General features: G+C 64.5%; 56 protein-coding genes and 1 tRNA gene. 38 read left to right on the top strand and 19 right to left on the bottom strand.

Features of this window, described 5'->3' with window-relative positions:
* Positions 1-186: 186 nt before the first annotated feature.
* The 7 genes from WS49_RS21910 to WS49_RS21880 form a co-directional block, all read right to left on the bottom strand.
* Complete coding sequence (locus WS49_RS21910; protein WP_059533240.1) at positions 187-723, bottom strand: diacylglycerol kinase; 537 nt, start codon at positions 721-723, stop codon at positions 187-189.
* Entirely contained in the window at positions 720-1754 is a 1035-nt protein-coding gene (locus WS49_RS21905; protein WP_059533238.1) for a glycosyltransferase family 4 protein, read from the bottom strand. Before WS49_RS21905 ends, WS49_RS21910 begins: the two co-directional genes overlap by 4 nt.
* Before the next feature lie 30 nt (positions 1755-1784).
* Entirely contained in the window at positions 1785-2723 is a 939-nt protein-coding gene (locus tag WS49_RS21900; protein WP_059533236.1) for a UDP-2,3-diacylglucosamine diphosphatase, read from the bottom strand.
* 278 nt (positions 2724-3001) lie between these two features.
* On the bottom strand, positions 3002-3442 hold the full coding sequence (locus WS49_RS21895; RefSeq protein WP_373557202.1) for an RDD family protein: 441 nt from the start codon (positions 3440-3442) through the stop codon (positions 3002-3004).
* A gap of 78 nt (positions 3443-3520) precedes the next feature.
* Positions 3521-4282, bottom strand: coding sequence for a DUF3106 domain-containing protein (locus WS49_RS21890; protein WP_059533232.1), 762 nt, complete (start codon positions 4280-4282; stop codon positions 3521-3523).
* Positions 4283-4308: 26 nt separating this feature from the next.
* Entirely contained in the window at positions 4309-4734 is a 426-nt protein-coding gene (locus tag WS49_RS21885; protein ID WP_059533231.1) for a DUF3619 family protein, read from the bottom strand.
* Entirely contained in the window at positions 4731-5294 is a 564-nt protein-coding gene (locus tag WS49_RS21880) for an RNA polymerase sigma factor (RefSeq protein ID WP_059468121.1), read from the bottom strand. The genes WS49_RS21885 and WS49_RS21880 overlap by 4 nt, the downstream gene beginning before the upstream one ends.
* Positions 5295-5646: 352 nt before the next feature.
* On the opposite strand from WS49_RS21880, the gene WS49_RS21875 reads away from it, so the two are divergent.
* The 7 genes from WS49_RS21875 to WS49_RS21845 all read left to right on the top strand — a co-directional run bounded on the left by WS49_RS21875 (position 5647) and on the right by WS49_RS21845 (position 15534).
* A complete protein-coding gene (locus WS49_RS21875) occupies positions 5647-7410 on the top strand; it encodes an acetolactate synthase 3 catalytic subunit (RefSeq protein ID WP_059533230.1) in 1764 nt (587 codons plus the stop codon).
* 111 nt (positions 7411-7521) lie between these two features.
* Complete coding sequence (gene ilvN / locus WS49_RS21870; protein WP_034207977.1) at positions 7522-8013, top strand: acetolactate synthase small subunit; 492 nt, start codon at positions 7522-7524, stop codon at positions 8011-8013.
* A 95-nt stretch (positions 8014-8108) separates the two neighbouring features.
* Positions 8109-9125: a ketol-acid reductoisomerase gene (gene ilvC, locus WS49_RS21865; protein WP_059533228.1), complete on the top strand. Its 1017-nt coding sequence runs from the start codon at positions 8109-8111 to the stop codon at positions 9123-9125.
* Positions 9126-10304: 1179 nt separating this feature from the next.
* Entirely contained in the window at positions 10305-12017 is a 1713-nt protein-coding gene (gene ltrA, locus WS49_RS21860) for a group II intron reverse transcriptase/maturase (protein ID WP_059533293.1), read from the top strand.
* 116 nt (positions 12018-12133) lie between these two features.
* Positions 12134-12778, top strand: a complete 645-nt coding sequence (locus tag WS49_RS21855; protein WP_059468119.1) for a phosphatidylserine decarboxylase — start codon at positions 12134-12136, stop codon at positions 12776-12778.
* Positions 12779-12793: 15 nt separating this feature from the next.
* The gene (gene pssA / locus WS49_RS21850) at positions 12794-13666 is read left to right on the top strand and encodes a CDP-diacylglycerol--serine O-phosphatidyltransferase (protein WP_059533226.1); all 873 of its coding nucleotides are present in this window, start codon (positions 12794-12796) and stop codon (positions 13664-13666) included.
* A gap of 323 nt (positions 13667-13989) precedes the next feature.
* Positions 13990-15534 carry a 2-isopropylmalate synthase gene (locus WS49_RS21845; RefSeq protein ID WP_059533224.1) on the top strand — a complete coding sequence of 515 codons (1545 nt, stop codon included), beginning with the start codon at positions 13990-13992 and terminating at the stop codon, positions 15532-15534.
* A gap of 80 nt (positions 15535-15614) precedes the next feature.
* Here the strand turns inward: WS49_RS21845 and WS49_RS21840 are convergent, their stop codons facing one another.
* The 3 genes from WS49_RS21840 to WS49_RS21830 form a co-directional block, all read right to left on the bottom strand.
* A complete protein-coding gene (locus WS49_RS21840; protein WP_059533222.1) occupies positions 15615-17165 on the bottom strand; it encodes a SulP family inorganic anion transporter in 1551 nt (516 codons plus the stop codon).
* A gap of 36 nt (positions 17166-17201) precedes the next feature.
* On the bottom strand, positions 17202-17843 hold the full coding sequence (locus tag WS49_RS21835; protein ID WP_059533220.1) for a carbonic anhydrase: 642 nt from the start codon (positions 17841-17843) through the stop codon (positions 17202-17204).
* A 385-nt stretch (positions 17844-18228) separates the two neighbouring features.
* Positions 18229-18741, bottom strand: a complete 513-nt coding sequence (locus tag WS49_RS21830; protein WP_059533217.1) for a hypothetical protein — start codon at positions 18739-18741, stop codon at positions 18229-18231.
* Between the two features lie 190 nt (positions 18742-18931).
* On the opposite strand from WS49_RS21830, the gene WS49_RS21825 reads away from it, so the two are divergent.
* The 28 genes from WS49_RS21825 (at position 18932) to WS49_RS21690 (ending at position 45633) form a co-directional block, all read left to right on the top strand.
* Complete coding sequence (locus tag WS49_RS21825) at positions 18932-20191, top strand: branched-chain amino acid ABC transporter substrate-binding protein (RefSeq protein ID WP_059533291.1); 1260 nt, start codon at positions 18932-18934, stop codon at positions 20189-20191.
* Positions 20192-20310: 119 nt separating this feature from the next.
* A complete protein-coding gene (rpsO, locus tag WS49_RS21820; RefSeq protein ID WP_006398792.1) occupies positions 20311-20580 on the top strand; it encodes a 30S ribosomal protein S15 in 270 nt (89 codons plus the stop codon).
* Positions 20581-20870: 290 nt separating this feature from the next.
* Positions 20871-23018, top strand: a complete 2148-nt coding sequence (gene pnp, locus WS49_RS21815) for a polyribonucleotide nucleotidyltransferase (protein ID WP_059533215.1) — start codon at positions 20871-20873, stop codon at positions 23016-23018.
* A 140-nt stretch (positions 23019-23158) separates the two neighbouring features.
* Positions 23159-24178, top strand: a complete 1020-nt coding sequence (locus WS49_RS21810) for an NAD(P)H-quinone oxidoreductase (protein WP_059533213.1) — start codon at positions 23159-23161, stop codon at positions 24176-24178.
* A 141-nt stretch (positions 24179-24319) separates the two neighbouring features.
* Positions 24320-25075, top strand: coding sequence for a triose-phosphate isomerase (gene tpiA / locus WS49_RS21805; protein ID WP_059533211.1), 756 nt, complete (start codon positions 24320-24322; stop codon positions 25073-25075).
* Between the two features lie 72 nt (positions 25076-25147).
* Complete coding sequence (secG, locus tag WS49_RS21800; RefSeq protein WP_059533209.1) at positions 25148-25525, top strand: preprotein translocase subunit SecG; 378 nt, start codon at positions 25148-25150, stop codon at positions 25523-25525.
* Between the two features lie 111 nt (positions 25526-25636).
* A tRNA-Leu gene (locus WS49_RS21795) sits at positions 25637-25721 on the top strand.
* Positions 25722-25875: 154 nt separating this feature from the next.
* The gene (locus tag WS49_RS21790; protein ID WP_006398798.1) at positions 25876-26235 is read left to right on the top strand and encodes an NADH-quinone oxidoreductase subunit A; all 360 of its coding nucleotides are present in this window, start codon (positions 25876-25878) and stop codon (positions 26233-26235) included.
* Between the two features lie 62 nt (positions 26236-26297).
* Positions 26298-26777, top strand: coding sequence for a NuoB/complex I 20 kDa subunit family protein (locus WS49_RS21785; RefSeq protein WP_006398799.1), 480 nt, complete (start codon positions 26298-26300; stop codon positions 26775-26777).
* 21 nt (positions 26778-26798) lie between these two features.
* Positions 26799-27401 (top strand): NADH-quinone oxidoreductase subunit C, encoded by a 603-nt coding sequence (locus tag WS49_RS21780; protein ID WP_059533206.1) that lies wholly within the window; start codon positions 26799-26801, stop codon positions 27399-27401.
* Between the two features lie 9 nt (positions 27402-27410).
* Positions 27411-28664, top strand: coding sequence for an NADH-quinone oxidoreductase subunit D (locus tag WS49_RS21775; RefSeq protein WP_012364320.1), 1254 nt, complete (start codon positions 27411-27413; stop codon positions 28662-28664).
* Between the two features lie 168 nt (positions 28665-28832).
* Positions 28833-29318, top strand: a complete 486-nt coding sequence (nuoE, locus tag WS49_RS21770) for an NADH-quinone oxidoreductase subunit NuoE (protein WP_006478266.1) — start codon at positions 28833-28835, stop codon at positions 29316-29318.
* Positions 29315-30625, top strand: coding sequence for an NADH-quinone oxidoreductase subunit NuoF (nuoF, locus tag WS49_RS21765; protein WP_006756904.1), 1311 nt, complete (start codon positions 29315-29317; stop codon positions 30623-30625). Before nuoE ends, nuoF begins: the two co-directional genes overlap by 4 nt.
* Positions 30626-30709: 84 nt before the next feature.
* Positions 30710-33040: an NADH-quinone oxidoreductase subunit NuoG gene (nuoG, locus tag WS49_RS21760; RefSeq protein ID WP_059533204.1), complete on the top strand. Its 2331-nt coding sequence runs from the start codon at positions 30710-30712 to the stop codon at positions 33038-33040.
* Positions 33041-34108, top strand: coding sequence for an NADH-quinone oxidoreductase subunit NuoH (gene nuoH, locus WS49_RS21755; RefSeq protein ID WP_059533202.1), 1068 nt, complete (start codon positions 33041-33043; stop codon positions 34106-34108).
* Positions 34109-34123: 15 nt separating this feature from the next.
* On the top strand, positions 34124-34612 hold the full coding sequence (gene nuoI / locus WS49_RS21750; RefSeq protein ID WP_011885529.1) for an NADH-quinone oxidoreductase subunit NuoI: 489 nt from the start codon (positions 34124-34126) through the stop codon (positions 34610-34612).
* Positions 34613-34726: 114 nt separating this feature from the next.
* On the top strand, positions 34727-35377 hold the full coding sequence (locus tag WS49_RS21745) for an NADH-quinone oxidoreductase subunit J (protein WP_059533200.1): 651 nt from the start codon (positions 34727-34729) through the stop codon (positions 35375-35377).
* Positions 35378-35395: 18 nt separating this feature from the next.
* Positions 35396-35701, top strand: a complete 306-nt coding sequence (gene nuoK, locus WS49_RS21740) for an NADH-quinone oxidoreductase subunit NuoK (protein WP_004185739.1) — start codon at positions 35396-35398, stop codon at positions 35699-35701.
* A 17-nt stretch (positions 35702-35718) separates the two neighbouring features.
* Complete coding sequence (gene nuoL / locus WS49_RS21735) at positions 35719-37773, top strand: NADH-quinone oxidoreductase subunit L (protein WP_059533198.1); 2055 nt, start codon at positions 35719-35721, stop codon at positions 37771-37773.
* An 18-nt stretch (positions 37774-37791) separates the two neighbouring features.
* A complete protein-coding gene (locus tag WS49_RS21730; protein WP_059533196.1) occupies positions 37792-39282 on the top strand; it encodes an NADH-quinone oxidoreductase subunit M in 1491 nt (496 codons plus the stop codon).
* A 36-nt stretch (positions 39283-39318) separates the two neighbouring features.
* Positions 39319-40773 carry an NADH-quinone oxidoreductase subunit NuoN gene (gene nuoN, locus WS49_RS21725; protein WP_175910931.1) on the top strand — a complete coding sequence of 485 codons (1455 nt, stop codon included), beginning with the start codon at positions 39319-39321 and terminating at the stop codon, positions 40771-40773.
* Positions 40773-41069 (top strand): DUF2818 family protein, encoded by a 297-nt coding sequence (locus tag WS49_RS21720; RefSeq protein ID WP_059533192.1) that lies wholly within the window; start codon positions 40773-40775, stop codon positions 41067-41069. Before nuoN ends, WS49_RS21720 begins: the two co-directional genes overlap by 1 nt.
* A 41-nt stretch (positions 41070-41110) precedes the next feature.
* Entirely contained in the window at positions 41111-41701 is a 591-nt protein-coding gene (locus WS49_RS21715) for an NUDIX domain-containing protein (protein WP_059533190.1), read from the top strand.
* A gap of 136 nt (positions 41702-41837) precedes the next feature.
* Positions 41838-42260 carry a DUF1178 family protein gene (locus tag WS49_RS21710; RefSeq protein ID WP_006750470.1) on the top strand — a complete coding sequence of 141 codons (423 nt, stop codon included), beginning with the start codon at positions 41838-41840 and terminating at the stop codon, positions 42258-42260.
* A gap of 54 nt (positions 42261-42314) precedes the next feature.
* Positions 42315-43511 carry an acyl-CoA dehydrogenase family protein gene (locus WS49_RS21705; RefSeq protein ID WP_044844732.1) on the top strand — a complete coding sequence of 399 codons (1197 nt, stop codon included), beginning with the start codon at positions 42315-42317 and terminating at the stop codon, positions 43509-43511.
* A gap of 19 nt (positions 43512-43530) precedes the next feature.
* Positions 43531-44664 carry an acyl-CoA dehydrogenase family protein gene (locus WS49_RS21700; RefSeq protein WP_059533188.1) on the top strand — a complete coding sequence of 378 codons (1134 nt, stop codon included), beginning with the start codon at positions 43531-43533 and terminating at the stop codon, positions 44662-44664.
* 34 nt (positions 44665-44698) lie between these two features.
* Positions 44699-45160: a MaoC family dehydratase gene (locus tag WS49_RS21695; RefSeq protein ID WP_059533186.1), complete on the top strand. Its 462-nt coding sequence runs from the start codon at positions 44699-44701 to the stop codon at positions 45158-45160.
* Positions 45157-45633 carry a MaoC family dehydratase gene (locus tag WS49_RS21690; RefSeq protein ID WP_059533184.1) on the top strand — a complete coding sequence of 159 codons (477 nt, stop codon included), beginning with the start codon at positions 45157-45159 and terminating at the stop codon, positions 45631-45633. The genes WS49_RS21695 and WS49_RS21690 overlap by 4 nt, the downstream gene beginning before the upstream one ends.
* 51 nt (positions 45634-45684) lie before the next feature.
* On the opposite strand, the gene WS49_RS21685 is transcribed toward WS49_RS21690, so the two are convergent.
* Positions 45685-46377, bottom strand: a complete 693-nt coding sequence (locus WS49_RS21685; protein ID WP_059533290.1) for a glutathione binding-like protein — start codon at positions 46375-46377, stop codon at positions 45685-45687.
* A gap of 150 nt (positions 46378-46527) precedes the next feature.
* On the bottom strand, positions 46528-47319 hold the full coding sequence (locus WS49_RS21680; protein WP_059533182.1) for an oxepin-CoA hydrolase, alternative type: 792 nt from the start codon (positions 47317-47319) through the stop codon (positions 46528-46530).
* Between the two features lie 210 nt (positions 47320-47529).
* Here WS49_RS21680 and WS49_RS21675 point away from each other — a divergent pair, with 210 nt between their 5' ends.
* Positions 47530-48186 carry a glutathione S-transferase family protein gene (locus WS49_RS21675; protein ID WP_059533180.1) on the top strand — a complete coding sequence of 219 codons (657 nt, stop codon included), beginning with the start codon at positions 47530-47532 and terminating at the stop codon, positions 48184-48186.
* A 47-nt stretch (positions 48187-48233) separates the two neighbouring features.
* On the opposite strand, the gene WS49_RS21670 is transcribed toward WS49_RS21675, so the two are convergent.
* Together WS49_RS21670 and WS49_RS21665 are read right to left on the bottom strand one after the other, a co-directional pair.
* Complete coding sequence (locus tag WS49_RS21670) at positions 48234-49406, bottom strand: pyridoxal phosphate-dependent aminotransferase (RefSeq protein ID WP_059533177.1); 1173 nt, start codon at positions 49404-49406, stop codon at positions 48234-48236.
* Positions 49407-49439: 33 nt separating this feature from the next.
* Entirely contained in the window at positions 49440-49937 is a 498-nt protein-coding gene (locus tag WS49_RS21665; RefSeq protein WP_059533175.1) for a putative toxin-antitoxin system toxin component, PIN family, read from the bottom strand.
* A 57-nt stretch (positions 49938-49994) separates the two neighbouring features.
* Here WS49_RS21665 and yaaA point away from each other — a divergent pair, with 57 nt between their 5' ends.
* Positions 49995-50777: a peroxide stress protein YaaA gene (gene yaaA, locus WS49_RS21660; protein ID WP_059533173.1), complete on the top strand. Its 783-nt coding sequence runs from the start codon at positions 49995-49997 to the stop codon at positions 50775-50777.
* Positions 50778-50865: 88 nt separating this feature from the next.
* Entirely contained in the window at positions 50866-52020 is a 1155-nt protein-coding gene (locus WS49_RS21655; RefSeq protein ID WP_059533171.1) for a M14 family metallopeptidase, read from the top strand.
* 82 nt (positions 52021-52102) lie between these two features.
* On the opposite strand, the gene WS49_RS21650 is transcribed toward WS49_RS21655, so the two are convergent.
* The 5 genes from WS49_RS21650 to WS49_RS35880 all read right to left on the bottom strand — a co-directional run.
* On the bottom strand, positions 52103-52756 hold the full coding sequence (locus tag WS49_RS21650; RefSeq protein WP_059533169.1) for a BspC domain-containing protein: 654 nt from the start codon (positions 52754-52756) through the stop codon (positions 52103-52105).
* A 136-nt stretch (positions 52757-52892) separates the two neighbouring features.
* Complete coding sequence (locus WS49_RS21645; RefSeq protein ID WP_059533167.1) at positions 52893-53567, bottom strand: energy-coupling factor ABC transporter permease; 675 nt, start codon at positions 53565-53567, stop codon at positions 52893-52895.
* A 75-nt stretch (positions 53568-53642) separates the two neighbouring features.
* Positions 53643-54479, bottom strand: a complete 837-nt coding sequence (locus tag WS49_RS21640) for a response regulator transcription factor (RefSeq protein WP_059533165.1) — start codon at positions 54477-54479, stop codon at positions 53643-53645.
* Positions 54480-54688: 209 nt separating this feature from the next.
* On the bottom strand, positions 54689-55906 hold the full coding sequence (locus WS49_RS21635) for a DUF2863 family protein (protein WP_059533163.1): 1218 nt from the start codon (positions 55904-55906) through the stop codon (positions 54689-54691).
* Positions 55907-56062: 156 nt separating this feature from the next.
* A partial coding sequence (locus WS49_RS35880; protein WP_059533161.1) for a hypothetical protein occupies positions 56063-56244 on the bottom strand: 182 nt, incomplete at its 5' end.

Below are 56244 nucleotides of genomic sequence, written 5' to 3'. Positions count from 1 at the left end.
CGGCCCTGTGTGTGCCGGACTGGCGGGCGCTGCAATCGATGCTGCGAGATTCGTCCGGCGCGGGTTGCTGTTCTAAGTCTGGCGGACGATTATAAACCGCGCTTTCCTTACAACGGGCGCATTTCGTGATCGCGATGCGTTCGGCGCATGGTGCAGCGCCGCACGCAGGCGGTGCCGCAGGTGCCGTCAGAAGCCGAGCCAGCGTGCGATCACCGGGCCGAGCACGAAGCCCCATGTCGTCACGCACGCGAACAGCGCGACCGTGACCGCCGCGCTGCCGAGATCCTTCGCGCGCTTCGATAATTCGTGCCGCTCGAGCGAGATGCGATCGATCGCGGCCTCGACGCTTGAGTTCAGCAGCTCGACGATCAGCACGAGCAGCACCGACGCGATCAGCAGCGCGCGCGATGCGGCGGGGACCGGCGAGAACGCACCGATCGGCAGCATCAGCGCGGCGAGCGTGAGCTCCTGGCGAAACGCGCTCTCCTCGCGGATCGCGACGCGAAACCCGTTCAGCGAATGCTTGAGCGCGTACCACGCGCGCGTGATGCCGCGGTGGCGCTTGTACGGATTCGGCGGCAGCGGCGCGAGCCGATCGTCGGGGCCGAGCGGTTCGTGCGTGTGCACGTCCGCGTCGGCGTGCGGCTCTTCTTCGTCGAACGGACGATGCGGTTGCGCCGTCGCGGCAGGGGGCGGGGTCTTGTCGTTCAGGTCTCGTTTCAAACGGCGGCACCTTCGGCGGGCGAGTACGCAGTCTTCGGCAGCGGTTTCAGATGCGACGCGAACTGCTCGGACGCCGCGCGCCACGAGAAGCGCTCGGCCCATGCGCGGGCAGTCTCGCGTTCGATCTTGAGCGCCTCGAGGCAGGCTTCCTGCAGGTCTTCGTGCATCGCGCCGGCATCGCCCCCGCCGAGCACGTCGATCGGGCCCGTGACCGGGTACGCGGCGACCGGCGTGCCACACGCGAGGGCCTCCAGCAGCACGAGGCCGAACGTGTCGGTGCGACTCGGGAACACGAACACGTCGGCCGCAGCATACACCTTGGCGAGCTCGGCTTGCGACAGGACGCCGAGATAGTTCGCTTCCGGATAGCGCGATTTCAGTTCGGCGAGCGCGGGACCTTCGCCCGCGACCCACTTCGAGCCGGGCAGGTCGAGGCGCAGGAACGCCTCGACGTTCTTCTCGATCGCGACGCGGCCGACGTACAGGAAGATCGGCCGCGCGGTATTGAGCACCTTCGACTCCATCGGCCGGAAGATGTCGAGGTCGACGCCGCGCGTCCACAGCACGACGTTCGTGAAGCCGAACTTCTCGAGGTCCTGCTTCACGACCGGGGTCGGCGCCATCACCGCGAGCGACGGCCCGTGGAACCAGTGCAGGAACTTGTAGGTCGCCGACAGCGGAATGCCGAAGCGCGCCTGCACGTATTCCGGAAAGCGCGTGTGATACGCGGTCGTGTACGGCAGCTTGCGCGCGCGCGCATAGCGTCGCGCGGCGAGGCCGAGCGGGCCTTCGGTCGCGATGTGCAGCGCGTCGGGGGCGAACGCATCGATCCGGGCGCGCAGCTTGCGGTACGGCAGGATCGACAGGCGGATCTCGGGGTAGGTCGGGCAGGGCACCGTGCGGAATTCCAGCGGCGTCAGCATTTCGACCCGGTGGCCGAGCGCGGTGAGTTCGCGGGAGGTGCTCTTCAGCGTGCGCACGACGCCGTTGACCTGCGGCTCCCACGCGTCGGTGACGATCATGATCTTCATCGCGGCATGTGTCCTGTAAGTGGAGTTGTGTCAGGCGGTGGCCTTGGCCTTGCGCGACGGGGCTGCGGACGGCGCGGCGCGCATCGCCGTCCAGTAGATGATCTTCAGCTCGCCTTCCATCGTTTCGACGAGCGCGGACAGGCTCTCGACCCAGTCGCCGTCGTTGCAGTACAGCACGCCGTCGATGTCGCGGATCTCCGCCTTGTGGATGTGCCCGCACACGACGCCGTCGCAGCCGCGGCGGCGCGCCTCGTCGGTCATCACGGTCTCGAACTGCGAGATGAAGTTCACGGCGTTCTTCACCTGATGCTTCAGGTACTGCGACAGCGACCAGTACTGGAAGCCCAGCCGGCTGCGAATCCGGTTGAACCAGCGGTTCAGCACGAGGATCAGCGTGTAGAGCGTGTCGCCGAGATACGCGAGCCATTTCGCGTGCTGGATCACGCCGTCGAACAGGTCGCCGTGGACGATCCACAGGCGCTTGCCCGCGAGCGTCGTGTGAAATGCCTCGCCGCGCACCTGGATGTCGCCGAACGCGAGGTCGCAGAACTGCCGCGCGCCTTCGTCGTGGTTGCCCGGGATGTAGACCACCTGCGTGCCCTTGCGCGCCTTGCGCAGGACCTTCTGCACGACGTCGTTGTGCGCCTGCGGCCAGTACCAGCCCTTCTTCAGCTGCCAGCCGTCGATGATGTCGCCGACGAGGTACAGGTATTCCGAATCGTTGTGGCGCAGGAAGTCGAGCAGGTACGGCGCCTGGCAGCCGCTCGAGCCGAGATGGATGTCGGACAGCCAGATCGTGCGGTAGCGATGGGTGGACGGCTCGGGGTCGTCGTGCTGCCTGGCGTGCGCGGCCGTCGGCTCATGCGACGAAAGGGCATCGGTTGCGGCCGAGCCGGACAGGAAGGCGGTGACGGCGCGGGCGCCGAGCGGTTGACGGAACAGGGAGGTCGCGGACGTTTTCTGGCCCATGCATGACTCGCGCCGGTTGACATTACCGGCATTGCGCCATGCGGGCGTGACCATGCCGTGACAGTCACGAGACGTTCTTATTACTGTCGTTCCGGCGTGTTTAGCAGTGAATGCAGCGGCGTTGCGTAATCTGCCGAACCGACCGTCCCGCGGCGATCGGGCAAGCCGTGAGCGGTGGCCGTGATCGCGCCTTCGAGGGGTTTCGTCTGATGGATGCGCCGACGCGCGGAATGGGGCGCGGTCGCGCGGACCGCGCGGCGCGTCAGCGCGTCAGCGCGTCACCGCGGAATCGCGACGACGCGCGTGCGGGCGATGCGGTCGTGCGGGAACTGGCGATCGGGGTGCAGGCGGGCGGCGCCGGCCCATGCGACGAGCCACGCGGCCGCCAGCGCGAGCGTGACGGGCACCGACAGGCCGAGGAGCGGATGCAGCGCGAGCGGCGGCAGGAACCACAGCCACCCGAGCGCGTAGCGGACGAGCGCGTGGCCGGCGCTCAGCGGACGGCCGGTCGACGATTCGAGCCGCAGCCGCCAGGTCTTCATCGGCAGCGTCTGGCCACCATGGGTCCAGAACCAGACGAAGTACGCGCCGACGACGAGCGCGATCCACGCGGCGAGGAGATTGTGATGAACGAGGCCGTTGCGCTGCTGCGTCGCGAGGCTGAATGCGAGGCCGGCGAAGAACACGATGCCGAACAGCAGCACGGCTTCGTACAGCATCGCGGCGAGGCGTCGCCGCACGGACGGCGCGGCGACGACGGCCGGGGCCTGGGGTGCGGGGGCGCTCGCCACGTCGGGTCAGGAACCCTTGAACATCGACGGCGCGTCGGCCGGCGAGACGGGCGTGACCGTCGCAGGCGCGGGTGCGGTGCCCGGCGTGGATGATGCCGCGACGGGCGGCGTGCCGCCGCCGGACGTCGCGGGCGCCGATGCCGCCGCGGCGTTGCTCGCCGGATGCTCGTGCGAATTGACGAGGCGGCGCACATCGCGGTCGGCGACCGTCGGCGGCGCGCTGACGACGCTCGGCCGGCGACGGCGCTCGGTCGCGGCGAGGCGCTCCTTCTGTTCTTCGGGAAGTTGCTGGTAGGCCTTCCACGCACGCTCGCGCGCCTGCGCGGACAGCTCCTTCGCGCTCTGGTAATTCTCGCGCGCGACGCGGCGCTGCTCGGGTGTCATCCGCGCCCACTCGGACATCCTGTCCTGCAGGTGCTTCTGCTCATCGGGCGTCAATTTCGCGAAACGTGACGCGATCTTCAGCCATTTGCGCTTGCGTGCATCGCTGAAGCCGTCCCATTGATCGGCGAACGGCGCGAGCGCCGCGCGTTGCGCCGGTGTCAGGCGCGCCCACGACAGCGGGCCGTTGGCGGCCGGCAGCGGCAGGGGCAGCGGGGCGAGTTCGGTGGTCAGCCCGGCGGCGGCCGAAGTCGGCGCGGGCGCGCTGCTGGCCGCGGCGGAGACCGTCGCGGCGGGCGGGTTGAATCGGGAATAGGTGGCGACGTAGGAAACGGCGATCGCGATCACGCATCCGAAAAATACGGCCAGGCCGCGTTTCTGACTCACCCGTGCGATCCCCTCGTTATTCTCTGTTAGCGTGCGTGCGAAAGATACGCGTTGAACCCGTGATCGAGATACGCGTTGAGCGGCAGGTCGTCGCTGAGCATCGCCGCGTCGATGTCGGCGAGTTCGGCGGTGCGCTGCATGTCTTCCCAGTACGCGATGCCGACGAGCCCCGCGAGCAGCAGCGCGAGCGGCCAGGCGCGCAGCAGGCGGCGCGCGAACGACGTCTGCGGGCGACTCGCGGGCGGCGTGCCGTATGCGGCGGCGGCACCGGCGAAGGCGGGCACGAACACCGGCGCGGTCGCGGCTTCCGGCTTCTTGCGCGCGAGCGCGGCCCGGCGCGCGACGGCCAGACGATCGGCGGTCGCGGCAGGCAGCGCCGCGGCACGTTCGTCCAGCGCGCGGCGGACCTTCAGCGCGAATTCGTGTTCTCGATTTACGGGAGCGGAGCTCATAGCGTGATTCCTTTGGCCTTGAGCGCTTGCGCCAGGGTGTGGGTGGCTCGCGAGCAGTGCGTCTTGACGCTTCCTTCGGAGCACCCCATTGCGGCGGCAGTCTCGGCGACATCCATATCTTCCCAATAACGCATCAGGAACGCTTCCCGTTGACGCGTTGGAAGTTTCTGGATTTCTTCGTCGATCAGGGCCAGAACCTGCTCCCGCTCGAGGCGGTGCTCGGTGCTCTCGACGCCCGCATTGTCGTCCGCGGACTCGAGCGTTTCCAGCGGATCGAAGTCTTCGTCGTCCGTGTTGTTGAGCGACGAGAAGAGCGTCACCCAGGTATTGCGGACCTTCTGCCGGCGGAACCAGTCGTGGATCGCGTTCTGCAGGATCCGCTGGAACAGCAGCGGCAGCTCGGCCGCCGGCCGGTCGCCGTACTTCTCCGCCAGCTTGATCATCGCGTCCTGCACGATGTCGAGCGACGCATCGTCGTCGCGCACGGCGTACGCAGCCTGCTTGAACGCGCGCCTTTCGACGCCCGCCAGAAAGTCGGCGAGTTCCTTGTCTGATGCCATTCCGTAAAGGTATGCGCTGCGGACTGCGGCGTGTGAAAGGTCGAAAAATTTCGTAAAACCCGCGGATGCTAACAAATTTTCGCGCGACTTGGCACCGTTGACGGCTCGGTACGTTGCGCGCGAGCAGCGTCCGCGGGCCGCCGGGCGGGGCGCATGATGCGCTGCGGGATATTTTGCTTGACGACCCAATCATGACCCGCTATCGTCAGCGATTCGCAACATGAAGTGATGGTCTCATTTGAGGCTGGCCCAAGAAGCCCGCCCTTCAAACTGGACGCGCCGCTTGAACCCGAGCCACAAGCCCGGCAGAGAGCACCCGATCAATTTTTTGCCGAAAATTCGAAAGGTCAAAATGAACATGCCCAGCGCGGAATTCTCCACGTCGGAACCCCTTTCCCCTCCCGATAGCGACTCCATCGGCGCCACCGTGCTCATGAAGGCACTGGCCGACGAGAACGTCGAATTCATCTGGGGCTATCCCGGCGGCTCGGTACTCTACATCTACGACGAGCTCTACAAGCAAGACAAGATTCAGCACGTGCTGGTGCGCCACGAACAGGCGGCCGTGCACGCAGCCGATGCGTATGCGCGTTCCACCGGCAACGTCGGCGTCTGTCTCGTGACGTCCGGCCCCGGTGTCACCAATGCGGTGACCGGCATTGCAACGGCCTACATGGATTCGATCCCGATGGTCGTGATCAGCGGCCAGGTTCCGACTGCCGCGATCGGCCAGGACGCGTTCCAGGAATGCGATACGGTCGGCATCACGCGTCCGTGCGTGAAGCACAACTTCCTCGTGAAGGACGTGCGCGACCTCGCGGAAACCGTCAAGAAGGCGTTCTACATCGCCCGCACCGGCCGTCCAGGCCCGGTGCTGATCGACATCCCGAAGGACATCTCGAAGACGCCGTGCCAGTACGAGCCGGTCAAGAGCGTGTCGCTGCGCTCGTACAACCCCGTCACGAAGGGCCATTCGGGCCAGATCCGCAAGGCCGTGTCGCTGCTGCTGTCGGCGAAGCGTCCCTATATCTATACGGGCGGCGGCATCATCCTCGCCGACGCCGCGCGCGAACTGAACCAGTTCGCCGACCTGCTCGGCTACCCGGTCACGAACACGCTGATGGGCCTCGGCGGCTATCGCGCGTCGGACAAGAAATTCCTCGGCATGCTCGGCATGCACGGCACGTACGAAGCGAACATGGCGATGCAGCACTGCGACGTGCTGATCGCGATCGGTGCCCGCTTCGACGACCGCGTGATCGGCGACCCGGCGCACTTCGCGTCGCGTCCGCGCAAGATCATCCACATCGACATCGACCCGTCGTCGATCTCGAAGCGCGTGAAGGTCGACATCCCGATCGTCGGCGACGTGAAGGAAGTGCTGAAGGAACTGATCGAGCAACTGCAGACGGCCGAGCACGGCCCAGACACCGACGCGCTCGCGCAATGGTGGAAGGACATCGAGGGCTGGCGTTCGAAGGACTGCCTGAAGTTCGACCGCGACAGCGAGATCATCAAGCCGCAGTACGTGGTCGAGAAAGCCTGGGAGCTGACGGACGGCAACGCGTTCGTGTGCTCGGACGTCGGCCAGCACCAGATGTGGGCCGCGCAGTTCTACCGTTTCAACAAGCCGCGTCGCTGGATCAACTCCGGCGGCCTCGGCACGATGGGCTTCGGCCTGCCGGCAGCGATGGGCGTCAAGATGGCGCACCCGGACGACGACGTGCTGTGCATCACGGGCGAAGGCTCGATCCAGATGTGCATCCAGGAACTGTCGACCTGCCTGCAGTACGACACGCCCGTGAAGATCATTTCGCTGAACAACCGCTATCTCGGCATGGTCCGCCAGTGGCAGCAGATCGAATACAGCAAGCGCTATTCGCATTCGTACATGGATGCGCTGCCCGATTTCGTGAAGCTCGCCGAAGCGTACGGCCATGTCGGCATGCGGATCGAAAAGACCTCGGATGTGGAGCCGGCGCTGAAGGAAGCGCTGCGCCTGAAGGACCGCACCGTGTTTCTCGACTTCCAGACCGATCCGACCGAAAACGTCTGGCCGATGGTACAGGCCGGCAAGGGCATCACCGAGATGCTGCTCGGATCGGAAGATCTGTAACGGCGCGACGCGCGCCGGGGCCGAGGCGGCCGCCTTCACGAAGGGCGGTGCGGCACCGGGCGGCGCGCGGCGCGAGTGAATCGACACGGACACATTCTGGAAGAAGCGAACATGAGACACATCATTTCCGTCCTGCTGGAAAACGAACCGGGCGCGCTGTCGCGCGTGGTCGGTCTGTTTTCCGCACGCGGCTACAACATCGAAACCTTGACGGTGGCGCCGACCGAAGACCAATCGCTGTCGCGGCTGACCATCGTTTCCATTGGCTCGGACGACGTGATCGAACAGATCACGAAGCATCTGAACCGCCTGATCGAGGTGGTGAAAGTGGTGGACCTGACCGACGGTGCACACATCGAACGCGAGCTGATGCTGATCAAGGTACGTGCAGTGGGCAAGGAGCGCGAAGAAATGAAGCGGATGTCGGATATTTTCCGCGGCCGCATCATCGACGTGACCGAAAAGACCTACACGATCGAATTGACGGGCGCGAGCGACAAGCTCGACGCATTCATCCAGGGGCTGGACGCGACCGCGATCCTAGAGACCGTGCGTACCGGCAGCTCCGGCATCGGACGCGGCGAGCGCATCCTGAAGGTGTGATGCCGGACAGGCACGCCGGGTGCGCCGTCATGTCCCGGCCCGCAGTACTCCATCTGAACGAATTGTTGAATTTTTGAATTGGCGAAGGAACCATCATGAACGTTTTCTACGATAAAGACGCTGACCTCTCCCTCATCAAGGGCAAGCAAGTCACGATCATCGGCTACGGCTCGCAAGGCCATGCGCACGCACTGAACCTGAAGGACAGCGGCGTGAACGTGACGGTCGGCCTTCGCAAGGGCGGCGCGTCGTGGAGCAAGGCCGAAAACGCAGGCCTGTCGGTCAAGGAAGTCGCGGAAGCGGTGAAGGGCGCGGACGTCGTCATGATGCTGCTGCCGGACGAGCAGATCGCCGACGTGTACGCGAAGGAAGTGCACGCGAACATCAAGCAGGGTGCCGCACTGGCATTCGCGCACGGCTTCAACGTCCACTACGGCCAGGTGATCCCGCGCGCCGACCTCGACGTGATCATGATCGCGCCGAAGGCTCCGGGCCACACCGTGCGCGGCACGTACTCGCAAGGTGGCGGCGTGCCGCACCTGATCGCGGTTGCGCAGAACAAGTCGGGCGCGGCACGCGACATCGCGCTGTCGTACGCGGCAGCGAACGGCGGCGGCCGTGCCGGCATCATCGAGACGAACTTCCGTGAAGAAACCGAAACCGACCTGTTCGGCGAGCAGGCCGTGCTGTGCGGCGGTACCGTCGAGCTGATCAAGGCAGGTTTCGAGACGCTGGTCGAAGCCGGCTACGCGCCGGAAATGGCGTACTTCGAGTGCCTGCACGAGCTGAAGCTGATCGTCGACCTGATCTACGAAGGCGGCATCGCGAACATGAACTACTCGATCTCGAACAACGCCGAATACGGCGAGTACGTGACGGGCCCGCGCGTCGTCACGGAAGAGACGAAGAAGGCGATGAAGCAGTGCCTGACCGACATCCAGACGGGCGAGTACGCGAAGAGCTTCATTCTCGAGAACAAGGCAGGTGCGCCGACGCTGCAGTCGCGCCGCCGCCTGACGGCCGAGCACCAGATCGAGCAGGTCGGCTCGAAGCTGCGCGCGATGATGCCGTGGATCGCGAAGAACAAGCTCGTCGACCAGACGAAGAACTAAGCACCGCGTGCTGTTCCGGCCCTTCGAGTGGAGGGTCGGTATCAAAAAGCCGTCCGAAGGCAGCAGTGCCCCGGGCGGCTTTTGCTATCCTACGGGCTTTGGTGCGACACGCACGCTCGTGTCCGGGCAGTCCCAACGTAAGGGACATCGACTAGCGGTGTTAAGGAGGCGTCAGTACGAGCCTTACCAGCCGCGAAAAGTGCAATGTGGGCCTCACGAAGCCCGGCAGTCTTTGCACTTCTGGTAACGAGACGAACCCGGTATGGGTATGCCGGGTATCGCCATAGGCGATGTCCGGTGTGCTGAACTACGCCGGACTTCGCATTGCATTGACCTGATTACCGTCAGGTTCCGCCCAGTCAGCGGCTTCATCTCCGCTGACCAAGCGGATTGGAGTATGCAAATCCCGCGCCTTCGGGCTACGGCTTCGTTGCGCGATACGAGCGATAGCTCGGTGTGTCATTGTTCGGCCTCACCAGCAGTAAGGGTGAGTGAAGGGAACCTGCTGTACGACCAGCAGTAGCCTAGGAAGACATGCGTCACTGGTAACGGTGGGGTGTGAAGCTCTTCTGACAATGTAGCCTCCGGAAGTTTCGGGCATGCATGAGTCGCGAGACACGTGCGTGGAGACTCCCAGCAGCGATGGGGTCAAGGAGCTAGGCTGACCGACATGGTTAACGTAAGTGAACTGCTGATAAACCTCGTAAGTAGTGGAAGTGCCTAAGCTGCTGTCAGGCATGAACCAAAAGGTGTGCGGTCGGATAACCCGTTCAAAGCTCGGGTTACGTCGTCGCTGGACCGCCGGGGGAGAGGCAGAACCTAAATCGGTCGTGTGACATGCCGGGAACGTGGTAAGCCCGTATTGCTGCCAACGCGTGAGCGCTGGCAGGCGAACCGTGAGGAACGCTGTTGGCAGTGCGGGTATGGGAGGACGGAGAAAGCGAACGCCGGGCTGTAATGGTCCGGACAGAGGTTGAAACATCACCTCACGCGAAAGCGGGCAGACTTCCGTCTGGTCTACCGTCGCAAGACGGCTGACTAACCCTCAAGCTGAAATTGTGATTGCTGGTGGCTTCTTAGCCATCAGCGTTGTTCTTTTCCCTTGTGGGAGCAAAACGCTCCCGCAAGGGGCGTGTTGCTTTCCGCGAAGGGATTCACTTCTTTGAGCAGGAGAGCAGCATGAAAGTATCTGCCCGTGAGGGTGGGTCTGCGCTCTCCCACGCGCCGGACCACTGGCACGACGTCGATTGGCGTCGCGTGGAACGGAACGTGAGAGGGATGCAGATTCGAATTGCGAAGGCAACGCGGGAAGGTGACTGGCGCAGGGTGAAAGCCCTGCAACGGATGCTGACCCGCACGTTGTCCGCAAAGTTGTACGCGGTACGACGTGTTACGCAAAACCAAGGTGCGCGAACGGCTGGAGTCGACCGCGAACTATGGGACACGCCTGAGAGCCGATGGGAAGCTGTCGGCAAGCTGAAGCGGCGCGGATACAAGCCTCTGCCATTACGGAGAGTCTTTATCCCCAAGGCCAATGGGAAGTTACGCCCTCTGGGCATACCGACCATGCGGGACAGGGCGATGCAAGCCCTGTACTTGCTGGCTTTGGAGCCGGTGTCGGAATCGACGAGCGACCCGAACTCATATGGGTTTCGGGCCAACCGCTCAACGGCCGACGCTATGTCGCAGTTGTTTGTCTCGCTGTCTCAGAAGGCTTCGGCCCAATGGGTCTTGGAGGCGGACATCAAGGGCTGCTTCGACTACATCAACCATGACTGGCTGGTGAACCATGCCCCGATGGACAAGGAGATCCTCCGCAAGTGGTTGAAGGCTGGCCTGATTTACAAGGGGCAGCTACAGGCAACCGAGGCCGGTACGCCACAGGGAGGCATCATTTCCCCGACGCTGGCCAACGTGACGCTGAACGGGCTGGAGCGTGAACTGATTGAGCACTTGCGTGCGAGATTCGGGATCGCGAAAGCCAAGAAGTTGAAAGTAAATGCGGTGCGATACGCAGACGACTTCGTGATCACCGGTGACTCGCAAGAGATACTGGCGAGCGAGGTCAAGCCTTGGGTTGAAGCATTCCTTGCGCAGCGAGGTCTGCAACTTTCCGAGGAAAAGACGCGCATCGTGCACATTGACGAAGGCTTCGATTTCCTTGGGTGGAATTTCCGGAAGTACTCGGGAACGCTACTCATCAAACCGAGCAAGAAGAACGTGCAGACGTTCTATCGCAAGGTTGCGGAAACGATCGGCGGCAACAAAGCGGCAAAGCAGTCGGACTTGATTCGATTGCTGAGTCCGATGCTACGAGGGTGGGCGCAGTATCACCGCCCCGTGGTGGCAAAGCAGGCGTACAGCCGCATGGAGTCTTTGGTCTTTCAGAGGCTCTGGCGGTGGGCGAGGAGGCGGCACCCGAAGAAGAGGGCTGACTGGGTGAGAAAGAAATATTTCCACACGGTTGGAACTCGACACTGGGTATTCGCTGTCCGAGCGGTTCGCGAAGACGGTAGTCAGGGGCTGAATGAGCTGTACCACCTCAGTGGTACGGAAATCAAACGGCACAAGAAGATCAAGGGCGGCTACAACCCCTTTGATCCGGAGTGGGAGCAGTACGGCGAGCTATTGCGGCAGGGGCGGATGGGAGACACCATGCGCTACCGAAAACAATGGGCGAGCCTGTACATGTCGCAGGGCGGGTTGTGTGCTCACTGTGGCTGTGCCCTGTCGGACGAGACGGGATGGCATGACCATCATCTGGAATACCGGATGAATGGCGGCACCGATGCTCTGTCCAACCGGGTTTTGCTTCACCCCGACTGTCACCGGCAGGTGCACGCCGGTAAAATTGCGGTAACTAAGCCGGTCCGACCCCAGGTCGGACTTTGATCTACATGTAGGCTCGAGCCGTATGCGGGGAAACTCGCACGTACGGTTCCTAGGGGGCCCCTTCTCCGCAAGGAGAGGGGGCTACCCTACCAATTCACCGAACACCGAACGAACCCATGAACTATCCTCATCCGATCATCGCGCGCGAAGGCTGGCCGTTCATCGCGATTGCAGCCGTCATCGCGTTGTTGATCCACGCCGTCGGGGGCTTCGGCTTCGCGTGGCCGTTCTGGCTGCTGCTCGTCTTCGTCGTCCAGTTCTTCCGCGATCCGCAGCGCCCGATCCCGGCGCAGCCGAACGCGGTGCTGTGCCCGGCGGACGGCCGCATCGTCGCGGTCGAGACCACCCAGGATCCGTACGCGAATCGCGAAGCGCTGAAGATCAGCGTGTTCATGAATGTCTTCAACGTCCATTCGCAGCGTTCGCCGGTCGACGGCGCGGTCACCAAGGTCGAATACTTCCCCGGCGCGTTCCTGAACGCGGCGATCGACAAGGCGTCGACCGAGAACGAGCGCAATGCGGTCGTGATCCAGACGGCGAGCGGCAAGACCGTCACCGCCGTGCAGATCGCCGGCCTCGTCGCCCGCCGGATCCTCTGCTACGTGCGTGCCGGCGAGCCGCTGTCGCGCGGTCAGCGGTACGGGTTCATCCGCTTCGGTTCGCGCGTCGACGTGTACCTGCCGCTCGGCAGCCGCGCGAAGGTGTCGATCGGCGAGAAGGTCTACGCGTCGTCGACGATCCTCGCCGAGCTCGAACAGTAAGCGGCGGGACGCACGATGGCCGCATTCAAACCGCGTCGTCCGCGCAACGGCTCCGGCCAGGCGCCACGCCCGTTCCGCCGCAACAAGGTGATGGCGCAGGACCCGGCGCCCATCGAGAGCCGCCGCGCCGCGCGCCAGCGGTTCCTGAAGACGCGCGGCATCTACCTGCTGCCGAACGCGTTCACGACCGCCGCGCTGTTCTGCGGCTTCTTCGCGGTCGTGCAGGCGATGAACGTGCGCTTCGAGATCGCCGCGATCGCGATCTTCGTCGCGATGGTGCTCGACGGGATGGACGGGCGCGTCGCGCGGATGACGCATACGCAAAGCGCGTTCGGCGAACAGTTCGACAGCCTGTCGGACATGGTGTCGTTCGGCGTCGCGCCGGCGCTCGTGATGTACGAGTGGGTGCTGAAGGATCTCGGCCGCTGGGGCTGGCTTGCGGCGTTCGTCTACTGTTCGGGCGCTGCACTGCGTCTCGCGCGCTTCAACACGAACATCGGCGTCGTCGACAAGCGCTTCTTCCAGGGGCTGCCGAGCCCGGCCGCGGCCGCGCTGATCGCCGGTTTCGTCTGGCTCGCGACCGACAACCGCGTGCCGATGAAGCTCGGCTGGCTGCCGTGGGTCGCGTTCGCACTGACGATCTACGCAGGCGTGACGATGGTGTCGAACGCGCCGTTCTACAGCGGCAAGGCGCTCGACGTGCGGCACCGCGTGCCGTTCGCGGCGATCCTGCTGGTCGTCGTCGCGTTCGTGCTCGTGTCGTCCGATCCGCCGTTGATGCTGTTCTGCCTGTTCGTGCTGTACGGGCTGTCCGGCTACGTGTTTTGGGCCTACATGGCCGTGCGCGGACGGGCGAACCCCGCGCGCTCGTCGCAGCGCGATCACTGACGCGCAACCTGCCCGGCAACGGCGGCCTCGGATGTGATTCCGGGCCGCCGTTTTCATTTGCCCCTTTTTCGCACGGCGCGGCCCGGCATCCCGGGTGCAGTCCGATTGCGTACCCAGCGGAATGCCGCTATAGTCTTTGGCATGACTGCATTTTCCCGCCTCTCCCTCCTTCTAGCCGGTGCGCCGCTACGCGCGCTAGCTTTGGCGCGCCTGCCGCGCTGACCGTTCTCGCCCTCCGTCAAGCCTCGTCTGTTGTTGAGCGTCGCCAGCGGTGGCGCGATCTCATTACGTTTGATCCCCGTATAAAGTGCCCTGGAGCCCCCATGACAGACAAGCTGATCATTTTCGATACGACGTTGCGTGACGGTGAACAATCGCCCGGCGCGTCGATGACGAAGGAAGAGAAAGTCCGCATCGCGAAGCATCTCGAGCGGATGAAGGTCGACGTGATCGAGGCCGGCTTCGCGGCCAGCTCGAACGGCGACTTCGACGCGATCCACACGATCGCCGGCCTGGTGAAGGACAGCACGATCTGCTCGCTGGCGCGTGCCAACGACAAGGACATCCAGCGTGCGGCCGACGCACTGAAGCCGGCCAACAGCTCGCGGATCCACACGTTCATCGCGACGTCCCCGCTGCACATGGAGAAGAAGCTGCGGATGACGCCGGACCAGGTGTTCGAGCAGGCGCGCCTCGCGGTGCGCTTCGCGCGCAAATTCACCGACAACGTCGAATTCTCGCCGGAAGACGGCAGCCGTTCGGATCTCGACTTCCTGTGCCGCGTGCTGGAGGCCGTGATCGCCGAGGGGGCGACGACGATCAACATCGCCGACACGGTCGGCTACGGCGTGCCGGAGCTCTACGGCAACCTCGTGAAGACGCTGCGCGAACGCATTCCGAACTCGGACAAGGCGATTTTCTCCGTGCACTGCCACAACGACCTCGGGATGGCGGTGGCGAACTCGCTCGCCGGCGTGAAGATCGGCGGTGCGCGGCAGGTCGAGTGCACGATCAACGGTCTCGGCGAGCGCGCGGGCAACACGTCGCTCGAGGAAATCGTGATGGCCGTGAAGACCCGCAAGGACTACTTCGGCCTCGACGTCGGCATCGACACGACGCAGATCGTGCCGACGTCGAAGCTCGTGTCGCAGATCACCGGTTTCGTCGTGCAGCCGAACAAGGCCGTGGTCGGCGCGAACGCATTCGCGCACGCGTCGGGCATCCACCAGGACGGCGTGCTGAAGGCGCGCGACACCTACGAGATCATGCGCGCGGAAGACGTGGGCTGGACCGCGAACAAGATCGTGCTCGGCAAGCTGTCGGGCCGCAACGCGTTCAAGCAGCGCCTGCAGGAACTCGGCGTGTCGCTCGACAGCGAAGCGGAACTGAACGCCGCGTTCATGCGCTTCAAGGACCTCGCCGATCGCAAGGCCGAGATCTTCGACGAAGACATCATCGCGATCGTCTCCGAAGAATCGGCGCTCGCGCAGGAGCAGGAGCACTTCAAGTTCGTGTCGCTGTCGCAGCGTTCGGAGACGGGCGAGCAGCCGCAAGCGAAGATCGTGTTCGCGGTCGAAGGCAAGGAAGTGACCGGCGAGGCGCGCGGCAACGGGCCGGTCGACGCGACGTTCAACGCGATCGAGGGCGAAGTCGGCAGCGGTTCCGAACTGCTGCTGTATTCGGTGAACGCGATCACGACCGGCACGCAGGCGCAGGGCGAAGTGACCGTCCGGCTGTCGAAGAGCGGGCGGATCGTCAACGGCGTCGGCACCGATCCGGACATCGTCGCGGCGTCCGCGAAGGCGTACATTTCGGCGCTGAACAAGCTGCATTCGAAGGACGACAAGGTCAACCCGCAGCGCTCGTAAGCGCTGCGCGTCGAGCGCTCGACGCATACGAAACGCCCCGTGCGGCCTTGCGCCGCCCGGGGCGTTTTTTCATGCGCCGCTCATTCGGCCGCCGGCGCGCGGAACAGCCAGCGGCGCGCGGCCGCGCGAGGCGCCGGGCTGCGGCGGCGGAATTCGACCGCGATCCCGCGCCGCGGCGCATCGGCGACGAACGCGTCGAGCAGTTCGAGCACGTCGTGATCGATGTAGTCGGCGCGCGTCGCGTCGATGATCACGGCCGCGCGGTCGGGAATGTGCCGCAGATGATGCTTGACCTGCACCTTGCCGAGGAACGACACGTCCTTGCGGAACGACAGCAGGAAGTGGTCGTCGTGCTGCGCGAGCGTGACGGGGCTTTTCAGGTTCGCGACCGCGACCGCCAGCACGCTGCACGCGAGGCCGACGGCAATGCCGAACAGCAGGTCGACCGCCAGCACGCCCGCGATCGTCGCGGCGAACGGCACGAACGCGGCCGGGCCCTGCTTCAGCACCGAGCGGAACAGCGCCGGTTTCGCGAGCTTGAAGCCGGTGTGGATCAGGATCGCCGCGAGGCTCGCAAGCGGGATCAGGTTGATCAGCCCGGTGAGCGCGAACACGCTCGCAAGCAGCAGGATTCCGTGCACGATCGCCGACATCCGGCTTTGCGCACCCGCGTTCACGTTCACCGAACTGCGCACGATCACCGACGTGATCGGCAGCCCGCCGAACGCACCCGCGACGAGATTGCCGACGCCCTGGGCCTTCAACTCGCGGTCCGGCTGCGTCGGGCGACGCTTCGGGTCGATCTGTTCGACCGCCTCGAGGCTCAGCAGCGTCTCGAGGCTCGCGACGACCGCGAGCGTGATCGCGACGCGCCATACGTCCGGATTGACGAGCTGCGCGAAGTTCGGGCCGAGCTCGGCGTGCTTCAGCGATGCCGCGAGCGCCGCGAACGATTCGAGCTCCGGCAGCGTGACGCGATGCGCGGCGCCCGGCGCGACCGACGGCGCAACGACGCCGAGCACCAGCGTCGCGCCGATGCCGAACACGACGACCGCGAGCGGCGCGGGCACCGAGCGCACCCGGCCGAAGCGCTTGAACGCCGGCGTGTCCCAGGCGATCAGCAGCGCGAGCGAGACAAGTGCGATGGCCGTCGCGGCCCAGGCGGTCGGCAGGCTGGTCCATGACGCAAACGATTGCGCGGCCGGCCCGCCGATGCCGAATGCGAACGGAATCTGCTTCACGATCAGCAGCAGGCCGATCGCCGCGAGCATGCCCTTGATGACGGGCGAGGGCACGTACGCGGCGAAGCGGCCGGCGCGGAGCATGCCGAAGCCGAACTGCAGCACGCCGGACAACAGCACCGCGAGCAGGAACGCGGAAAAGCTGCCGAGTTGCGCGATCCCTTCGACGACGATCACGACGAGGCCGGCGGCCGGTCCGCTGACCGACAGCGACGAACCGCTCAACAGCGCGACGATGATGCCGCCGACGATGCCGGACACGAGCCCGGCGAACGGCTCGACGCCGGACGCATTGGCGATGCCGAGACACAACGGCAGCGCGACGAGGAAAACAACGATGCCGGCGACGATGTCGCGCGGCAGGGTGGACAGGCGCTCGTTCAGTTTCATGGTTGGGGTGATTTCATTGGCGTAGGGGGAGGCGGATCAGCCGAGCGCGGCGGCCATGGCGGCAGGCTCCGGCTCTGCTTCGGCCGGTGGTGCCGTGTAGCCGGAGTCGAGTTCCTTCAGGCGGCCGTCCGCGAGTGAAAAGATCCAGCCGTGAACGAGGGGCGGCCGCTGCCGGCCATGCACGATCGGCGACGCGCGCAGCAGCCGCACTTGTTCGAGCACGTTGAGCTCGGCCAGGCGGTCGGCCGCCGCCGTGTCGTCGAGTTCGTCGAGCGTGTCGCGATGGCGTCGTGCGAGCGCGCACAGCGGCGCGATGCGGCGCGCGACGTGCGGCAGGTCGGCGGGCGGCGGCAGCAGCGACGCGCGCACGCCGCCGCATCCGTAGTGGCCGCACACGATCACGTGGTCGACTTCGAGCACGCGCACGGCGTACTCGAGCACGCTCGCCGAATTGTCGTCGTCGGGATGGAACAGGTTCGCGATGTTGCGATGGACGAACAGCTCGCCGGGCACGCAGTGCGTGATGGTTTCGGCGGGCACCCGGCTGTCGGCGCAGCCGATCCACAGCACCCGAGGGTTCTGGCCGCGCGCGAGCGCATCGAAGAAGCCGGGCGTGTGTTCGTGCGTTTCGCGGGCCCAGGCGATGTTGGCAACCAGCATGCTCTTGGGGCGATTCATGAGGACTCCTTTGTGATAAGGACAAGCAGATACCGGACGAAGTGGAGCAATATGATGCTTTCTAGATTGAAAGGTTCAATTTCGTCCGATATTAGGGGTATGCCCTAACGTCCGGTGCCAATGATACAAATTGTTTCAACTGGATCTGGAGAGGTGCATCGAATGCACCAATCCAACGCATGACATGTATCGTGCATGCCTGTTTCCCGCTGGCGCCCATGGCACGGGGCTTCGCATAATGCGGTCAGCACAGCTTCGATCGGAAAGGATTGCCGCGTCGAATTGGAAATTAGTCGAATATGACGGAAAAAAAGAAATGGCCACTCACGCAATAATTCGTGAATGTCCATTGTGAAAATTGCGCGTAAATGCGCAATCGATCCGATCAGAACAGGTTGCGACGGTCGGGGTCGTGCAGCGGGTCCGGCGTTTTTTGCGTGGTGCGCAGAATGCCTTGCGGGTCGAAGTAGAAGCTGTACATCATGTACCAGACGTTGTCTTCGAGATAGCGGTAGGTCCACACCTCGCGCTTCATCAGCGGGAAGTAGGACGTCTCGACCGGGCGGCCGAAATTGACGAGCACGTCGGTCTTGGTCCACTTGCCGATTTCCGCGCGATAGAACTCGCTCGGCTGCAGCACCTGACGGACGTTGACGATCCGGTGGGCCGCGTCGACGTCGGCCGCGACGGTGATTTCGCCCATCGGCTGGGTCGGCCACATCAGACGCTTGCCGCCGCCGGGCAGGTCGTAGATCTCGCGCGGCGGGCCCATGCGCGCGACGATCGCCGACTCGTCCTGGCCGGCCTGATATTGCTGCCACGGCTGTGCACAACCGGCAAGCAGCGCCGCCGCGCAGGCGACCAGCGCCGGCAGGCGCACGGGAAGGCGAATGGGCATGGGATTCTCCAGGGCTTTCTAACTGTTCAGTTGTATCACGGACGGCGCGCGCAGGCGCATCATGCCGAAAAAATCGGTGCGGATCGCGGCAGGCGCGTCGTCGGGGCGTCGCATCGCGCCGCGCTTGCGGCCGGCAGTGTCTGCGGCCTATGATCCGCGCTTCTCGGACAGATCGAAGGGCAGGGAGCCGATGCAGCTGTGGAAACGATGCGCGCTCGCATTGAGCGCGGGGTGGACGCTGGCGTCGTGCGCGTTCGCGGCAGGTGAGCCGGTGCGGATCGCGCTGATAGAAGGAATGTCGGGCCCGTTCGCGAACGCGGGCGCGGCGGTCGAGCGCAACCTGCGCTTCGGCGTCGAACAGGTCAATGCGGCGGGCGGCGTGAAACTGCGCGATGGCGCGCACCCGCTCGAACTCGTCGTGCTCGACAGCAAGGGCAGCCCGGAGGAGGCGCTCGTGCAGTTGCGCGCGGCGGCGGACCGGCACATCGGCTTCGTTGCGCAGGGCAACAGCTCGGCAGTCGCTGCCGCGCTCGTCGCGGCGCTCGACAAGCTGAACACGCGCAATCCGGACAGCCGGATGCTGTTCCTCAACTATTCGGCTGACGATCCGGCGCTGACCGGTGCGCGCTGCAGCTTCTGGCATTTCCGCTTCGACGCGCACGCGGGGATGCGGATGGCCGCGCTGGCCGACGTGATGGCGCGTGACCGCGCGCTGCGCAAGGTCTACCTGCTGAACCAGGACTACAGCTTCGGTCACGACGTCAGCGGTCTGGCCCGGCAGGCGCTGGCCGAGCGGCGTCCCGACGTGACGATTGCCGGCGACGAATTCCATCCGATCGGCCGCATCAAGGATTTCTCCCCTTATATCGCGAAGATCCGGGCGAGCGGTGCGGACGCCGTCGTGACCGGCAACTGGGGCAACGACCTCACGCTGCTCGTGAAGGCGGCACGCGAGCAGGGGCTGAACGCGAAGTTCTATACGTTCTACGGCAACAGCCTCGGCGCGCCCGCCGCGCTGGGCGATGCGGGCGTCGGGCGGGTGGTGGCCGTTGCGGACTGGCATCCGAACGCAGGCGGCGCGAAGTCGGACGCGTTTTACCGCGCGTTCCGGAACCGTTTTCCCGCCGCTCAGGACGACTACCCGGTGCGGCGCATGAGCCTGATGATCGAGATGCTCGCGGCGGCGATGACTCGGGCCGGCTCGACCGACCCCGTGGCGGTGGCGCGTGCGCTGGAGGGGCTGTCGTTCGACGACGGCTTCCACGCGTCCACGATGCGCGTGCAGGATCATCAGTTGATCCAGCCCCTTTATGTGATGGAAATGGACAAGGCTGGCGCGCCCGGCGTGCGCTTCGACAACGAGGGCTCGGGATATGGCTTCCGGACGATCCTCGCGGTGCCTGCGCAGCGCACCCAGACGCCGTCGACCTGCTCGATGACGCGCCCGTGACAGGGGGCGGTAGGAACGGCGTGCAGTTGTGCTACAATGCCCGCCGGTTGTAAGTCACGGCACGGCCATTCTTCCGTGTCCGCCTGTTCAGTTAGCAAGTAGGAAACAAAGGAAATCACATGTCTGTTGCAGATATCAAGAAGTCGGAAGTCGTTGCTCAGTTCGCCCGCGGTACCAACGACACGGGCTCGCCCGAAGTCCAGGTCGCACTGCTGACCGCACGTATCGTCGAACTGACGGGTCACTTCAAGACCCACGCGAAGGACCACCACAGCCGCCGCGGCCTGCTGCGCATGGTGAGCCGCCGCCGCAAGCTGCTCGACTACCTCAAGGGCAAGGATGCCGACCGTTACCGCGCACTGATCGAGAAGCTGGGTCTGCGTAAGTAATCGAGGCGATTGCCGCCAGCAAGATGCCTGTGTCAGTCCGCTGATGCAGGCATTTTGTTTTTGCGCGGTGCGTAGCGTCACGCGCACCGCGGGTTGTCCGGCACGTGAGTGCCGGCTGCCGGAACGGCTGATACCGGGGTCGGGATTTGTGTCATTCCAGCGCGCCGCTCGACGAGCGCCGCGCTGGAATGGCATAAAAAACACACCTTGCTCCGGGTGATTCGGTCGGGACGCCGCCGCACGGGATGGCCCGGGCGGCGAATGAAATGAATGAATTCAAAGGAGCAACCATGTCCATGTTCAACAAGGTCGTGAAGGAATTCCAGTGGGGCCAGCACAAGGTGCGCCTCGAAACCGGTGAAGTCGCTCGCCAGGCGAGCGGTGCCGTGATCGTCGACGTGGAAGACACCGTCGTGCTGGCAACCGTCGTCGGCGCGAAGTCGGCGAAGCCGGGCCAGGATTTCTTCCCGCTGACCGTCGACTACCTCGAAAAGACCTACTCGGCCGGCAAGATCCCGGGCGGCTTCTTCCGTCGCGAAGGCCGTCCGTCGGAACACGAGACGCTGACGTCGCGCCTGATCGACCGTCCGCTGCGCCCGCTGTTCCCGGAAGGTTTCTACAACGAAGTGCAGGTCGTGATCCACGTGCTGTCCGTGAACCCGGAAATCCCGGCGGACATCCCCGCGCTGATCGGTGCATCGGCTGCGCTCGCCGTGTCGGGCCTGCCGTTCAACGGTCCGGTCGGTGCCGCGCGCGTCGCGTACATCGACAACGCATACGTGCTGAACCCGACGCGTGACCAGATCAAGGCATCGAGCCTCGACCTCGTCGTCGCCGGTACGGAGCGTGCGGTGCTGATGGTCGAATCGGAAGCCGACCAGCTGCCGGAAGACGTGATGCTGGGCGCGGTCGTGTTCGGCCACGAGCAGATGCAGACGGCGATCGATGCGATCCACGAACTCGTGCGCGAAGGTGGCAAGCCCGAGTGGGACTGGCAGCCGGCACCGAAGAACGAGGCGCTGATCGCGCGCGTGACGGAACTGGCGCACGGCGACCTGCTCGCCGCTTACCAGCTGCGCGACAAGCAAGCGCGTTCGACGAAGTTGAAGGAAGTCTACGCGGCGACCTCGGCGAAGCTCGAGGAAGACGCGCTGGCGGCCGGCACGGTCGCGGCCGACAAGGCTACCGTCGGCAACATCCTGTTCGACATCGAAGCGAAGATCGTCCGTTCGCAGATCCTGAACGGCGAGCCGCGCATCGACGGTCGCGACACGCGCACCGTGCGTCCGATCGAGATCCGCACCGGCGTGCTGCCGCGCACCCACGGTTCGGCGCTGTTCACGCGTGGCGAAACGCAGGCGCTCGTCGTCGCGACGCTCGGCACGAAGGGTGACGAGCAGATCATCGACGCGCTCGAAGGCGAATACCGCGAGCGCTTCATGCTCCACTACAACATGCCCCCGTTCGCGACCGGCGAAACGGGGCGCGTCGGCTCGCCGAAGCGTCGTGAAATCGGCCACGGCCGTCTCGCGAAGCGCGCGCTGGTCAAGTGCCTGCCGAGCGCCGACGAATTCGGCTACTCGATCCGCGTCGTGTCGGAAATCACCGAATCGAACGGTTCGTCGTCGATGGCGTCGGTGTGCGGTGGCTGCCTCGCGCTGATGGACGCCGGCGTGCCGATGAAGGCGCACGTCGCGGGTATCGCGATGGGCCTGATCCTCGAAGGCAACAAGTTCGCGGTGCTGACCGACATCCTCGGTGACGAGGATCACCTCGGCGACATGGACTTCAAGGTAGCCGGCACGGAGCAAGGCGTGACGGCGCTGCAGATGGACATCAAGATCCAGGGCATCACGAAGGAAATCATGCAGGTCGCGCTCGCGCAGGCGAAGGAAGGCCGCATGCACATCCTCGGCAAGATGACGTCGGCGGTCTCGGGTGCGAACACGCAACTGTCGGAATTCGCGCCGCGCATGATCACGATCAAGATCAACCCGGAAAAGATCCGCGACGTGATCGGCAAGGGCGGTTCGGTGATCCGTGCGCTGACGGAAGAAACCGGCACGACCATCGATATCTCGGATGACGGCGTCGTGACGATCGCGAGCACGAACAGCGAAGGCATGGCCGAAGCGAAGAAGCGCATCGAGCAAATCACGGCCGAGATCGAAGTCGGCCAGGTGTACGAAGGCACGGTGCTCAAGCTGCTCGATTTCGGCGCGATCGTGAACCTGCTGCCGGGCAAGGACGGCCTGCTGCACATCTCGGAAATCGTCAACGAACGCGTGAAGGACATCAACGACTACCTGAAGGAAGGTCAGCAGGTGAAGGTCAAGGTGATCCAGACGGACGAGAAGGGTCGCGTGCGTCTGTCGGCGAAGGCGCTGCTGAACGAAGCAGCGGCAGCGTCGCAGTCGGATACGCCGCCGCAGCAGTAAGCGGACAGGCGTGAGAACGGCCGGCAGTGCGAAAGCGTGCCGGCCGTTTTTTCTGTAGCATCGTTGTGCGGCGCAGCAGCGCCGGCGAGGCGCCCGTGCCGCGCACGGGTGCGCCCCCGACTGATCCTGGAGCGACCACCATGAAAGCCATCGAAATCACCGAATTCGGCGCCCCCGACGTGCTGAAGCTGGCGGAGCGTCCGCGCCCCGAACCGAAGCGCGGCGAAGTGTTGATCAAGGTGACGGCTTCCGGCGTGAACCGGCCGGACGTATTCCAGCGCAAGGGCGCGTATGCGCCGCCGCCGGGGGCGTCGGATCTGCCGGGCCTCGAGGTCGCGGGCGAGATCGTCGGCGGCGACCTGTCGGATGCGGCGCTGAACCCGTTCGGCCTGGAGCTGGGCGATCGCGTCTGTGCACTGCTTGCGGGCGGCGGTTACGCCGAATATGCGGTTGCGCCGCTGCCGCAATGCCTGCCGGTGCCAGACGGGCTGACCGACATCGAGGCCGCATCGCTGCCTGAAACCTTCTTCACGGTGTGGAGCAACGTGTTCGACCGTGCGCTGCTCGGCGCGGGCGAGGGCGGCGAGCAGGAAACGCTGCTTGTGCAGGGCGGCTCGAGCGGGATCGGCGTGACGGCGATCCAGATCGCGCACGCGCTCGGCTTTCGCGTGTTCGCGACGGCCGGGAATGCCGACAAATGCCGCGCATGCGAGGCGCTCGGCGCCGAGCGTGCGATCAACTACAAGACCGAGGACTTCGTCGAGGTCGTCAAGTCGCTGACACACGATCGCGGCGTCGACGTGATCCTCGACATGGTCGCGGGCTCGTACGTGCCGCGCGAACTGTCCGCGCTCGCGGATGGCGGCCGCCTCGTGCTGATCGCGTTGCTCGGCGGCGCGAAGGCCGAGGTCAACCTGAATGAAATCCTGCGCCGCCGGCTGACGGTGACGGGCTCGACGCTGCGTCCGCGTCCGGTCGAATTCAAGGCGCGCATCGCCGCGCAGCTGAAGGCGCGCGTCTGGCCGCTGCTCGCGGACGGTCGCATCAAGCCCGTCATCTACCGCGTGCTGCCGGCTGGGGAGGCCGCGCAGGCGCATGCGCTAATGGAAAGCGGCGAGCACATCGGCAAGATCGTGCTTGATTGGGGCGCGAACGCGTGACGGTCCGTGCGGCGGGCTTGACATGCGCGGTTTGACCGGTTCAAGCCGCGCGCAGTAAAATCGCGGGTTTGCTTCGCCAGATCCAACCTGACGGGCCGGTTTCCGGCGCGTTAATGACAAGATAGTGACGAGACAGACACGATGTCGAAACAACGAACGAAGCGAGTGATCGGCAACTGGAAGATGCACGGCCGGCTGGCCGGCAACCAGGCATTGCTGAACGAAGTGGTGCAGGGCGCGGGCGCGGTGGCGGCCGAGACGTCGATCGGCGTGTGCGTGCCGTTCCCGTATCTCGCGCAGGTTCAGGCGCAGCTCGCCGGCGGCCGTGTCGCGTTCGGCGCGCAGGACGTGTCCGCGCACGAGCAGGGCGCGTTCACCGGTGAAGTGGCGGCCGCGATGGTGGCGGAGTTCGGCGCGCAGTATGCGATCGTCGGTCATTCGGAGCGCCGCGCGTACCACGGCGAGCGCAACGAAACCGTCGCCGCCAAGACGCAGCGCGCGCTTGCGGCGGGCCTCACGCCCGTCGTGTGCGTCGGCGAAACGCTTGACGAGCGCGAAGCGGGTGCGACCGAGCAGGTAGTCGGTACGCAGCTCGACGCCGTGCTGGCCGTGCTGACGGCTGACGAAGCGGCGCGCATCGTCGTCGCGTACGAGCCGGTCTGGGCGATCGGCACGGGCAAGAGCGCGACGTCGGCGCAGGCGCAGGACGTGCACGCATTCCTGCGAGCGCGTCTCGCGGCGAAGGGAGCGGCGGACGTATCGGTGCTGTACGGCGGCAGCGTGAAGCCGGACAACGCGGAAGAGCTGTTCGCGCAGCCTGACATCGATGGCGGCCTGATCGGCGGCGCGTCGCTGAAGGCGGAAGATTTCCTGGCGATCTGCCGGGCCGCACGTTGAGCGGTCCGGGATCGAATTGAACCATGATGGCGGCCGGTTGGTCCGGTTGCCTGATCCAATCGGGTGGATGTGATGCTGTTATTCAAGACGCTGATTATTGTCGTGCAGGTGCTGTCTGCACTCGGTGTGATCGGACTCGTGCTGCTGCAGCACGGCAAGGGCGCCGACATGGGCGCTGCATTCGGCAGCGGCGCGTCGGGCAGCCTGTTCGGTGCAACGGGCTCCGCCAACTTCCTGTCGCGCACGACGGGCATTCTCGCGACGATCTTCTTCGTCGCGACGCTCGCGCTGACGTACCTCGGTTCGTACAAGTCGACGCCGTCGGCCGGCGTGCTCGGCACCGCCGCGACCGCGCCGGCATCGGCACCCGCAGCGTCGGCGCCGGCCGTCGCCGCGTCCGCTGCCGCGGGTTCGGCGGCGAGCGCACCGGGCCAGGATGTCCCGAAATAAAAAGTCGAATTTTTTGCGTTTGTGCGTTGAACAAATCTGGAACTCGGGTTAGAATTTAATTCTTGAAGCGATTCGCGGGAAACAAGCAGCACAACCCGAGTTGCATGCAGTGCCGACGTGGTGAAATTGGTAGACACGCTATCTTGAGGGGGTAGTGGCGAAAGCTGTGCGAGTTCGAGTCTCGCCGTCGGCACCAAAGTTACTCAATGCCAGCCGCTTCTAGTGGCTGGCATTTTTCATTTCTGGGGTGTGCCTTGCGATTGTCTTGTGATCGCACGCACTCCGAAATGATTCCTTCCGCCGGAAGTGGTATTCTCCGGACGCTCAGAACCAACCGATAGAGGATTGCCTTGAACCTCGCAGCCTATTACCCCGTCTTGTTGTTCCTCCTCGTGGGCACTGGTTTAGGTATAGCGCTGGTCAGCATCGGCAAGCTCCTTGGTCCCAATAAGCCGGACGTCGAGAAGAATGCACCGTATGAGTGCGGCTTCGAAGCCTTTGAAGACGCCCGGATGAAATTCGACGTCCGGTACTACCTCGTCGCCATCCTGTTCATCATCTTCGATCTCGAAACCGCATTCCTGTTTCCGTGGGGCGTCGCGCTCCGGGACATCGGCTGGCCGGGTTTCATCGCAATGATGATTTTTCTGCTCGAATTCCTGCTGGGCTTTGCCTATATCTGGAAGAAAGGCGGCCTCGACTGGGAGTGATGGGTTAATCGCCGGTTTGCATGGGCGGCCACGCTGGGCCGCTCGTCTGGAGTGGAAAGCAAATGAGTATCGAAGGGGTCTTGAAGGAAGGGTTTGTCACCACGACGGCTGACAAGCTGATCAACTGGACGCGTACCGGCTCGCTGTGGCCGATGACGTTCGGGCTCGCGTGTTGCGCCGTCGAGATGATGCATGCGGGCGCGGCCCGCTATGACCTGGACCGGTTCGGGGTCGTGTTCCGTCCGAGCCCGCGTCAGTCGGACGTGATGATCGTCGCCGGCACGCTGTGCAACAAGATGGCGCCCGCGCTGCGCCGTGTGTACGACCAGATGGCCGAGCCGCGCTGGGTGATCTCGATGGGGTCGTGCGCGAACGGTGGCGGTTACTACCACTACTCATACTCGGTGGTCCGCGGTTGCGACCGGATCGTGCCCGTCGACGTCTACGTGCCGGGCTGTCCGCCCACGGCCGAGGCGCTGGTCTACGGCGTGATCCAGCTTCAGGCGAAGATCCGCCGCACCAATACCATCGCCCGTCAATAAAGCCCCGAGCGTCCCCTCAATATGGCAAGCAAAATCGAGACCCTCAAGGCAAGCCTCGAAGCCGCGCTCGGCGCGCGCGTGGTGAGCCTCACCGAAGCGATCGGTGAACTGACGCTCGTCGTGAAGGCGAGCGATTACCTCGAAGTCGCAAAGATGCTGCGCGACGATCCGAAGCTCCGTTTCGAGCAACTGATCGACCTCTGCGGCGTCGACTACCAGACCTACGGCGACGGCGCCTACGACGGCCCGCGTTTCGCGGCCGTGTCGCAGCTGCTGTCGGTCACGAACAACTGGCGCCTGCGCCTGCGCGTGTTCGCGCCGGACGACGATCTGCCGATCGTGGCATCGCTCGTCGACGTCTGGACCTCCGTAAACTGGTACGAGCGCGAAGCATTCGACCTGTACGGCCTCGTGTTCGAGGGTCACCCCGATCTGCGTCGCATCCTCACCGACTACGGCTTCATCGGCCATCCGTTCCGCAAGGACTTCCCGGTGTCGGGTTATGTCGAAATGCGTTACGACCCGGAAGAGAAGCGGGTCGTCTACCAGCCGGTGACGATCGAGCCGCGCGAAATCACGCCGCGCGTGATCCGCGAGGATCGCTATGGCGGTCTGAAACATTAAGGGGGCGTCATGGCAGAAATCAAGAACTACACCCTCAACTTCGGTCCGCAGCACCCGGCAGCGCACGGCGTGCTGCGCCTCGTGCTCGAGCTCGACGGCGAAGTCATCCAGCGTGCCGATCCGCACATCGGCCTGCTGCATCGCGCGACTGAAAAGCTCGCGGAAAACAAGACCTTCATCCAGTCCGTGCCGTACATGGACCGTCTCGACTACGTGTCGATGATGGTCAACGAGCACGGCTACGTGCTCGCGATCGAGCGTCTGCTCGGCATCGACGTGCCGGAGCGCGCGCAGTACATCCGCGTGCTGTTCGACGAGATCACGCGCGTGCTGAACCACCTGATGTGGATCGGCGCGCACGCACTCGACGTCGGCGCGATGGCGGTGTTCCTGTACGCATTCCGCGAGCGCGAAGACCTGATGGACGTGTACGAAGCGGTGTCCGGTGCCCGGATGCATGCGGCGTACTACCGTCCGGGCGGCGTCTACCGCGACCTGCCTGACGCAATGCCGCAATACAAGGCGTCGAAGATTCGCAACGAGAAGGCGCTCGCGAAGATGAACGAAGCGCGCAGCGGCTCGGTGCTCGACTTCATCGACGATTTCTTCACGCGCTTCCCGAAGTGCGTCGACGAATACGAAACGCTGCTGACCGACAACCGGATCTGGAAACAGCGTCTGGTCGGGATCGGCGTCGTCAGCCCGGAGCGTGCGCTGCAGATGGGCCTGACGGGCCCGATGCTGCGCGGCTCGGGTATCGCGTGGGACCTGCGCAAGAAGCAGCCGTACGAAGTGTACGACCGCATGGATTTCGACGTGCCGGTCGGCGTGAACGGCGATTGCTACGACCGCTATCTGGTGCGCGTCGAGGAAATGCGCCAGTCGATCCGCATCGCGAAACAGTGTATTGAGTGGCTCCGCAAGAATCCGGGCCCGGTGATGACCGACAATCACAAGGTTGCGCCGCCGTCGCGCGTCGGCATGAAGACCAACATGGAAGACTTGATTCACCACTTCAAGCTCTTCACCGAAGGTTTTCACGTGCCGGAAGGCGAGGCGTACGCGGCTGTCGAGCATCCGAAGGGCGAATTCGGCATCTACCTCGTGTCGGATGGTGCCAACAAGCCGTATCGCCTCAAGATCCGCGCACCGGGCTTCGCGCACCTCGCGTCGCTCGACGAAATGGCGCGCGGTCACATGATTGCCGACGCCGTCACGATCATCGGTACGCAGGACATCGTGTTCGGCGAAATCGATCGCTAATGGTCGCGCCGCCCGCGCGAGCGGGCGGCGAGCAGTAAGTCACACGCGATGCGCGCTGAACCGGCGCGGCTTCGCAAGCTGTCAACAGTGAGCGCCAGGTCTGCCGTCCTTGCACAGCAGTGCGGCAGGTTGTTCGTTCGGTAGGAATTGAAAGAGTCGTGTCTGAAAATGATCTCAGCTGAAGGCCTGAAGGAAATCGATCGAGCGTTGACGAAGTATCCCGCCGATCAGAAACAGTCCGCCGTGATGTCGGCGTTGGCCGTCGCTCAGGAAGAGCACGGCTGGCTGTCGCCCGAACTGATGCAGTTCGTCGCGGACTATCTCGGCATGCCGGCCGTCGCCGTGCAGGAAGTCGCGACGTTCTACACGATGTACGAGCTCAAACCGGTCGGCAAGCACAAGATCACGCTCTGCACGAACCTGCCGTGCCAGCTTGGCCCGCACGGCGGCGCGGAAGCGACTGCCGACTACCTGAAACAGAAGCTGGGCATCGGCTTCGGCGAGACCACGCCCGACGGCAAGTTCACGCTGAAGGAAGGCGAATGCATGGGCTCGTGCGGCGATGCGCCGGTGCTGCTGGTGAACAATCACAGAATGTGCAGCTTCATGAGCCGCGAGAAGATCGACCAGCTGCTTGAGGAGCTCTCGAAATGACGTCCCTCCACGACCGTCACATCAAACCGCTGATCCTCGCTGGTCTGAACGGCGAGAACTGGCATCTCGAAGACTACGTTGCGCGCGGCGGCTACAAGCAGCTGCGCCGCATTCTCGAAGAAAAGATTCCGCCGGAGCAGGTGATCGCCGACGTGAAGGCGTCGGGCCTGCGTGGCCGTGGCGGTGCGGGCTTCCCGACCGGCCTGAAGTGGAGCTTCATGCCGCGCCAGTTCCCGGGGCAGAAATACCTCGTCTGCAACTCGGACGAAGGCGAACCGGGCACGTTCAAGGATCGCGACATCCTGCGCTGGAACCCGCACGCGCTGATCGAAGGCATGGCCATCGGCGCGTACGCGATGGGCATCACCGTCGGCTACAACTACATCCACGGCGAAATCTTCGAAGTGTATCGACGCTTCGAGGCTGCGCTCGATGAAGCGCGTGCCGCGGGTTTCCTCGGCGACAACATCATGGGCTCGGAATTCTCGTTCCAGCTGCACGCGCACCACGGTTACGGCGCGTACATCTGCGGCGAGGAAACGGCGCTGCTCGAGTCGCTCGAAGGCAAGAAGGGCCAGCCGCGCTTCAAGCCGCCGTTCCCGGCGAGCTTCGGCGTGTACGGCAAGCCGACCACGATCAACAACACCGAGACGTTTGCCGCGGTGCCGTTCCTGCTGTCCATCGGGCCGCAGAATTACCTCGAGATCGGCAAGCCGAACAACGGCGGCACGAAGATCTTCTCGGTGTCGGGCGACGTCGAGCGTCCGGGCAACTACGAAGTGCCGCTCGGCACGCCGTTCGCGACGCTGATGGAGCTCGCCGGCGGGATGCGCGGCGGTCGCAAGATCAAGGCCGTGATTCCGGGCGGTTCGTCGGCACCGGTGATCCCGGGCGACATCATGATGCAGACCGATCTCGATTACGACTCGATCGCGAAGGCGGGCTCGATGCTCGGCTCCGGCGCGGTGATCGTGATGGACGAGACGCGCTGCATGGTGCGTTCGCTGCTGCGCCTGTCGTACTTCTACTACGAGGAATCGTGCGGCCAGTGCACGCCGTGCCGTGAAGGCACCGGCTGGCTGTATCGCGTCGTGAATCGTATCGAGCACGGCGAAGGTCGCCAGGAAGATCTGGACCTGCTGAACTCGGTTGCCGAGAACATCATGGGCCGCACGATCTGCGCGCTCGGCGATGCGGCGGCGATGCCGGTACGCGGGATGCTCAAGCATTACTGGGACGAATTCGCGTACCACGTCGAGCACAAGCACTGCATGGTCGGCGGCCACGCGCACGCGGCGGCAGCCTGAAGCGAAGCACCGGTTGCGGAATTTGAGCGCACGGTCGGGCGAAGGCGCGAACGGGCGGAAATAGGTTAAGGACCATTCACCATCATGGTTGAACTTGAAATAGACGGCAAGAAGGTCGAGGTGCCCGAAGGCAGCATGGTGATCCAGGCTGCGCACAAGGCGGATACGTACATTCCTCACTTCTGCTATCACAAGAAACTGTCGGTCGCGGCCAACTGCCGGATGTGTCTCGTCGAAGTCGAGAAGATGCCGAAGGCCGTGCCTGCCTGCGCGACGCCCGTGTCGGCCGGCATGATCGTGCGCACGCAGTCCGACAAGGCCGTGAAGGCGCAGCAGTCGGTGATGGAATTTCTCCTCATCAACCACCCGCTCGACTGCCCGATCTGCGATCAGGGCGGCGAATGCCAGCTGCAGGATCTGGCGGTCGGCTACGGCAAGTCGTCGTCGCGCTACTCGGAAGAAAAGCGCGTGGTGTTCCACAAGAACGTGGGCCCGCTCATCTCGATGGAAGAAATGTCGCGCTGCATCCACTGCACGCGCTGCGTCCGCTTCGGCCAGGAAATCGCCGGCGTGATGGAGCTCGGCATGCTGGGTCGCGGCGAGCACTCGGAAATCACGACGTTCGTCGGCAAGACGGTCGACTCCGAACTGTCGGGCAACATGATCGACCTGTGCCCGGTCGGCGCGCTGACCAGCAAGCCGTTCCGCTACAGCGCCCGTACGTGGGAACTGTCGCGCCGCAAGTCGGTGAGCCCGCACGATTCGGTCGGCGCGAACCTCGTCGTGCAGGTGAAGAACAACCGCGTGATGCGCGTGCTGCCGTTCGAGAACGAAGCGATCAACGAATGCTGGATCTCGGACAAGGATCGTTTCTCGTACGAAGGCCTGAACAGTGAAGAGCGCCTGACGAAGCCGATGCTGAAGCAGGGCGGCCAGTGGATCGAGACCGACTGGCAGACCGCGCTCGAATATGTCGCGAAGGGTCTGAAGGGCATCGCCGCGGATCACGGCGCGAACGCGCTGGCGATGCTCGCGAGCGCGCACAGCACCGCTGAAGAGCTGTTCCTCGTGAAGCAGCTCGCCAGCGAACTGAAAACGCCGAACGTCGACTTCCGTCTGCGTCAGCAAGATTTCTCGGCGCCGGTCCAGGGTGCACCGTGGCTCGGCATGCCGATCGCAGATCTGTCGAGCGTGGATGCCGCGTTCGTCGTCGGTTCGTTCCTGCGCCGCGACCACCCGCTGTTCGCCGCGCGCCTGCGCCAGGCCGCGAAGAACGGCGCGAAGCTGCACTTCCTGCACGCGACCGCCGACGACTCGCTGATCCCGACCGCGAAGCGCATCGTCGCCGCGCCGTCGGCATGGCTCGACGAGCTGGCCGGCATCGCCGCCGCCGTCGCGCAACTGCGCGGCGTCGCGCTGCCGGACGCGCTGGCGGGCGTCACCGCATCGCCGGCAGCACAAGCAGTCGCCCAGTCGCTCGCGAACGGCGAGCGCCGCGCGGTGCTGCTCGGCAATGCGGCCGTCCGTCACCCGCAATTCGCGAAGCTGCACGCCGTTGCACAGTGGATCGCCGACAACACGGGCGCCACGTTCGGTTTCCTGACGGAAGCGGCGAACACGGTCGGCGCGCACGTCGTCGGCGCACTGCCGGGCGAGGGCGGCCTGAACGCACGCGAAGCGTTCGCGCAGCCGCGCAAGGGCTACGTGCTGCTGAACGTCGAACCGGAATTCGACACGGCCGATCCGGCGCAGGCACTTGCCGCGCTGAACCAGGCCGAAATGGTCGTCGTGATGTCGCCGTTCAAGCACGGCCTCGATTACGCCGACGTGCTGCTGCCGATCGCGCCGTTCACGGAAACGGCAGGCACGTACGTGAACGCGGAAGGCTCGGTGCAGAGCTTCAACGGCGTCGTGCGTCCGCTCGGCGATACGCGTCCGGCGTGGAAGGTGCTGCGCGTGCTCGGCAGCCTGCTCGGCCTGCCGAACTTCGAATACGAAACGGCGGAAGAAGTGCGTCTCGCGGCGCTCGGCGACGCAGGCGTCGCGAAGCGTCTGTCGAACCAGGCGTCGGTCGCGCCGGCACGCGTCGCGGCAGCTGCCGCGAACGGCGGCTTCGAGCGCCTCGCCGACGTGCCGATCTATCATGCCGACGCACTCGTGCGCCGCGCCGGCGCGCTGCACCTGACGGCCGCCGCGAAGATGGCGAACGCCGCAGCCCTGCCGGCCGCGCTGTTCGACAAGCTGGGCTTGAAGGAAGGCGACGCGGTGCGCGTGCGCCAGGGCGAGCGTGCGGTGCAGTTGCCGGCCGTGCGCGACGCGAATCTTGCGGAGACGGTCGTTCGCGTGTCGGCGGCGACGCCTGCCGGCGCAGCGCTCGGCAGCCTGTCCGGTGAACTGGTGGTGGAGAAGGCGTAAATGAGCTTGTTCGATACGATCAACGCGGGCGGAGCCCAGCTTCTCGGCGTCGCGTGGCCGACGGTGTGGGCCGTCGTGCGCATCCTCGTCGTCGCCGTCGTGATCCTGCTGTGCGTCGCGTACCTGATTCTGTGGGAACGCAAGCTGATCGGCTGGATGCACGTGCGTCTCGGCCCGAACCGCGTCGGCCCCGGTGGCCTGCTGCAGCCGATCGCCGACGTGCTGAAGCTGCTGCTGAAGGAAGTGATTCAGCCGAGCGCCGCCAGCCGTTGGCTGTACCTGATCGCGCCGGTCATGACCGTCGTGCCGGCGTTTGCCGTGTGGGCGGTGATCCCGTTCCAGGCCGAGGCCGTGCTCGCGAACGTGAACGCGGGCCTGCTGTATGCGATGGCGATCTCGTCGATCGGCGTGTATGCGGTGATTCTCGCCGGCTGGGCGTCGAACTCGAAGTACGCATTCCTCGGTGCGATGCGCGCCGCGGCGCAGATGGTGTCGTACGAAATCTCGATGGGCTTCGCGCTGGTGCTCGTGCTGATGACGGCCGGCAGCCTGAACCTGTCGGAAATCGTCGGCTCGCAACAGCACGGCTTCTTCGCCGGCCACGGCGTGAACTTCCTGTCGTGGAACTGGCTGCCGCTGCTGCCGGCGTTCGTCGTCTACTTCGTGTCCGGCATCGCCGAAACGAACCGTCACCCGTTCGACGTGGTGGAAGGGGAGTCGGAGATCGTCGCGGGTCACATGATCGATTACTCGGGCATGGCGTTCGCGCTGTTCTTCCTCGCCGAGTACATCAACATGATCGTGATCTCGGCGCTGGCCGCGACGCTGTTCCTCGGCGGCTGGGACGCACCGTTCGAATTCCTGTCGTTCATTCCGGGCATCTTCTGGCTGGTGCTGAAGGTATTCGCGCTGCTGTCGGTGTTCATCTGGGTGCGCGCGACGTTCCCGCGCTACCGTTACGACCAGATCATGCGTCTGGGCTGGAAGGTGTTCCTGCCCGTCACGGTGATCTGGGTGGTCGTGGTCGGCTTCTGGATGATGTCGCCGCTCAACATCTGGGTGAAGTAAAGATCGGACGAAATCATGACGGCAATCCAACACTTCTTTAAGACCTTCTTCCTGACGGAGCTGCTGAAGGGGCTCGCGCTGACCGGTCGTTACACGTTCCGGCGCAAGTTCACCGTGCAGTTCCCGGAAGAGAAGACCCCGATTTCGCCGCGTTTCCGCGGGCTGCATGCGCTGCGCCGCTATGAAAACGGCGAAGAGCGCTGCATCGCGTGCAAGCTCTGCGAAGCCGTGTGCCCCGCGATGGCGATCACGATCGAGTCGGAAACGCGCGCGGACAACACGCGCCGCACGACGCGCTACGACATCGACCTGACGAAGTGCATCTTCTGTGGTTTCTGCGAGGAAAGCTGCCCGGTCGATTCGATCGTCGAGACGCAGATCCTCGAGTATCACGGCGAAAAGCGCGGCGACCTGTATTTCACGAAGGAAATGCTGCTCGCGGTGGGCGATCGCTACGAGAAGGACATCGCTGCGGCGAAGGCCGCCGACGCGCCGTATCGTTGATTGTGTTTGCAGTGCCGGCCCGGCATGAACGGGCCGAGCCGCCGCGACGGGTGCGGCACGCGAGAGCGTCCCGCAAGCCGCGCCTGACTATGGCCTAACGATGAACCGGTAATCATGGAATTCACGACCGTACTGTTCTACATCTTCGCGCTGCTCCTGGTGGTATCAGGGCTGAAGGTGATCACTTCGCGCAACCCGGTGGCGTCTGCGCTTTTCCTTGTGCTGGCGTTCTTCAACGCCGCCGCGATCTGGATGCTGCTGGAAGCGGAGTTCCTCGCGATCCTGCTGGTGCTGGTGTACGTGGGCGCCGTGATGGTGCTGTTCCTGTTCGTCGTGATGATGCTGGACATCAACATCGATTACCTGCGCCGCGACTTCAAGCGCTTCGTACCGATGGCGACCGTCGTCGGCGCGATCATCGTGGTCGAGACCGCGCTGATCCTGTGGCGCGGCTACGGCGACACGCACACGGTGCACGCAATGGCGACGGGCGCGATGGCCGACTGGTCGAACACGCGCCTGATCGGCAAGGTGATCTACACCGACTACATCTTCGCGTTTGAAATCGCCGGCCTGGTGCTGCTGGTCGCGATCATCGCCGCGATCGGGCTGACCGAGCGCAAGGGCAAGGACAGCAAGCGCCAGCGCGTGTCGGATCAGGTCAAGGTGCGCCGCAATGACCGCGTGCGCCTCGTGAAGATGGAAGCGGACAAGCCGCAGCCGGAAACGGCGCAGAGCGAAGCCGGTACGAGCACCAACGGCTAAGCGGAGGAAAAGAAAACCATGCTGACTCTTGCTCATTACCTCGTGCTCGGCGCGATCCTCTTTGCGATCGCGATCGTCGGGATCTTCCTGAACCGCCGCAACATCATCATCATCCTGATGGCGATCGAACTGATGCTGCTGGCGGTGAACACCAACTTCGTCGCGTTTTCGCACTACCTCGGCGACGTGCACGGCCAGATCTTCGTGTTCTTCGTGCTGACCGTCGCCGCAGCGGAAGCCGCGATCGGTCTCGCGATTCTGGTGACCCTGTTCCGTAAGCTCGACACGATCAATGTCGAGGATCTCGATCAGCTCAAAGGTTAATTTCAGGCAACGCTGTTATGTCAACGACACTCAATGAAAACCTGCTGCTGGCGATTCCGCTCGCTCCGCTGGCCGGCTCGCTGATTGCGGGGCTGTTCGGGAACGCAGTGGGGCGCAAGGGCGCACACCGGATCACGATCCTCGGCGTATTGATCGCGTTCCTCCTGTCGGCGAAAGTCTTCCTCGACGTGATGGGCGGCGCGAGCTTCAACGCGACCGTCTACGAATGGATGAACGTCGGCTCGCTGAAACTCGAAGTCGGCTTCCTCGTCGATTCGCTGACCGCGATGATGATGGTCGTCGTGACCTTCGTCTCGCTGATGGTGCACGTGTACACGATCGGCTACATGTCGGAAGAAGACGGCTACCAGCGCTTCTTCTCGTACATCTCGCTGTTCACGTTCTCGATGCTGATGCTCGTGATGAGCAACAACTTCCTGCAACTGTTCTTCGGTTGGGAAGCGGTGGGTCTGGTGTCGTACCTGCTGATCGGCTTCTACTTCACGCGTGAGAGCGCGATCTACGCGAACATGAAGGCGTTCCTCGTGAACCGCGTGGGCGACTTCGGCTTCCTGCTGGGCATCGGCCTGCTGCTGGCGTTCGCGGGTTCGATGAACTACGGCGAAGTGTTCGCGAAGCGCGCCGAGCTCGCAAGCCTGCACTTCCCGGGCACCGACTGGGGCCTGCTGACCGTCGCCTGTATCTGCCTGTTCATCGGCGCGATGGGTAAATCGGCGCAGTTCCCGCTGCACGTGTGGCTGCCCGACTCGATGGAAGGCCCGACCCCGATCTCCGCGCTGATTCACGCGGCGACGATGGTGACGGCCGGCATCTTCATGGTGTCGCGCATGTCGCCGCTGTTCGAACTGTCGGATACCGCGCTGTCGTTCATCACGGTGATCGGTGCGATCACGGCACTGTTCATGGGCTTCCTCGGGATCGTCCAGAACGACATCAAGCGTGTCGTCGCGTACTCGACGCTGTCGCAGCTCGGCTACATGACCGTCGCGCTCGGCGTGTCCGCTTACCCGGTCGCCGTGTTCCACCTGATGACGCACGCGTTCTTCAAGGCGCTGCTGTTCCTCGGCGCCGGCTCGGTGATCATGGGCATGCACCACGACCAGGACATGCGCAACATGGGCGGCCTGCGCAAGTACATGCCGATCACGTGGATCACGTCGCTCGTCGGTTCGCTGGCGCTGATCGGTACGCCGTTCTTCTCGGGCTTCTACTCGAAGGACTCGATCATCGACGCGGTGAAGCTGTCGCATCTGCCGGGTTCTGGCTTCGCGTACTTCGCGGTCGTCGCGAGCGTGTTCGTCACGGCGCTGTACTCGTTCCGCATGTACTTCCTGGTGTTCCACGGCGAAGAGCGTTTCCGCAAGCCGAAGCATCCGGAATCGCCGATGGGCATGGCGGCCGCGCACGGCCACGACGATCACGGCCATGGCCACGGTCATGACGACCACGCGCACGAGCCGCACGAGACCCCGTGGGTCGTGTGGGTGCCGCTGGTCCTGCTGGCAATTCCGTCGGTGATCATCGGTGCGATCGCGATCGGCCCGATGCTGTTCGGCGACTTCTTCCAGCACGGCGTCGCGTTCGACAAGGTGATCTTCATCGGCGAAAACCATCCGGCACTGGCCGAGATGGCCGAAGAGTTCCACGGCTGGGTGGGCATGGGTCTGCACTCGGTGTCGGGCCTGCCGGTGTGGCTGGCGCTCGCCGGTGTCGTCGTTGCGTGGTTCCTGTACCTGAAGCGTCCGGAGCTGCCGGCGTCGATCCGCCGCGCGTTCGGTCCGATCTACACGCTGCTGGACAACAAGTACTACATGGACAAGATCAACGAAGTGGTGTTCGCCCGTGGTTCGGTGGCGATCGGCCGCGGCCTGTGGAAGGAAGGCGACGTCGTCGTGATCGACGGTCTCGTCAACGGCAGCGCGCGGTTCATCGGCTGGTTCGCCGGCGTGATCCGCTTCCTCCAATCCGGTTACATCTATCACTACGCGTTCGCCATGATCATCGGCATGCTGGGGCTCCTGACCCTGTTTGTAACGCTCGGCGGCAAATAAGGCGGGGGGACAACACTAATGCACGCTTTTCCGATTCTCAGTACCGCGATCTGGCTGCCGATCGTTTTCGGCCTCCTCGTGCTCGCGGTGGGTAACGACAAAAATCCGGGGACGGCTCGCTGGGTCGCGCTGATCGGTTCGCTGCTCGGTCTCGCGGTCACGATTCCGCTGATCACGGGCTTCGACTCGAGCACGGCTGCGCTGCAGTTCGTCGAGCAGTCGACGTGGATCGAACGCTTCGACATCTCGTACCACCTCGGCGTCGACGGCATCTCGATGTGGTTCGTCGTGCTGACCGCGCTGATCACGGTGATCGTCGTGATCGCCGCGTGGGAGGTGATCACCGAGAACGTCGCGCAGTACCTCGCGGCCTTCCTGATCCTGTCCGGGATCATGATCGGCGTGTTCTCGGCGGCCGACGGCCTGCTGTTCTACGTGTTCTTCGAGGCGACCCTGATCCCGATGTACATCATCATCGGTGTGTGGGGCGGCCCGAACCGCGTGTACGCGGCGTTCAAGTTCTTCCTGTACACGCTGGCCGGCTCGCTGCTGATGCTGGTCGCGCTGATCTACCTGTACACGCAGACGCATTCGTTCGACCTCGCGACGTGGCAGAACGCCAAGATCGCGATGACGCCGCAGATCCTGCTGTTCATTGCATTCTTCCTCGCGTTCGCGGTGAAGGTGCCGATGTGGCCGGTGCACACCTGGCTGCCGGACGCGCACGTGGAAGCGCCGACGGGCGGCTCGGTCGTGCTGGCGGCGATCATGCTGAAGCTCGGTGCGTACGGTTTCCTGCGTTTCTCGCTGCCGATCACGCCTGACGCAAGCCATTTCCTGGCACCGGTCGTGATCACGCTGTCGCTGATCGCGGTGATCTACATCGGCCTCGTCGCGATGGTGCAGGCCGACATGAAGAAACTGGTCGCGTATTCGTCGATCGCGCACATGGGCTTCGTCACGCTCGGCTTCTTCATCTTCAACCAGCTCGGCGTCGAAGGCGCGATCGTCCAGATGATCTCGCACGGCTTCGTGTCGGGCGCGATGTTCTTGTGCATCGGCGTGCTGTACGACCGCGTGCACTCGCGTCAGATCGCCGATTACGGCGGCGTCGTGAACGTGATGCCGAAGTTCGCGGCATTCGCGATGCTGTTCTCGATGGCCAACTGCGGCCTGCCGGGCACCTCGGGTTTCGTCGGCGAATTCATGGTGATTCTCGCGGCTGTCCAGTACAACTTCTGGATCGCATTCGGCGCGGCATTCACGCTGATCCTCGGCGCCGCCTACACGCTGTGGATGTACAAGCGCGTGTACTTCGGTGCGGTCGCGAACGATCACGTTGCCAAGCTGAAAGACATCGGCCGTCGCGAATTCGTGATGCTGGCCGTGCTCGCCGCGTTCACGCTGCTGATGGGTCTGTATCCGAAGCCTTTCACCGACGTGATGCACGTTTCCGTGGAAAACCTCCTCTCCCACGTCGCGCAGTCGAAGCTGCCGCTGGCCCAGTAATCGCGAGCGGAGGAAATCAAGATCATGAACGCACCTATGAATGTCCTGTTGCCTGACGCGCTGGTGATGGTCGCCATCGTCGTTGCATGGCTGAACGACACCTTTACCGGTGCCGCTGGCCGCCGCCTGACCTATCTGATCGCGGTGGTTTCGTCGGTCGTCGCCGGCGTGTGGTTCGCGGTGCAGGCGCTGGACCCGCAGCAGTATTACTTCTTCTCGCGGATGGTCGTCGTCGACTCGTTCGCGAGCATGATGAAGGCCGTCGTGTCGCTCGGCTTCGCGGTCTCGCTCGTCTATTCGCGCAAGTACCTCGAAGACCGTGACATGTTCCGCGGCGACGTGTTCCTGCTGGGCATGTTCTCGCTGCTCGGTCAGCTGGTGATGGTGTCGGGCAACAACTTCCTGACGCTGTACCTCGGCCTCGAACTGATGTCGCTGTCGCTGTACGCCGTCATCGCGCTGCGCCGTGATGCCGCGCAGTCGAGCGAAGCCGCGATGAAGTACTACGTGCTGGGCGCGCTCGCGTCGGGCTTCGTGCTGTACGGCATTTCGATGCTCTACGGCGCGACCGGCTCGCTCGAGCTGGGCGAGGTGTACAAGGCGGTCGGCGGCAACACCGACGCGGCCGTGCTGATGTTCGGCGTGGTCTTCATCGTCGCCGGTATCGCGTTCAAGCTCGGCGCCGTGCCGTTCCACATGTGGGTGCCGGACGTCTACCAGGGCGCACCGACCGCGATGACGCTGTTCGTCGGCGGTGGCCCGAAGGTTGCCGCGTTCGCGTGGGGCCTGCGTTTCCTGGTGATGGGCCTGCTGCCGCTCGCACAGAACTGGCAGACCGCGCTCGTGATCCTCGCCGCGCTGTCGCTGATCGTCGGTAACATCACCGGTATCGTCCAGCGCAACATCAAGCGGATGCTCGCGTACTCGGCGATCTCGAACATGGGCTTCGTGCTGCTCGGCCTGCTCGCCGGCATCGTGAAGGGCGACGCGACCGCTCCGGCGAACGCGTACAGCTCGGCGATGTTCTACGCGATCGTCTACCTGATCACGACGCTCGGCTCGTTCGGCGTGGTGATGCTGCTCGCACGCCGCGATTTCGAAGCGGAAACGATCGACGACTTCAAGGGCCTCAACAAGCGCAGCCCGGTGTTCGCGTTCGTGATGATGGTCATGATGTTCTCGCTGGCCGGTATCCCGCCGACCGTGGGCTTCTACGCGAAGCTCGCGGTGCTCGAGGCGACCGTCAACGCGGGTCTCACGTGGCTGGCCGTGCTGGCTGTGATCACGTCGCTGTTCGGTGCGTTCTACTACCTGCGCATCGTCAAGCTGATGTACTTCGATGCACCGCAGGACGCGACCCCGGTCACCGGCGATTTCTGCAAGCGCACGATCCTCGTGCTGAACGGTATTGCGGTCGTGGTGCTCGGCCTGATCCCGAGCCCGCTCCTGACGGCCTGCCTGCAGGCGATCCGTCACACGCTGCCGCTGTAATGTCGGCAGCTGGCTGGTTCATCGTGCTGTTGGCGCTCGTATGCGCCAACGTGCCGTTCCTGAACCAACGCCTCTTCGCCGTCGTCCCGATCGGTGCGACGAAGAAGAACGCGTGGGTTCGGATCGGCGAGCTGATCGTGCTGTATTTCGTCGTCGGTGCGCTCGGCTTCTGGCTCGAGTCGCGCGCCGGCAACCGCTTCGAACAGGGCTGGCAGTTCTACGCGATCACGTTCAGTCTCTTCGTTGTGTTCGCGTTTCCCGGCTTCACGTTCCAGTATCTCGTCAAACGACGCTGACGGCTTCGGCCGTCGCGTGCTCAATCCTCCGGAGCCCGCCGATGGCCGAACTACCCAATCACGACGCCGCACTGACCGAAACCTGCCTCGAGAGCGAGGCGATTTTCGACGGCTCGTTCCTCAAGCTGAAGCGCGATACCGTTCGTTTGCCCGACGGCAAGCAGGCCACGCGCGAATACGTCCAGCACCCCGGCGCGGTGATGGTGATCCCGCTGTTCGACGACGGCCGCGTGCTGATGGAAAGCCAGTATCGCTATCCGATCGGCAAGGTCATGGCCGAATTCCCCGCCGGCAAACTTGATCCGAACGAGGGCGCGCTTGCCTGCGCGGTACGCGAACTGCGCGAGGAAACCGGCTACACGGCACGCGAATATGTGTTCCTGGCCCGGATTCACCCGATCATTTCCTATTCGACCGAATTCATCGACCTGTATCTCGCGCGCGGCCTGACGGCAGGCGAGCGCAAGCTCGACGAAGGCGAATTCCTCGAAACCTTCACGGCGACGCTGCCCGACCTGCAGGAGTGGGTGCGCACCGGCCAGATCACCGACGTGAAGACAATCATCGGCACGATGTGGCTCGACAAGGTCCTGTCCGGCGCGTGGCCGCTCGGCCCGGTCGAGAAGCCCTGACGGCGCGTCAGCGGCGGGTGGGGCGCCGCGTTACAATCCTGTGACGCGGCCGCTGTCCGGCCGCGCGATCCTGGTTTAGCACGATCGTTCACAAAAGCGCGTTTTGCGCTACACTCGCCACACGCCCTGATTCAGCATGAAGGTCCTCGATTTACAGTGCCCGCACGGTCATCGGTTCGAAGGCTGGTTCGCTTCCGCCGATGAGTTCGAAGCGCAGTTGTCCCGCAAGCTGGTCGAATGTCCGGTGTGCGGGACGACCGAGATCAACCGGATGCCGTCGGCGCCGCGCCTGAACCTGTCGGGCGCGACGCAGGCACAGCCGGCCGATCCGCGCGCGCTGCAGGCGCAGGTGATGCGCGCGCTGCGCGAGGTGCTGGAGAAGACCGAGAACGTGGGCGAGCGCTTCGCCGAGGAAGCGCGGCGCATTCATTACAACGAGGCGCCGGCGCGCAGCATTCGTGGCGTCACGACGCCGGAGGATGCGCAATCCTTGGTCGAAGAAGGCATCGACGTGATGCCGCTGCCGATTCCTGCCGCGCTGAAAGAACCGCTGCAATGACGTACGCAGTGTGTCCTTGCCGGGCCGGACGGCCGCGGTCAGGAGACACTGCGCATGGATCTGGATTATTCCCCCGCCGACGACGCGTTCCGCGTCGACGTCCGCGCCTGGCTCGAGGCCAACCTGCCTCATGCACTGCGCGCCAAGGTACTCGATCACAAACGACTCGACCGCGAGGATTTCGCGAGCTGGCACCGGATTCTCGGCCAGCGCGGCTGGTCCGCGCCCGCATGGCCGGCCGAATACGGCGGTCCGGACTGGAACGCGACGCAGCGCCACATCTGGGATGAGGAGTGCGCACGCATCGGCGCGCCGACCGTGCTGCCGTTCGGCGTATCGATGGTCGCGCCGGTGCTGATGAAATACGGCAGCGAAGCGCAGAAGCGCCACTATCTGCCGCGTATTCTGGACGGCACCGACTGGTGGTGCCAGGGTTATTCGGAGCCAGGCTCCGGGTCGGATCTCGCATCGCTGCGCACGCGCGCCGAACGTCACGGCGACCACTACGTCGTCAACGGCCAGAAGACATGGACGACGCTGGGCCAGTACGCGGACATGATGTTTTGTCTCGTGCGCACCGATCCGGCGGCGAAGAAGCAGGAGGGCATCTCGTTCCTGCTGATCGACATGAAGACACCCGGCATCACGGTGCGCCCGATCATCACGCTCGATGAGGATCACGAAGTCAACGAGGTGTTCTTCGAGGACGTGAAGGTGCCCGTCGAGAATCTCGTCGGCGATGAAAACCGCGGCTGGACTTACGCGAAATACCTGTTGGGTCACGAGCGCACGGGCATCGCACGCGTCGGCGCGTCGAAGCGCGAGCTCGCATTCCTGAAACGCGTGGCGTCGAACCAGCGCAAGAACGGCAAGCCGCTGCTCGCCGATCCGGTGTTTGCCGCGAAGGTCGCGGCGCTCGAAGTCGAGCTGATGGCACTCGAGGTGACGGTGCTGCGGGTCGTGAGCCGCGAGACGAGCGGCAAGGGGCCCGGCCCCGAGGCATCGATGTTGAAGATCAAGGGCACCGAGGTGCAGCAGGCGCTTACCGAGCTGATGTTCGAGGCGATCGGCCCGCTCGCCGCGCCGTTCGACGTCCCGTTCCTCGAGGGCGAACGCGAACACAGCAGCGCGGGCGACGACGATGCCGCGCCGCTCGCCGCCTACTACTTCAATTACCGGAAGACGTCGATCTACGGCGGTTCGAACGAGATTCAGAAGAACATCATCGCGCAGATGATCCTGGGGCTGTGATCAGGGAACGGAGACAACCATGGATTTCAGCTTTACCGATGAGCAGCAACAGTTTGCCGACGCGCTGCGCCGTTATCTCGGCGAGCAATACGGTTTCGACGCGCGCCAGGCCATCGTGCGAAGCGATGCCGGCGTGTCGGACGCGCAATGGAGCGCATTCGCGGAGCTGGGCCTGACCGCGCTGCCCGTGCCGGATGCACAGGGCGGCTTCGGCGGCGGCCCGGTCGACATGCTGGTCGCGATGCAGGAGCTCGGCCGTGCACTCGTGGTCGAGCCGTACTGGGCGACGGCGGTCGGCATCGAGGCGCTGCGCGTCGCCGGGTCCGGCACGGGCGACGATGCCGCGCTGCTGGAAGCGGTCGCGCAAGGGCAGAAGCGCCTGGCCGTTGCATTCCACGAACCACGGGCACGCTATGACCTGTACGAACTCGATACGCACGCGCGCGATCAGGGCGGCACGTATCGGCTGACCGGCACCAAGTCGGTCGTTCAGCACGGCGCCCAGGCGCATGCGTGGATCGTGCCCGCGCGTGTCGATGGCGGCAGCATAGGCCTGTTCGTCGTCGAGCGCGATGCCGCGGGGGCGAAGCTTGTCGACTACCGGACGATCGACGGCCAGCGCGCCGCGACGATCGAGCTGCATGACACCCCCGCGCGGCAGCTGACGGGCGGCGCACGCGATGCGGCCGCACTCGAGCAGATTGCCGATTACGCGACCTTCCTGCTCTGCGCGGAAGCGGTCGGCGCACTCGACGAGCTGAACCGCGCGACGGTCGAATACACGAAGACGCGCGAACAGTTCGGCGTACCGATTGCACGTTTCCAGGCACTGCAGCACCGGATGGTCGACATGCTGATTCACGCGGAGCAGGCGCGCTCGCTGACTTACCTGGCCGCGGTGCGTTACGCGGGCGGCGATGCCGATGCGCGTCGCAAGGCGGTGTCGGCCGCGAAGGCGCGGGTCGGCGCGGCCGCACTTTTCGTCGGCCAGCAGGCGGTGCAACTGCACGGCGGCATGGGCGTGACCAATGAGGTTGCCGCCGCTCACCTGTTCAAGCGGCTGTCGATCATCGAGACGACACTCGGCGACACCGACCATCATCTTGCGCGCATCGCGGCCCTGCCGGATTTCGCGCAGACCGACGCGGCATGACGGCGACGCGCGAGCGCGCCATAGGAGATAGACAGTGGGTATCAGTTACGAAGATCTGGAAGTCGGCAGTACGACCGAAATCGGCCGCTATACGTTCGAATCGGACGACATCAAGGCGTTCGCGCAACGCTACGATCCGCAACCGTTCCACCTCGACGAGGAGGCTGGCAAGGCATCGCCGTTCGGCGGACTCGTTGCGAGCGGCTGGCATACGTGTTCGGTGTTCATGAGCCTGCTCATCAAGAAGCTGGGACCGGATTCGACCAGCATGGGCTCGCCCGGCATCGACTCGATCCGCTGGCTCAAGCCCGTGCGTGCCGGCGACACGATCACGATGTACCAGAAGGTCCACGACAAGCGCGTGTCGGAGAGCAAGCCCGATCGCGGCATCGTGTCGACGGAGTGGATCGGCGTCAACGGCGCCGGCGACACGGTGATCACCGTGCATACCAAGGTGATCTTCGGACTGCGTCATCCGCAAGGGGCGGGCGCATGACGGACGTGACATTGCCGCTGATCGCGTCTGCGCAAGCGCTGCACGAGCGCGTCGGCGCGGAGCCGCTCGCGAGCGGCTGGGTCGAGATCGAACAGCGTCGCGTCGATGGTTTTGCCGACGCCACCGGCGATCACCAGTGGATTCACGTCGATCCCGAGCGGGCGCGGCGCGAGTCGCCGTTCGGCGGCCCGATCGCGCACGGATTCCTGACGCTGTCGCTGATTCCCGCGCTGATGACCGATGCGATGCGCTTCGAGCAGAAGATGGGCGTGAACTACGGACTGAATCGCGTGCGGTTCCTGAAGCCGGTGCCGGTCGGCGCACGCGTGCGCGCGCTGTTCGCGGTGAAGGAAGCCGCGGAGGCCGCGCGGGGCGGTGTGCAGGTGACGTGGTCGGTGTCGATGCAGGTCGAGCGTACGGACGTGCCGTTGCTCGTTTGCGCGGCGGAATTCATTACGCTGCACTACTTCTGATGCGCGCGGCGGCATCGACGGATGCCGCCGCGTCGCACGGCGCGTGGTTCGTCAGTGCTTTGCGTATTGCGTCGCGCCGAACAGCATTTCGCGTGCCTTGTCGTCCTGCAGCGGCTTGCGCAGCGATGCGAGTACCTCGACGCCGCGCTGCACGGCCGGACGCGCGGCAATCGTTTCGTGCCAGCGCTTCACGTTCGGCAGTTCGTCGAGCACGATGCCCTGGTTCTGCCATGAGCGCGTCCACGGGAACGTCGCGATGTCCGCGATCGTGTACGTGTCGCCGGCGAGATATTCGGATTCGCCGAGACGCTTTTCCATCACGTTGTACAGGCGCTTCGCTTCGTTCGTATAGCGATTGATCGCATAGTCGATCTTCTCCGGCGCGTACAGCCGGAAGTGGTGCGCCTGCCCGAGCATCGGGCCGACGCCGCCCATCTGGAACATCAGCCATTCGAGCGTCGCGTAGCGCTCGGCCGGCTTGGTCGGCAGAAACTTGCCGGTCTTTTCCGCCAGGTACACGAGGATCGCGCCCGATTCGAACAGCGAGATCGGCTTGCCGCCGGGGCCGTCCGCGTCGACGATCGCGGGGATCTTGTTGTTCGGGCTGATCTTCAGGAATTCGGGCTTGAACTGATCGCCCGCGCCGATATCGACCGGATGCGCACGATACGCGAGGCCCGTTTCCTCGAGCATGATGTGTATCTTGTGGCCGTTCGGGGTCGCCCAGCTGTAGACGTCGATCATCGTCAACTCCTTTATGGCATGCGCGAAAACGGCGCCGGCGGGGCGCCGCGACAGGCGGTCATTAGAGCATGGATCGATGCGGGCTGCAGGCGACGGAAACGTGCGGCCGCGCGCCTGCGCGTGCGTGTCGTCGCAGCGACGGCGTGCGGATCAGCGCTTGTAGCGCGGCTGGCGTTTCTCGAGGAACGCGGTAATGCCTTCGAATGCATCCGCATGATGCAACGATGCGACGAAGTGATCGCGCTCGGTGCCCAGATGCGCATCGAGCGGCTGTGCGGTCGCATCGTCGAGCAGCGACTTGATGCGCGTGAGCGCGTTCGGCGAGATGCCGGCAAGCGAGTCGGCCCACGCGAGCGCGTCGGAAAGCGCGGCGCCGGGCACGGCGAGCCGATTGACGACGCCGAGCGCATGCAGGCGGTCGGCCACGACGGGCTTGCCCTCGAACAGGATTTCGGCGGCGAGCGCACGCGGCAGTGCGCGCGCGAGGAACCACGAGCCGCCGCCGTCGGGCGTGAGGCCGACGCGTGCGTACGACATCACGAACTTCGCGTCGTGCGCGGCAACGATCAGGTCGCATGCGAGCGCGAGCGAAAAGCCCGCGCCGGCCGCCGCGCCTTCGACTGCCGCGATCACGGGCTTGCTCGTTGCGCGGATCGCCGTGATCCACGCGGCGAGCTGATCGATGCTGTCGGCCTGATAGGACGGATCCTTCGAGCGGTTGTCGAGCAGCCGGTTCAGGTTGCCGCCCGCGCAAAAGAAACGATCGGCACCCGTGAGCACGACAGCGCGAATGGCGGGGTCGCGCTCGGCGGTGGCGAGCGCCTCGACGCCGGCCGCATACATGTCGGGATGCAGCGCGTTGCGTGCGCCGGGATTGGATAGCGTGAGGACGAGCGTCGATTCGCCCTCGGGGGGGCGCGAGGCCAGCAGTTCAGCACTCATGCGAAGGTGTCTCCATCGGATGGCGAGGCTGCGGCGCCGCATGCTGCGCGGGCGCATGCGCATACCCGTGAGGGTGCTGCCGCAGCGGATGTATTGTTGTCATGACGGACGCGAAACTGCTTTAGACTAGCACGAACGTGCTTTTCAGCGCGACGTATCCCGATGCCGCCGGCATCGCCGCGGCGCGCTTCAGCAACGAAGGAGACTCCGATGCTACAGCTGTGCGGTATTCCGTTGTCCAACTATTACAACAAGGTGAAGTTCGTCCTGCTCGAACATGACATCCCGTTCGAGGAATCGGCATGCAGTCTGCCGATCAGTGATCCGGCACTGCTCGCCGATTCGCCGCTCGGCAAGATTCCGTTCTTGAAGACGGAAGAGGGCGCGCTGTTCGAATCGCAGGTGATCATCGAGTATCTGGCGGCGCGTTATCCCGACAAGGCCATTTTCCCGGCCGGACCGTTCGCGGCCGCGAAGGTGCGCGAACTCGTCGAGACGCTCGAGTTGTATCTCGAATGGACCGCGCGCGAGGTTTATACGGAAGCCTTTTTCGGCGGCAAGGTCAGCGACGGGATGAAGGCGCACGTCGAGAAGCGCCTGCCGCGCGCGATCGATGCATTCAAGCGGATGACGCAATTTTCGCCCTACGTGCTCGGCGACACGTTCACGCTGGCGGACATTGCCGCGGCGATCCATCTGCCGGTGATCGGAATGGCGACGAAGGCCATCTTCGGCCGCGATTTCCTGCTCGATGCCGGCATCGACTGGAAGGCGCACGCGAAGCTGGTCGGTGAGCGGCCGGTCGCGCAGCGCGTGGCGGCCGATCGCAAGGCCTATGTCGAGGCGACGAGCGCCGCGCGTTCGTAAGCGCGGCGGGCGCGGCGTCGTACCGTGCCCGGCCGCCCATGCAGGACTTACAGGCGTGCGAGCCGTTCGAGTGCGGATGCGAGCGTGCTCTCCTGTTTTGCGAAGCAGAAGCGCACGACGCCCGATTCGTGCGGCTCGTGATAGAACGCCGACACGGGAATCGCCGCCACGCCGATCTCCGACGTGAGCCACTTCGAGAATTCCGCTTCGGACAGGTCGCTGATCGCCGAATAGTCGACGCACTGGAAGTACGTGCCGGGGCACGGCAGCAGCTTGAAGCGCGTGCGCTCGAGGCCGGCGCGGAAGAAGTCGCGCTTCTTCTGGTAAAAGTCGGGCAGCGTCAGGTACGGTGCCGGATCGCGCAGGTAGTCGGCAAGCCCGATCTGCATCGGCGTGTTCACCGTGAACACGTTGAATTGATGGACCTTGCGGAACTCCGCGGTCAGCGCGGCAGGCGCCGCGACATAGCCGACCTTCCAGCCCGTCACATGGTAGGTCTTCCCGAAGCTCGACACGATGAAGCTGCGCGCGGCCAGTTCCGGGTAGCGCGCGACGCTTTCATGCCGCGCACCGTCGTAGACCATGTGTTCGTACACTTCATCCGACAGGATCAGCACATTGGTGCCGCGCACGATCTCCTCGAGCTTGCGCATGTCGGCCTCGCGCCACACGGTGCCGGTCGGGTTGTGCGGCGTGTTGATCATGATCATCCGCGTTTTCGGTGTGATCGCGGCGGCCAGGCGATCGAACGGGATCGCATAGTCGGGCGCTTCCAGCGTGACGAACACGGGCTTGCCGCCGGCTAGCTCGATCGACGGCAGATAGCTGTCGTAGGTCGGTTCGACGACGATCACCTCGTCACCCGGATGGACCGCGCACAGGATCGCCGTCAGCAGGGCCTGCGTCGCGCCGGCCGTGACCGTGATCTCGGTGGCCGGATCGTAGCGCCGGCCGTAGACCTGCGCGATCTTGTCGGCGATCGCGTCGCGCAACGGCGCGACGCCGGCCATCGGCGGATACTGGTTGTGACCGTTGCGCATCGCGGCCGCGACCGCGTCGACGATGCGCGGGTCGCAGTCGAAATCCGGGAAGCCCTGGCCGAGGTTCACGGCGCCTTTCTCGGCGGCGAGCGCGCTCATGACCGTGAAGATCGTCGTGCCGACGTTCGGCAGGCGCGAGGGGAAAACGGGAGTCGTAGGCATGTCGGAAGGAGCGTTCATCGATACGGTCGCAAGCGGGTGGCGCCGGGCCCGTCAGGCCGGCGTGGGAGTGGTGGCCAATGCGGCATCGAGCGCGCAGGCTTCGGTGAACGGCGCGGGCTGCGCGATCCGGAAGCCGAAGTCGCGCGCGGTGCGCTTCGCGAGCTTGAGCAGCGCACGGTCCTTCGACACGAGCCAGTCGGCCTGCGCGGCGCGCGCGAGCTCGAGAAATTTCTGGTCGTCGCGGTCCTTGCACTTCGGCAGGGGCGGCGCGTCGGCGTCGACGGGCGGCGGCTCGACGAGGCTCGCCAAGCGGGCGACCGTCGCGAGCGCTTCGGCCTTGTTGATCGCGCGCGCCTGAAACTGCGGGTAGTCGAGCACGAGCTCGAGTTCGTTCAGGCAGCGGCCGTCGATTACGGCGGCCAGCGTGCCGCGTTCGAGCGCCGCCCGGATCGGGCGTGTGGCAGGGTCGTCGAATACGAGTATGTCGATCCAGACGTTCGAGTCGAGCACGACGCGATGTGCGGCATGCGGGGCGAGAGAGCGGGTCATTCGTTACAATCGGTGGTTTTCGTCTGACCGCAAGGCACGGCGTGCCAGCGAGCCTCTATGATAATCGTTCTCTCCCCAGCCAAATCCCTCGACTACGATACGCCCGCCCACGTCCCGTCTTACACGAAGCCTGCATTCGTCGACGATGCGTCGGAACTGATCGACGGCCTGCGCAAGTTGTCGCCGCAGGACATCTCGACGCTGATGGACATCTCCGACCCGCTCGCGCGGCTGAACTTCCAGCGCTATGCGGACTGGTCGCCGACCTTCACGACGGCCAACGCGAAGCAGGCGGTGCTCGCGTTCAACGGCGACGTGTACGAAGGGTTCGATGCCAAATCGCTGTCGGCCGCCGATCTGGACTATGCGCAGCAGCACGTGCGCGTTCTGTCGGGCCTGTACGGGCTGCTGCGACCGCTCGACCTGCTGCAGCCGTACCGGCTCGAGATGGGTACCCGTTTCGCGAATGCTCGCGGCAAGGATCTGTATGCGTTCTGGAGCGACCGGATCACGCGGGCGCTGAACGAGCAGCTCGAGACGCGCAGCGGCGCGGCGCGCGTGCTGGTCAACTGCGCGTCGACCGAGTACTTCAAGTCGGTCAAGCCGAAACTGCTGGCCGCGCCGATCGTCACGCCGGTGTTCGAGGACTGGAAGGGTGGCCGCTACAAGATCATCAGCTTCCATGCGAAGCGCGCCCGTGGCCTGATGGCGCGCTACATCGTCGAGAACCGCATCGCCGAACCGGCGGCGCTGAAGGATTTCGCGGTGGAAGACTACGCGTTCGACGCCGCTGCGTCGAACGATTCGACTTACGTATATCGCCGGCGAATCGGCGAGTGACCAAGCCGGCCGTTCACGAGACGGCCGGCGCATGCATGAGGCCGGACGCGCGGCAAACCGCCGGTTCCGGTCGACACTGGAGAGATAGATGACCCTTTCGATCACCAGCAATTTCGACGCGGGCGCCATCGACGTCGTGTCGTGCGACAGCCCCGACGCGATCCGGCTGCGCGTACGCGGCGACAACCGCTCGGAATTCGCCCAATGGTTCTACTTCCGTTTGACGGGCGCACGCGGTGAGCGGTGCGTGATGTCGTTCGAGAATGCGGCCGAATGCGCGTATCCGTCAGGATGGCGTAACTACAGCGCGGTCGCGAGCTACGACCGGGTCGACTGGTTCCGCGTGCCGACGACGTTCGACGGCAAGACGATGACCATCGACCATACGCCCGAGTTCGACAGCATCTACTACGCGTATTTCGAGCCGTACTCGGAAGAGCGTCATGCCGCGTTCCTCGGCGCGGTCCAGCAATTGCCGCAGGCGGGCGTCGTCGAGCTCGGCCGAACGGTTGAAGGCCGTCCGATGTCGCTGCTGACGCTCGGTACGCCGGAGGTCGACGGCGCACCGAAGAAGAAGGTGTGGATCATCGCACGCCAGCATCCGGGCGAGACGATGGCCGAGTGGTTCGTCGAAGGGCTCGTCAAGCGGCTGGCCGGGTGGGGCGACTGGGCGGGCGATCCGGTGGCGCGCAAGCTGTACGACCGCGCGACGTTCTACATCGTCCCGAACATGAATCCGGACGGCAGCGTGCACGGCAACCTGCGCACCAACGCGGCGGGCGCGAACCTGAACCGCGAGTGGATGGCGCCCGATGCCGAGCGCAGCCCCGAAGTGCTGGCCGTGCGCGATGCGATCCATTCGATCGGCTGCGACATGTTCTTCGACATTCATGGTGACGAGGATCTGCCGTACGTGTTCGTCGCGGGTTCGGAAATGCTGCCGAGCTTCACGGAGCAGCAGGGCAAGGAGCAAACCGCATTCATCGATGCGTTCAAGATCGCGAGCCCGGATTTCCAGACCGAGCACGGTTATGCGGCGAGCAAGTACAAGGAAGACGCGCTCAAGCTTGCGTCGAAGTACATCGGCCATCAGTTCGGCTGCTTGTCACTGACGCTCGAGATGCCGTTCAAGGACAATGCGAACCTTCCGGACGAGCGGGTCGGCTGGAACGGCGAGCGGAGCGCCGCGCTTGGCGCGGCGATGCTGGCGGCAATCCTGGTGCACGTCGAGACGTTCGCATAAGCGTACCGTCGTCGATATGAAAAAGCCGGCGCATCGTGCGATGCGCCGGCTTTTTTGCTTTTGTCGTTGCCGCTCTGTCGAATCAGGACTTCTTCGCGGTTTTCTTCTTCACGGCTTTCTTCTGGCCGCTTGATTTCTGCGTTGCGACGGCTTTCTTGCCGGTGCGGCCGGATGCCTTGGCTTTGACCTTGCCGCGGTGCGACTTGCCCTTGAACTTCTTCGTCGACGACGACGGGCGTTCGACACGCGGCTTCAGTGGCGGCACCGGATCGTTCCAGCTGAACGCCAGCATTTGCTGGCCGACATAGCCACAGCGGAATTTCAGCGGTGTCGGGTCGCTGCCGTCGCTGTGGACGCCGAGGCCGTCCACGGTGACGATGTTGTCGACCTTCACGCGCTGCTTGCCCTGATCGAACGAATCGTTCCACGGCGTAATCGTCGCGTTGCCGCTTTCGAACGCGTTCGGTGCGAAGTCGACGCGGTCGAAGGCCGTCGATGTGCTGGCGATGAAGCTGCCGTGCGCCGCACAATCGGCGACGATCGGATCGGCATGCATCTCGTTGACGAATTTGTTGATCAGTTCGGAGCGCTGGTCGAGGAGGTCGGCGAATACCGGTGCCGGAAGCGCAAGCGACAGGCCCGCGACACAGGCTGCCAGCTTGCCGAACGCCCGGAAGATCCGGAGCGAGGCAGGTGAGCTGTCCATCTGGTTATTGGTGAGGAGCGAATGAGACATCGGGCACGTATAGATGCCCGATGAAGATCAGGAGTTCAATCTTAGCGTAAAAAAGTTGTGCGGCAGTAGATGTCGCACTCTCCCGCGCTGCGGAAGCGGATCGTCACGCGCGCCGATCGCACCGGGACCGGCACGTTCAGGCGCGTGGACCGCCGAGGCGGTAGCGCCGAACGTCGAACGTCGTGACCCACGCCGGACGATAGACGGCGATGAGCGCGGTGGCCATGCCGGTGAACCACGCTTCGCCGAGCGCGAGCAGCGCGGTGTTCAGCAGATAGCCTGCTGGAATGACGACGGGCACGCCGTCCGCGAGAGCGAGCTGGACTCCGGCTGCGGCCGCTGCGACTGCGACGATCGCGATGGCCGGTGACAGGAATCCCTGGCCGGTGATGAACGACGCGAGATTGTGCGGGAGCCACGCGATCGCGGCGCGTTGCAGCAACGCGGACACGGCGACCGGTAGCGCACCGTAGATCAGATAGGTCACGCCGATGCCTTGCCACGGCGCATCGAAGACGATAGCGGCGACGGCTGTGACGGCGCCCATCGCGATCAGCGCAAGCGTCCAGTCGAACAGCGTGACGAGCAGCGTCGCGCCGAGCAGGTGCATGACGATGCCGTCCTCGAGCCACGCATTCGAGGCCCAGAGCACCGTGATCGCGGTGACGAGCGCGAGCCACACGTGCTGGAGCGTTGCGTCCTGGAGACGGACGAAGGGACGATTCCAGAGCGCGAGCGCGAGCAATGCCACGGCGGCGATCCAGCCACCGATGCCAACCCAGAGCGGAAGCGGTGTGAAAAGAAAACCCATGCGTCCATATTACTCGTTGAGCATCGAAGGTGGGAATCCGCACATGTCGACCGTCGCAATATCGATACTGTCCGATCAGCGCTCGCGCCGAAACCGAGCTGGCGGTTCGGCCGCGAGCGGCAGGTCCCGGGTATCGGCGTTCGCGGCGGGCAGGGGGTATGGACGGTCGTTCCGTTGCATGCGCAGCGGAACCCGGCCGCGTTCGCCGATGACGGGCTTGCTTGCACGATCGCGGTTCGCCAGCAACACCTCGAGATGCGGCGACAGCCACCCGTTGTAGATCGCGACTGCGGCGGCGCGGTTTGCCGCGCCCAGCTGCTGGAAGATGCTGGCGAGGTGGATCTTTACGGTGCCTTCGCTGATGCCGAGCGTGCGAGCGATCATCTTGTTGGTGCTGCCCATATGGACGAACCGCATGATCTGCGCCTGTCTGGGCGACAGGAGACCACTTGGCGGGCGGCGCGGCAGCGATCCGGCGAGCGTCTGGAAATGGGCGTCGTGGCGTACCGCGGCAGTGGAGGGCAGCAGGCTGAGTGCGATGGGCGGGATGTAATGGCCGCCCAGCAGAACCATTTCGAGCGCCCGCACGATCAGGTGCGGCCGTGTGGAGTGCGGGATCACACCCGCGACGCCATAGTTGTAGAAGCGCTGGATGGCTTCCGGCGTGGATTCGTCGATCAGTACCGCGACGGGTGTCGGCGAGCAGGCGCTGCAGAGCGCCTGGAGTTCGCAGAGGCGGCCGACGTCCAGCCAGTCGATAACAACGAGGTCGAAGCGCTGAGTGCGCAGCAGCCGGCGCGCCTGGAAGCCATCGGGTGCATCGTTGATGCTGGCGTGACGGTCGATCTGTCGCAGCAGGGCCTTCAGTCCGTCACGCCTTTCGGCGTCTGAGTTCAGCACCAGGAACCGCATATTCAACCTCCGTAAGGTGAGTCATTGAGCTGCCGTTGGCATGCGTTGGGTCCGATAATGACAAAAACCTTACACGAAGTCTGCTTGGCTGAAAGGCTTAGGAGAAATCTGAAATTTCGAATGACGGAAATGCGGACGAGAAAAAAGCCGCTCCGGCTGGAACCGGGAGCGGCTTCGTCGGGCAGGCACTGCGGGCCTGCGATGTACGATCAGTGAAAGTGCGGTTGGGCGGGCGAGGCGTCTTCTGGCATTTCCGCGTGGACGATTTCGCCGAGCGGATCCGCATAGAGCGGCACGCCGCAGTCGTCGCAATATTCCGGCTCGAAGCGGCCCGCGTGCCGGCGGACGTCGGTTACGCCGCATTCCTTCAGCAGACTCACTATCTCCTCGAGCGGCCCTTCGATCGGTGCTTCGCCTTCGAGCGTCGCGCTGTCGATCGACACGTCGCCGTTTTCGCGGCCGTAGAGCGGCCACACGACGCCATAGATCACGTCGTTGCTGGCGCGTCGCGTGAAGCCGACGCGATACTCGTCGATCCGTCGCTCGCCGAAGCCTGCGACCACGGCGCGCAGCTCTTGCGGTGCCGTACCAAGTGTGTCGAAAAGATAACGGATTGCCGTTCGGACCGTGTGCGGACGGATGCGCTCGTCCGCATCACGGCAGGCCGAATAGTATGCGTCCGGGAGCAGGCATTCGAACTCGCAGCCGGGGAGGGCAATCGACAGGTTCGGACCGCCCTGCGCGGTCCATTGCTCGAGACACTGGCCGCGTTCGATCCGATTGCCGTGCTCTTCTTCCTGCCAGCGGAACAGCGGAGCGCCGGCCGGCGCGGCGACGACGGCGAGGAGAAAGCGCGGGTCTGCCAGGATCGGCGAGGTTTCGGGCAAGTCACCGAAGCTGAGCTTGGCGGCGTGCTGGCCGAGCGCCGCGTGCGCGAGCTGCTGGGCGAGCCGGTAGGTCTCGACGTGGTGGCGCGGCAGTTGGTCGATGCTGTACAGGAACGGGGCCAGGCCGACCAGCGTGCCGGTGGCGAGCACGTGCGCTTGCAGGTGCGTGCGCAGTGCGTCGGCGACGTCGCCTTTCAGCGGGCCCGACGGAATCATGTAGCGCGTCCAGGCAAGAACGGGAACGGCGACCAGCAGCGCATCATACGGCTGGCCGTCGTGCTCGATCACCATCGATTCACTATGCGTCTCGGCCATGTCGGCGAGCGCGCCATAGGCATCAGGGTGGTTCTGCTGCAGATGGTCGAGTGCCGCGTCGAGCGTGGTCTGGTTGCCGTTGCGAACGATCTTGGCGAGTAGCGCATCGAGCTTCGCTTCCCAGAAGCGATCCTCGATGCGGCTGCCCGAGGCGAAGAGCGCAAGCGACAGGCCGACCAGTTTGTCGGCGTCGGGGGGGAGGCGTTTGGCGATTCGCTGGCGCATATTAAATACGTATAGAAAGGGGCGAAGAACCTCACATTCTAGTCCGTTCTTTGCACCATAAGCGGTCTCGTGCTCCGGCATGGCCGGAAGGCAGAATCGGCGAGGATGAAGAAAAATCCACCAAACCCTTGCGCGATCGCCGGGAGCTGCTTAGAATCACGCCTCTTTCGCGCTAACGGAAACGCAGCGCGGGAGGAGAAGGGAAGCGGTGCGGACGAGGGCGGTGGTAGAACCCCGGCGCACACGAAGTTGAACCCCCGCCGTCGCAACGAAGCAGTTCAGAAAGTTGTTGACGAGCTGAAAAAGACGGTTCATAATCTCGCTTCTCTGCTGCTGAA

This window comes from Burkholderia sp. RF7-non_BP4, from assembly GCF_001521935.1.
GTDB classification, from domain to species: domain Bacteria; phylum Pseudomonadota; class Gammaproteobacteria; order Burkholderiales; family Burkholderiaceae; genus Burkholderia; species Burkholderia diffusa.
Note: the sequence above shows the minus strand (reverse complement) of the source record. Positions and strands in the feature narration are given on the sequence as shown.

Excerpts from the sequence above, each read along its gene's own strand:
- WS49_RS21905 (WP_059533238.1), bottom strand. The coding sequence starts at position 1,754 with ATGAAGATCATGATCGTCACCGACGCGTGGGAGCCGCAGGTCAACGGC.
- WS49_RS21900 (WP_059533236.1), bottom strand. The coding sequence starts at position 2,723 with ATGGGCCAGAAAACGTCCGCGACCTCCCTGTTCCGTCAACCGCTCGGC.
- WS49_RS21895 (WP_373557202.1), bottom strand. The coding sequence starts at position 3,442 with ATGCTGTACGAAGCCGTGCTGCTGTTCGGCATCGTGTTCTTCGCCGGC.
- WS49_RS21885 (WP_059533231.1), bottom strand. The coding sequence starts at position 4,734 with ATGAGCTCCGCTCCCGTAAATCGAGAACACGAATTCGCGCTGAAGGTC.
- WS49_RS21880 (WP_059468121.1), bottom strand. The coding sequence starts at position 5,294 with ATGGCATCAGACAAGGAACTCGCCGACTTTCTGGCGGGCGTCGAAAGG.
- WS49_RS21875 (WP_059533230.1), top strand. The coding sequence starts at position 5,647 with ATGAACATGCCCAGCGCGGAATTCTCCACGTCGGAACCCCTTTCCCCT.
- ilvN (WP_034207977.1), top strand. The coding sequence starts at position 7,522 with ATGAGACACATCATTTCCGTCCTGCTGGAAAACGAACCGGGCGCGCTG.
- ilvC (WP_059533228.1), top strand. The coding sequence starts at position 8,109 with ATGAACGTTTTCTACGATAAAGACGCTGACCTCTCCCTCATCAAGGGC.
- ltrA (WP_059533293.1), top strand. The coding sequence starts at position 10,305 with ATGAAAGTATCTGCCCGTGAGGGTGGGTCTGCGCTCTCCCACGCGCCG.
- WS49_RS21855 (WP_059468119.1), top strand. The coding sequence starts at position 12,134 with ATGAACTATCCTCATCCGATCATCGCGCGCGAAGGCTGGCCGTTCATC.
- pssA (WP_059533226.1), top strand. The coding sequence starts at position 12,794 with ATGGCCGCATTCAAACCGCGTCGTCCGCGCAACGGCTCCGGCCAGGCG.
- WS49_RS21845 (WP_059533224.1), top strand. The coding sequence starts at position 13,990 with ATGACAGACAAGCTGATCATTTTCGATACGACGTTGCGTGACGGTGAA.
- WS49_RS21840 (WP_059533222.1), bottom strand. The coding sequence starts at position 17,165 with ATGAAACTGAACGAGCGCCTGTCCACCCTGCCGCGCGACATCGTCGCC.
- WS49_RS21835 (WP_059533220.1), bottom strand. The coding sequence starts at position 17,843 with ATGAATCGCCCCAAGAGCATGCTGGTTGCCAACATCGCCTGGGCCCGC.
- WS49_RS21830 (WP_059533217.1), bottom strand. The coding sequence starts at position 18,741 with ATGCCCATTCGCCTTCCCGTGCGCCTGCCGGCGCTGGTCGCCTGCGCG.
- WS49_RS21825 (WP_059533291.1), top strand. The coding sequence starts at position 18,932 with ATGCAGCTGTGGAAACGATGCGCGCTCGCATTGAGCGCGGGGTGGACG.
- rpsO (WP_006398792.1), top strand. The coding sequence starts at position 20,311 with ATGTCTGTTGCAGATATCAAGAAGTCGGAAGTCGTTGCTCAGTTCGCC.
- pnp (WP_059533215.1), top strand. The coding sequence starts at position 20,871 with ATGTCCATGTTCAACAAGGTCGTGAAGGAATTCCAGTGGGGCCAGCAC.
- WS49_RS21810 (WP_059533213.1), top strand. The coding sequence starts at position 23,159 with ATGAAAGCCATCGAAATCACCGAATTCGGCGCCCCCGACGTGCTGAAG.
- tpiA (WP_059533211.1), top strand. The coding sequence starts at position 24,320 with ATGTCGAAACAACGAACGAAGCGAGTGATCGGCAACTGGAAGATGCAC.
- secG (WP_059533209.1), top strand. The coding sequence starts at position 25,148 with ATGCTGTTATTCAAGACGCTGATTATTGTCGTGCAGGTGCTGTCTGCA.
- WS49_RS21785 (WP_006398799.1), top strand. The coding sequence starts at position 26,298 with ATGAGTATCGAAGGGGTCTTGAAGGAAGGGTTTGTCACCACGACGGCT.
- WS49_RS21780 (WP_059533206.1), top strand. The coding sequence starts at position 26,799 with ATGGCAAGCAAAATCGAGACCCTCAAGGCAAGCCTCGAAGCCGCGCTC.
- WS49_RS21775 (WP_012364320.1), top strand. The coding sequence starts at position 27,411 with ATGGCAGAAATCAAGAACTACACCCTCAACTTCGGTCCGCAGCACCCG.
- nuoE (WP_006478266.1), top strand. The coding sequence starts at position 28,833 with ATGATCTCAGCTGAAGGCCTGAAGGAAATCGATCGAGCGTTGACGAAG.
- nuoF (WP_006756904.1), top strand. The coding sequence starts at position 29,315 with ATGACGTCCCTCCACGACCGTCACATCAAACCGCTGATCCTCGCTGGT.
- nuoG (WP_059533204.1), top strand. The coding sequence starts at position 30,710 with ATGGTTGAACTTGAAATAGACGGCAAGAAGGTCGAGGTGCCCGAAGGC.
- nuoH (WP_059533202.1), top strand. The coding sequence starts at position 33,041 with ATGAGCTTGTTCGATACGATCAACGCGGGCGGAGCCCAGCTTCTCGGC.
- nuoI (WP_011885529.1), top strand. The coding sequence starts at position 34,124 with ATGACGGCAATCCAACACTTCTTTAAGACCTTCTTCCTGACGGAGCTG.
- WS49_RS21745 (WP_059533200.1), top strand. The coding sequence starts at position 34,727 with ATGGAATTCACGACCGTACTGTTCTACATCTTCGCGCTGCTCCTGGTG.
- nuoK (WP_004185739.1), top strand. The coding sequence starts at position 35,396 with ATGCTGACTCTTGCTCATTACCTCGTGCTCGGCGCGATCCTCTTTGCG.
- nuoL (WP_059533198.1), top strand. The coding sequence starts at position 35,719 with ATGTCAACGACACTCAATGAAAACCTGCTGCTGGCGATTCCGCTCGCT.
- WS49_RS21730 (WP_059533196.1), top strand. The coding sequence starts at position 37,792 with ATGCACGCTTTTCCGATTCTCAGTACCGCGATCTGGCTGCCGATCGTT.
- nuoN (WP_175910931.1), top strand. The coding sequence starts at position 39,319 with ATGAATGTCCTGTTGCCTGACGCGCTGGTGATGGTCGCCATCGTCGTT.
- WS49_RS21720 (WP_059533192.1), top strand. The coding sequence starts at position 40,773 with ATGTCGGCAGCTGGCTGGTTCATCGTGCTGTTGGCGCTCGTATGCGCC.
- WS49_RS21715 (WP_059533190.1), top strand. The coding sequence starts at position 41,111 with ATGGCCGAACTACCCAATCACGACGCCGCACTGACCGAAACCTGCCTC.
- WS49_RS21710 (WP_006750470.1), top strand. The coding sequence starts at position 41,838 with ATGAAGGTCCTCGATTTACAGTGCCCGCACGGTCATCGGTTCGAAGGC.
- WS49_RS21705 (WP_044844732.1), top strand. The coding sequence starts at position 42,315 with ATGGATCTGGATTATTCCCCCGCCGACGACGCGTTCCGCGTCGACGTC.
- WS49_RS21700 (WP_059533188.1), top strand. The coding sequence starts at position 43,531 with ATGGATTTCAGCTTTACCGATGAGCAGCAACAGTTTGCCGACGCGCTG.
- WS49_RS21690 (WP_059533184.1), top strand. The coding sequence starts at position 45,157 with ATGACGGACGTGACATTGCCGCTGATCGCGTCTGCGCAAGCGCTGCAC.
- WS49_RS21685 (WP_059533290.1), bottom strand. The coding sequence starts at position 46,377 with ATGATCGACGTCTACAGCTGGGCGACCCCGAACGGCCACAAGATACAC.
- WS49_RS21680 (WP_059533182.1), bottom strand. The coding sequence starts at position 47,319 with ATGAGTGCTGAACTGCTGGCCTCGCGCCCCCCCGAGGGCGAATCGACG.
- WS49_RS21675 (WP_059533180.1), top strand. The coding sequence starts at position 47,530 with ATGCTACAGCTGTGCGGTATTCCGTTGTCCAACTATTACAACAAGGTG.
- WS49_RS21670 (WP_059533177.1), bottom strand. The coding sequence starts at position 49,406 with ATGAACGCTCCTTCCGACATGCCTACGACTCCCGTTTTCCCCTCGCGC.
- WS49_RS21665 (WP_059533175.1), bottom strand. The coding sequence starts at position 49,937 with ATGACCCGCTCTCTCGCCCCGCATGCCGCACATCGCGTCGTGCTCGAC.
- yaaA (WP_059533173.1), top strand. The coding sequence starts at position 49,995 with ATGATAATCGTTCTCTCCCCAGCCAAATCCCTCGACTACGATACGCCC.
- WS49_RS21655 (WP_059533171.1), top strand. The coding sequence starts at position 50,866 with ATGACCCTTTCGATCACCAGCAATTTCGACGCGGGCGCCATCGACGTC.
- WS49_RS21650 (WP_059533169.1), bottom strand. The coding sequence starts at position 52,756 with ATGTCTCATTCGCTCCTCACCAATAACCAGATGGACAGCTCACCTGCC.
- WS49_RS21645 (WP_059533167.1), bottom strand. The coding sequence starts at position 53,567 with ATGGGTTTTCTTTTCACACCGCTTCCGCTCTGGGTTGGCATCGGTGGC.
- WS49_RS21640 (WP_059533165.1), bottom strand. The coding sequence starts at position 54,479 with ATGCGGTTCCTGGTGCTGAACTCAGACGCCGAAAGGCGTGACGGACTG.
- WS49_RS21635 (WP_059533163.1), bottom strand. The coding sequence starts at position 55,906 with ATGCGCCAGCGAATCGCCAAACGCCTCCCCCCCGACGCCGACAAACTG.